The 57671-nt window shown below is 31.1% G+C and carries 43 protein-coding genes, 2 tRNA genes and 1 pseudogene (2 of these 46 cut by a window edge); 22 read left to right on the top strand and 24 right to left on the bottom strand.

From position 1 onward, the window contains the following. On the bottom strand, nucleotides 1–650 hold the 5' portion of the coding sequence (locus tag AC2GW8_RS13365) for a cell division ATP-binding protein FtsE (RefSeq protein WP_440880373.1). Its footprint begins 40 nt before the window's first position; only the first 650 of its 690 coding nucleotides appear in the window; the start codon lies at nucleotides 648–650; the stop codon falls past the left edge of the window. Between the two features lie 128 nt (nucleotides 651–778). On the opposite strand from AC2GW8_RS13365, the gene AC2GW8_RS13360 reads away from it, so the two are divergent. From AC2GW8_RS13360 to AC2GW8_RS13330, 7 genes are all read left to right on the top strand, one after another. Then, nucleotides 779–3799 (top strand): tetratricopeptide repeat protein, encoded by a 3021-nt coding sequence (locus AC2GW8_RS13360; protein ID WP_440880372.1) that lies wholly within the window; start codon nucleotides 779–781, stop codon nucleotides 3797–3799. A gap of 35 nt (nucleotides 3800–3834) precedes the next feature. Beyond that, entirely contained in the window at nucleotides 3835–5607 is a 1773-nt protein-coding gene (locus AC2GW8_RS13355) for a hypothetical protein (protein WP_440880371.1), read from the top strand. 178 nt (nucleotides 5608–5785) lie between these two features. Continuing rightward, on the top strand, nucleotides 5786–7231 hold the full coding sequence (locus AC2GW8_RS13350; protein ID WP_440880370.1) for a M20/M25/M40 family metallo-hydrolase: 1446 nt from the start codon (nucleotides 5786–5788) through the stop codon (nucleotides 7229–7231). A gap of 400 nt (nucleotides 7232–7631) precedes the next feature. Next, entirely contained in the window at nucleotides 7632–8321 is a 690-nt protein-coding gene (locus tag AC2GW8_RS13345) for an AAA family ATPase (protein WP_440880369.1), read from the top strand. 224 nt (nucleotides 8322–8545) lie between these two features. Then, complete coding sequence (locus AC2GW8_RS13340; RefSeq protein ID WP_440880368.1) at nucleotides 8546–8875, top strand: nucleotide pyrophosphohydrolase; 330 nt, start codon at nucleotides 8546–8548, stop codon at nucleotides 8873–8875. Further along, nucleotides 8875–11067: a DNA/RNA helicase domain-containing protein gene (locus AC2GW8_RS13335; RefSeq protein WP_440880367.1), complete on the top strand. Its 2193-nt coding sequence runs from the start codon at nucleotides 8875–8877 to the stop codon at nucleotides 11065–11067. Before AC2GW8_RS13340 ends, AC2GW8_RS13335 begins: the two co-directional genes overlap by 1 nt. A 539-nt stretch (nucleotides 11068–11606) precedes the next feature. Beyond that, nucleotides 11607–12146 carry a sigma-70 family RNA polymerase sigma factor gene (locus AC2GW8_RS13330; protein ID WP_440880366.1) on the top strand — a complete coding sequence of 180 codons (540 nt, stop codon included), beginning with the start codon at nucleotides 11607–11609 and terminating at the stop codon, nucleotides 12144–12146. A 43-nt stretch (nucleotides 12147–12189) separates the two neighbouring features. On the opposite strand, the gene AC2GW8_RS13325 is transcribed toward AC2GW8_RS13330, so the two are convergent. From AC2GW8_RS13325 to AC2GW8_RS13305, 5 genes and pseudogenes are all read right to left on the bottom strand, one after another. Continuing rightward, a complete protein-coding gene (locus AC2GW8_RS13325) occupies nucleotides 12190–14055 on the bottom strand; it encodes an Ig-like domain-containing protein (RefSeq protein WP_440880365.1) in 1866 nt (621 codons plus the stop codon). A gap of 244 nt (nucleotides 14056–14299) precedes the next feature. After that, entirely contained in the window at nucleotides 14300–14935 is a 636-nt protein-coding gene (locus tag AC2GW8_RS13320) for a hypothetical protein (RefSeq protein ID WP_440880364.1), read from the bottom strand. 279 nt (nucleotides 14936–15214) lie between these two features. Continuing rightward, nucleotides 15215–15859: a porin family protein gene (locus tag AC2GW8_RS13315; protein WP_440880363.1), complete on the bottom strand. Its 645-nt coding sequence runs from the start codon at nucleotides 15857–15859 to the stop codon at nucleotides 15215–15217. 49 nt (nucleotides 15860–15908) lie between these two features. After that, nucleotides 15909–17864 (bottom strand): YgiQ family radical SAM protein, encoded by a 1956-nt coding sequence (locus AC2GW8_RS13310; RefSeq protein ID WP_440880362.1) that lies wholly within the window; start codon nucleotides 17862–17864, stop codon nucleotides 15909–15911. Nucleotides 17865–18024: 160 nt separating this feature from the next. Next, nucleotides 18025–19985: pseudogene (locus AC2GW8_RS13305) on the bottom strand (protein-disulfide reductase DsbD family protein). Nucleotides 19986–20458: 473 nt separating this feature from the next. On the opposite strand from AC2GW8_RS13305, the gene AC2GW8_RS13300 reads away from it, so the two are divergent. Then, nucleotides 20459–22384 carry a CocE/NonD family hydrolase gene (locus AC2GW8_RS13300; protein ID WP_440880361.1) on the top strand — a complete coding sequence of 642 codons (1926 nt, stop codon included), beginning with the start codon at nucleotides 20459–20461 and terminating at the stop codon, nucleotides 22382–22384. Nucleotides 22385–22460: 76 nt separating this feature from the next. On the opposite strand, the gene aat is transcribed toward AC2GW8_RS13300, so the two are convergent. Both aat and AC2GW8_RS13290 read right to left on the bottom strand, forming a co-directional pair. Further along, on the bottom strand, nucleotides 22461–23084 hold the full coding sequence (aat, locus tag AC2GW8_RS13295) for a leucyl/phenylalanyl-tRNA--protein transferase (RefSeq protein ID WP_440880360.1): 624 nt from the start codon (nucleotides 23082–23084) through the stop codon (nucleotides 22461–22463). A 67-nt stretch (nucleotides 23085–23151) separates the two neighbouring features. Next, nucleotides 23152–24531: a short-chain fatty acid transporter gene (locus AC2GW8_RS13290; RefSeq protein WP_440880359.1), complete on the bottom strand. Its 1380-nt coding sequence runs from the start codon at nucleotides 24529–24531 to the stop codon at nucleotides 23152–23154. A gap of 63 nt (nucleotides 24532–24594) precedes the next feature. Here AC2GW8_RS13290 and AC2GW8_RS13285 point away from each other — a divergent pair, with 63 nt between their 5' ends. Next, nucleotides 24595–26151: an NAD(P)/FAD-dependent oxidoreductase gene (locus AC2GW8_RS13285; protein WP_440880358.1), complete on the top strand. Its 1557-nt coding sequence runs from the start codon at nucleotides 24595–24597 to the stop codon at nucleotides 26149–26151. A 311-nt stretch (nucleotides 26152–26462) separates the two neighbouring features. Next, on the top strand, nucleotides 26463–27092 hold the full coding sequence (locus AC2GW8_RS13280; RefSeq protein WP_440880357.1) for a YqaA family protein: 630 nt from the start codon (nucleotides 26463–26465) through the stop codon (nucleotides 27090–27092). A 294-nt stretch (nucleotides 27093–27386) separates the two neighbouring features. Here the strand turns inward: AC2GW8_RS13280 and AC2GW8_RS13275 are convergent, their stop codons facing one another. Together AC2GW8_RS13275 and AC2GW8_RS13270 are read right to left on the bottom strand one after the other, a co-directional pair. After that, nucleotides 27387–27758: a DUF3127 domain-containing protein gene (locus AC2GW8_RS13275; RefSeq protein WP_440880356.1), complete on the bottom strand. Its 372-nt coding sequence runs from the start codon at nucleotides 27756–27758 to the stop codon at nucleotides 27387–27389. Between the two features lie 7 nt (nucleotides 27759–27765). Then, on the bottom strand, nucleotides 27766–28626 hold the full coding sequence (locus tag AC2GW8_RS13270; RefSeq protein ID WP_440880355.1) for a flavin reductase family protein: 861 nt from the start codon (nucleotides 28624–28626) through the stop codon (nucleotides 27766–27768). A 76-nt stretch (nucleotides 28627–28702) separates the two neighbouring features. Between AC2GW8_RS13270 and AC2GW8_RS13265 the strand changes: the two genes are divergently transcribed. After that, nucleotides 28703–29851 carry a sensor histidine kinase gene (locus tag AC2GW8_RS13265; RefSeq protein WP_440880354.1) on the top strand — a complete coding sequence of 383 codons (1149 nt, stop codon included), beginning with the start codon at nucleotides 28703–28705 and terminating at the stop codon, nucleotides 29849–29851. 571 nt (nucleotides 29852–30422) lie between these two features. After that, nucleotides 30423–31205: a carbonic anhydrase gene (locus AC2GW8_RS13260; RefSeq protein ID WP_440880353.1), complete on the top strand. Its 783-nt coding sequence runs from the start codon at nucleotides 30423–30425 to the stop codon at nucleotides 31203–31205. 69 nt (nucleotides 31206–31274) lie between these two features. On the opposite strand, the gene AC2GW8_RS13255 is transcribed toward AC2GW8_RS13260, so the two are convergent. Then, entirely contained in the window at nucleotides 31275–31670 is a 396-nt protein-coding gene (locus tag AC2GW8_RS13255) for an HIT family protein (RefSeq protein ID WP_440880352.1), read from the bottom strand. 72 nt (nucleotides 31671–31742) lie between these two features. Continuing rightward, nucleotides 31743–32216, bottom strand: a complete 474-nt coding sequence (gene greA / locus AC2GW8_RS13250; RefSeq protein ID WP_440880351.1) for a transcription elongation factor GreA — start codon at nucleotides 32214–32216, stop codon at nucleotides 31743–31745. 109 nt (nucleotides 32217–32325) lie between these two features. Here greA and AC2GW8_RS13245 point away from each other — a divergent pair, with 109 nt between their 5' ends. The 5 genes from AC2GW8_RS13245 (at nucleotide 32326) to AC2GW8_RS13225 (ending at nucleotide 37668) form a co-directional block, all read left to right on the top strand. After that, on the top strand, nucleotides 32326–32751 hold the full coding sequence (locus tag AC2GW8_RS13245) for a hypothetical protein (RefSeq protein WP_440880350.1): 426 nt from the start codon (nucleotides 32326–32328) through the stop codon (nucleotides 32749–32751). A gap of 65 nt (nucleotides 32752–32816) precedes the next feature. Then, on the top strand, nucleotides 32817–33974 hold the full coding sequence (locus tag AC2GW8_RS13240) for a 5-(carboxyamino)imidazole ribonucleotide synthase (protein ID WP_440880349.1): 1158 nt from the start codon (nucleotides 32817–32819) through the stop codon (nucleotides 33972–33974). A 6-nt stretch (nucleotides 33975–33980) separates the two neighbouring features. Further along, nucleotides 33981–34460: a 5-(carboxyamino)imidazole ribonucleotide mutase gene (gene purE, locus AC2GW8_RS13235; RefSeq protein ID WP_440880348.1), complete on the top strand. Its 480-nt coding sequence runs from the start codon at nucleotides 33981–33983 to the stop codon at nucleotides 34458–34460. 143 nt (nucleotides 34461–34603) lie between these two features. After that, a complete protein-coding gene (locus tag AC2GW8_RS13230; protein WP_440880347.1) occupies nucleotides 34604–36634 on the top strand; it encodes a M3 family metallopeptidase in 2031 nt (676 codons plus the stop codon). A 341-nt stretch (nucleotides 36635–36975) separates the two neighbouring features. After that, the gene (locus AC2GW8_RS13225; protein WP_440880346.1) at nucleotides 36976–37668 is read left to right on the top strand and encodes a PA14 domain-containing protein; all 693 of its coding nucleotides are present in this window, start codon (nucleotides 36976–36978) and stop codon (nucleotides 37666–37668) included. A gap of 312 nt (nucleotides 37669–37980) precedes the next feature. Here the strand turns inward: AC2GW8_RS13225 and AC2GW8_RS13220 are convergent, their stop codons facing one another. Then, nucleotides 37981–38373, bottom strand: coding sequence for a MerC domain-containing protein (locus tag AC2GW8_RS13220; protein WP_440880345.1), 393 nt, complete (start codon nucleotides 38371–38373; stop codon nucleotides 37981–37983). Nucleotides 38374–38591: 218 nt separating this feature from the next. On the opposite strand from AC2GW8_RS13220, the gene AC2GW8_RS13215 reads away from it, so the two are divergent. Continuing rightward, nucleotides 38592–39503, top strand: a complete 912-nt coding sequence (locus tag AC2GW8_RS13215) for a sterol desaturase family protein (RefSeq protein WP_440880344.1) — start codon at nucleotides 38592–38594, stop codon at nucleotides 39501–39503. 130 nt (nucleotides 39504–39633) lie between these two features. Here AC2GW8_RS13215 and AC2GW8_RS13210 read toward each other — a convergent pair whose 3' ends face one another. Beyond that, the gene (locus AC2GW8_RS13210; RefSeq protein WP_440880343.1) at nucleotides 39634–40881 is read right to left on the bottom strand and encodes a glycosyltransferase; all 1248 of its coding nucleotides are present in this window, start codon (nucleotides 40879–40881) and stop codon (nucleotides 39634–39636) included. A gap of 102 nt (nucleotides 40882–40983) precedes the next feature. Continuing rightward, the gene (locus tag AC2GW8_RS13205; protein ID WP_440880342.1) at nucleotides 40984–41457 is read right to left on the bottom strand and encodes a heme-binding domain-containing protein; all 474 of its coding nucleotides are present in this window, start codon (nucleotides 41455–41457) and stop codon (nucleotides 40984–40986) included. Nucleotides 41458–41684: 227 nt separating this feature from the next. Here AC2GW8_RS13205 and lpdA point away from each other — a divergent pair, with 227 nt between their 5' ends. Together lpdA and AC2GW8_RS13195 are read left to right on the top strand one after the other, a co-directional pair. Continuing rightward, complete coding sequence (lpdA, locus tag AC2GW8_RS13200) at nucleotides 41685–43085, top strand: dihydrolipoyl dehydrogenase (RefSeq protein WP_440880341.1); 1401 nt, start codon at nucleotides 41685–41687, stop codon at nucleotides 43083–43085. A 157-nt stretch (nucleotides 43086–43242) separates the two neighbouring features. Next, complete coding sequence (locus AC2GW8_RS13195; RefSeq protein ID WP_440880340.1) at nucleotides 43243–45024, top strand: T9SS type A sorting domain-containing protein; 1782 nt, start codon at nucleotides 43243–43245, stop codon at nucleotides 45022–45024. A 194-nt stretch (nucleotides 45025–45218) separates the two neighbouring features. Here AC2GW8_RS13195 and AC2GW8_RS13190 read toward each other — a convergent pair whose 3' ends face one another. The 7 genes from AC2GW8_RS13190 to AC2GW8_RS13160 form a co-directional block, all read right to left on the bottom strand. Continuing rightward, entirely contained in the window at nucleotides 45219–47030 is a 1812-nt protein-coding gene (locus tag AC2GW8_RS13190; RefSeq protein WP_440880339.1) for a T9SS type A sorting domain-containing protein, read from the bottom strand. A gap of 706 nt (nucleotides 47031–47736) precedes the next feature. Beyond that, nucleotides 47737–49857: a peptidylprolyl isomerase gene (locus AC2GW8_RS13185; protein WP_440880338.1), complete on the bottom strand. Its 2121-nt coding sequence runs from the start codon at nucleotides 49855–49857 to the stop codon at nucleotides 47737–47739. A 102-nt stretch (nucleotides 49858–49959) separates the two neighbouring features. Next, on the bottom strand, nucleotides 49960–51249 hold the full coding sequence (locus AC2GW8_RS13180; protein ID WP_440880337.1) for a hemolysin family protein: 1290 nt from the start codon (nucleotides 51247–51249) through the stop codon (nucleotides 49960–49962). Nucleotides 51250–51466: 217 nt separating this feature from the next. Then, nucleotides 51467–52030: an LPS export ABC transporter periplasmic protein LptC gene (lptC, locus tag AC2GW8_RS13175; protein WP_440880336.1), complete on the bottom strand. Its 564-nt coding sequence runs from the start codon at nucleotides 52028–52030 to the stop codon at nucleotides 51467–51469. 7 nt (nucleotides 52031–52037) lie between these two features. After that, entirely contained in the window at nucleotides 52038–53348 is a 1311-nt protein-coding gene (locus tag AC2GW8_RS13170; protein ID WP_440880335.1) for an RNA-binding protein, read from the bottom strand. Nucleotides 53349–53365: 17 nt separating this feature from the next. After that, on the bottom strand, nucleotides 53366–54658 hold the full coding sequence (gene bamG / locus AC2GW8_RS13165) for a beta-barrel assembly machine protein BamG (protein WP_440880334.1): 1293 nt from the start codon (nucleotides 54656–54658) through the stop codon (nucleotides 53366–53368). Further along, nucleotides 54651–55382: a type III pantothenate kinase gene (locus tag AC2GW8_RS13160; RefSeq protein ID WP_440880333.1), complete on the bottom strand. Its 732-nt coding sequence runs from the start codon at nucleotides 55380–55382 to the stop codon at nucleotides 54651–54653. Before AC2GW8_RS13160 ends, bamG begins: the two co-directional genes overlap by 8 nt. A 110-nt stretch (nucleotides 55383–55492) precedes the next feature. Between AC2GW8_RS13160 and AC2GW8_RS13155 the strand changes: the two genes are divergently transcribed. Both AC2GW8_RS13155 and AC2GW8_RS13150 read left to right on the top strand, forming a co-directional pair. After that, nucleotides 55493–55565 (top strand) — tRNA-Phe (locus AC2GW8_RS13155). Between the two features lie 37 nt (nucleotides 55566–55602). Then, nucleotides 55603–55675 (top strand) — tRNA-Phe (locus AC2GW8_RS13150). A gap of 358 nt (nucleotides 55676–56033) precedes the next feature. Here AC2GW8_RS13150 and ilvA read toward each other — a convergent pair. Next, complete coding sequence (gene ilvA / locus AC2GW8_RS13145; protein ID WP_440880332.1) at nucleotides 56034–57299, bottom strand: threonine ammonia-lyase IlvA; 1266 nt, start codon at nucleotides 57297–57299, stop codon at nucleotides 56034–56036. A gap of 2 nt (nucleotides 57300–57301) precedes the next feature. Next, nucleotides 57302–57671 carry the final stretch of a ketol-acid reductoisomerase gene (ilvC, locus tag AC2GW8_RS13140; RefSeq protein ID WP_440880331.1) on the bottom strand. The gene runs 1127 nt beyond the window's last position, so 370 of the gene's 1497 nt are visible here — the last part of the coding sequence; the start codon falls outside the window, past its right edge — the gene reads right to left on this strand; the stop codon is at nucleotides 57302–57304.

Here is a 57671-nt window from a genome sequence, read left to right as displayed (position 1 = left end):
CCTCCTTCGCACTTCATTGTTTTCTGTTTAAATTTAACAATAAGCTGATAATCATGAGTTGCCATTAGAATTGTTTTTCCACTTTGATGAATTTCATTTAACAACCCCATAACTTCAAGTGATGTTTTAGGATCTAAATTCCCTGTTGGTTCATCTGCAAGTATCAATTCTGGGTCATTCAAGAGTGCCCTAGCTATAGCCACACGTTGTTGTTCTCCCCCAGAAAGCTCAAAAGTTTTTTTGTAATACTTTTCCTTCATTCCAACTTTGTTAAGCACTTCGTATATTTTCTCTTTCATATCATTCTTGTTTTTCCAACCTGTTGCCTTTAGCACAAACTCCAAATTTTCATATACATTTCTATCACTCAAAAGCTTAAAGTCCTGAAATACAACCCCCAGTTTTCTTCTCAGAAAAGGTATATCTTTTTGCTTCATTTTCTTTAAATCAAAACCTACAATGCTGCCTAAGCCTCGAATTAACTTCAAATCGCCATACAATGTTTTTAGCAAACTACTTTTTCCGCTTCCTGTTTTTCCAATTAAATAATAAAAGTCTCCTTTATGAAGCGTAAAATCGACTTTAGATAACACTAAATTGTCACGCTGATAAATATCAGCCTTTTCAAGTTGTAAAACAGGTGATTCCATAAACATACATTATTTTTACAAAATTAAATTTTATTATTTAATTCTATATAACATTTATTACTTTTGATAGATAATTCTGCAAACAAATACAAAAAACAAACGTTATAGTTTCTAGTTAACTAAAAAATATGAGATTTAATTGTTTTAGAAAGAAAATTTTCTTTCTACTAATACTGGTTGAGACTTGGCAAGGAGTTGCTCAAAAAACTGCTCTGAATGTAGATAATAGTTCTGACTATTATAAAGCTTTAGAACTTTATAATAACAAGGCTTACGCTCCTGCTCAAAAATTATTTATAAATGCCTCAAAAAAGGCTCCTTCAAACTCAACACTAAAAGGAAATGCTGATTTTTATGATGCTATGTGCGCTATAAAACTCACCCAAGATAATGCCAATCAAAAAATACTTGGTTTTGTAAAAAATCACCCATACCATAACAAAAAGGAAACTGCTTTTTTAAAAGTCGGTAACTATTATTTTGCCAATCGCAAGGCATCACATGCATTACGTTGGTATCAAAAGGTAAATGAAAATCTTCTTAACCAAGAAGAAAAAGATGAGTTAAACTATAAAATGGGGTACTCTCTTTTAGTTTCAAATTATCTCAAAGATGCCAAATCACGATTCAAAAGATTGCTAGGAAATCCTGTTTATGGTAACGACGCTCGATACTATTATGGTTACGTTGCTTATAAGCAAGAAAACTTTGGAGAAGCTGAAAATAATTTAAGTCAACTTGCGAATGATGCCACGTATCAATCAAAAGCAAATTATTATATTCTTGATATAAGCTTTAAAGGTGGAAATTTTGATAAATCGGTTCAAATTGGTGAAAAATTACTTGAATCTACAAAAGACAAAAACAAGAGGTCTCAAATCTCTAAAATAATAGGTGAAAGTTATTTTAACTTAAAGAAATACGATTTGGCAATTCCTTATTTAAAGAAATACAGAGGAAAAGGAGGAAAATGGACAAATACAGACTATTATTACTTAGGTTATGCCTACTATAAACAAAAAGATTATGAAACTGCCATCAATAATTTTAACAAAATTATTGGTGGCACAAACAAAGTAGCTCAAAATGCTTATTATCACCTCGGAGAATGTTATTTAGAACTGGACAAAAAAGCGGAAGCATTGAACGCTTTTAAAAATTCGAGTGAAATGGATTTCGATTCAAAAATTACGGAAAGTTCTTGGTTAAATTACGCAAAATTGAGTTATGAACAAGGAAACCCGTACAAAAGTGTTCCTGAGGTTCTTAAAGAATTCATAAAAAAATACCCATTATCAAGTGAAACTGAAAGTATAAAAGAACTACTGATCACTTCCTATTTACATCAACAAGATTATGTTGGAGCACTAGAATATTTAACGCAAAATAAAAACACTAGAAATGATGCTCTTGTAAATGAAGTATCGTATTACAGAGCAATTCAACTATTCAATGAACAAAAAATTGCTGAATCAGTTTCGTTTTTTACAAATGCTTCAAAAGCTGAAAATACAGAGATTGCTAACAGAGCTAATTATTGGTTAGCTGAAACTTCGTATCTAAAAGGAAATTATGAAGAAGCCCTTACTTATTTTTCTTTAGTTTTAGAAAATAACACCCAGGAATTCAATCAATTACACTACAATATTGCTTACGCTCATTTTAAACTAAAAAACTATCCAGAAGCAGCAAAATATTTTGAGGCTTTTTTAAGTAAAAACAGTGATGATACAGATTTAAATGACGATGCCTCTAACAGATTAGGAGATTCTTTTTATGCTTCTAAAAATTATGAAAAAGCAATTTTAGCATATAAAAAAGTTATTGAAGAAGGTGGTGCTGGAGCTGACTATGCGCAATACCAAACCGGTATGAGTTATGGTTTTTTAGGTAAAAGTGATGAAAAAATAACCAACCTTCAAAAGGTTAGTAATAATTATCAAAATTCACAGCTTAGAGATGATGCGTTGTATCAAGTCGCAAATACATTTAACGCTAAAGGAAATGATGATAGCGCCCAAGCAACCTATGACAGATTACTTAAAAAACATCCCAAAAGTAGCTATGTTCCAAACGTACTATTAAGGCAAGGCTTATTATTTTATAATAATGGTAATAACAATAAAGCGCTTGAAAAATATAAAGCTGTTGTTTCAAAGTTTCCTAGTTCTCCAGAGTCTCGTCAAGCTATAACAAATATAAAAAATGTCTATATCGATATAGGAAAAGTTGAAGAATATGCTATTTGGGTTAAAAACATAAAATTTGTAAATGTTTCAGATACCGAATTGGATGATGCAACATTCCAGTCCGCAGAAAATAAATTTTTAGAAAATAACACAGAAAAAGCCATCTCAGGTTTTTCAAATTATCTTCAACGTTTTCCTAATGGATTAAATGCTCTAAAAGCTAACTTTTACTTAGCTCAGTCTTTAAGTAAAATAGGAAGTGAAAATAAAGCCATTCCTCATTATTCTTTTGTGACAGAGCAACCCAAAAATGAGTTTACAGAAGAATCACTGGCTAAGTTAGCGCAGATTTATTTAGACAATGGTAACTGGAAAAACGGAATTGAAGTACTGAATAAATTAGAAAATGAAGCCAATTACCCACAAAATCTTGTTTTTGCGCAAAGCAATTTAATGAAAGGATACTATGAAAGTGAGGAATATGCAAAGGCTATAAAATATGCTGAGAAGGTGCTTGAAAATCCGAAAGTAGATAAAAAAGTTAATGAAGATGCCAATATAATAATTGCACGTGCTTCTATTAGAACCAATGAATATGAAAAGGCAAGAGAGTTCTATCATGAAGTCGGAAAAAGTGCCTCCGGGAAGTTAAAAGCTGAGTGTCTTTATTACAATGCTTTTTTCTTAAACGACGAAAAAGCATATGAAGACTCTAATCAAGCAGTACAAGATTTGATTGCTAATTATTCTAATTATAAATATTGGGGAGTTAAAAGCTATGTTATAATGGCTCAAAATTATTATGCTTTAAAAGATGCCTATCAAGCTACTTATATCTTAGAAAATATAATAAAAAACTTCAAGCAATTCCCTGATGTTACTGAAGAAGCTCAAAATCAACTCAGTACAATAAAAATAAAAGAAGCAAAAACCAACGAATCAGTAACAAAACAAAATTAATAATTGTTACAACTCAAAGCTAAATATTTATAACAATGAAAAAGTATATATGGTTACTTGTTGTGTTTGTGACAACTATTATAAATGCTCAAGATAAAAAACAAAAAGTAAAAGATTCTGTAAAAACAGAAGTTGTTAAGGTAGTAACTTCGTATGTTCCAAAAATCACAGACGCTTTTAAAATAAAGCAAAAGCCTACTATTTCGCATACTAAAGAAACAGAAAAAAAACAACTTAATTATCAAATATATTCGGTTCCTGTAGCCTCTACCTTCATTCCTAAAAGCGGTTCATTAAAAAAAATTAACCTCGGAAAACGTGAAAGACTTTATGCCAATTACCTCTCAGCTGGTTTTGGCAATATGGCAGCTCCCTTCCTAGAGGGTTATTTTAGAAGAAGTATGAACTACGAGAGTGAATTATCAGGTTATTTTAAATTTTTACTATCCTTAAACCCGGTTCAAAACTCTCAATTAAGTAGTACCTTCTACAATCTTGATTTTGATTTAAATCATCAACAATCGGAACGTTATTTTTCATGGAAAGTTGGATTAGATCTTAATAGAGATAAATACAATTGGTATGGATTACCTACTAATATTAACTTTAGAGATCGTGTAATAGACGCCATTGAGGAAGGCCAAACTTTTGGTTCTTATAAACTGTATGGTAGTGTTGATTTTGACGAAAGTTATCTTAACACAGTGCATGGTGCTATTTCTTTTTTTGCCGATGGCTTTAGTAGCTCTGAATTTAATATTGATTTAGGGGCTGATTTTAATTTTTCATTGGATAGAATTCATAGAAACCTTAATGACTTATCTCTTAAAACTACCCTTAACTACATTGGTAGTAAGTTCGATAAAGCCTATGAAAATCAAGACGAGTTGAAATATCGTTTTTTTACAGCCGGCTTAAACCCCTCCTATGAATTTATATTAAATGATTTAGAAATTAAACTAGGCGCCAAAGGTTATTTTTCGCTTGAACTCGAAAGCAACACTAATAATATAATGGTGTATCCGGATGTACTATTGTCACATCCAATTGTTAAAAACTTTGCTAATATTTACGTTGGTGCTTCTGGTGGCTTATACAATAACAGTTACAAAAATTTCACTGATGAAAACCCTTTCTTATCACCTTCTTTGAATATTGTTCAAACTAACGAAAAATACAATGCATTTACTGGCATTCGAGGTAAAATGGGACAACAATTCGGTTATAATTTAAAAGGTAGTTATTCTGATGTTGAGGATATGCCCTTTTTTGTTTTAAATCATTCAAAATCCAATGGAGAAAGAACCACCGACGGAAATGCTTTTATACTTTATGGTTATGAATACGGAAATTCTTTTAAAGTAGTTTATGACAATGTAAAACTAGTTACTATTTCTGCAGAAGCTACCTTTGAGGGAATTAAGGACCTTGCCTTAAGTGCCAATTTACAGTACAACCAATTTACATTGGAAAATATTGAGCATCCGTGGAATACTCCTGAAATAAAAGGAGAACTTGCGGGCTTATATAAAGTATCAAAATGGTACGCTGGCGCCAATATCTTTTTCGTAGGTGATAGAAAAGGCATTCTTTATGAAAATAACAGTGCTTTTCCCTATACCACAGTAGATTTAGAAAGTTATATAGATATTAACTTTAATGGAGGATATCAATTTCATGATGATTTTTCTGTCTTCTTAAATCTTAAAAATGTGCTTAGTAATAACTACCAGCGCTTTACTAATTTTCAAGTGCAAGGTTTTCAGGCAATGGCCGGTATATCTTGGAAATTTGACACCTTATTTTAACAAACAATTTTCAAAATAATTATCATTAAAAAGTCGAGGATTAAATAGCTATAAATCCTCGACTTTTTGGTTTGTTAGTAAAGACATTTACAAGAAAACAGCAACATATTTAAATTATAGTACTATCATATTTTTACGTAGCTTTAACAACTACATAGATTAAATGATCAATTTACAAATGAAAAAACGAACAATACTTTCGCTGGCGATGGCTTGTATTTTTACTGTTTCGTGTAAAAAGGAACACAAGACACCCCAGGAACAAAAGAACTCAAAAGCTCTTTCCGCCGAGGAAAAAAAAGATTCTACCAATATTAAGCACTTATTTAACTCGGTACTTTCAGAAGGTAAGTCTTACCAATGGTTAAGAGATTTAACTTCTATTGGAGGGCGACTTTCAGGTTCTGAAGAAGCTGCAAAAGCTGTTGTTTGGGGCGAAAAAGTGATGAAGGAAGTAGGGTTAGATTCGGTATGGTTACAACCTGTTATGGTGCCTCACTGGGTTCGCGGCGAGAAAGAAATTGCAAACTATACACACAACGGAAAAAAAGTCAATGTTCCTATTTGTGCTCTTGGCTTTTCTATCGCAACTCCCTCTGAAGGAATAACAGCCGAAGTAATTGAAGTAAAAAGTTTAGACCAAGCGGAAGCTCTTGGCGAAAAAGCAAAAGGTAAAATCGTTTTTTTCAATGGCGCTTTTGATAATACTCTAATTAACACTTTTCATGCTTATGGAGGGTGTGTTGGACAACGGTTTGCTGGTGCTGCCACTGTTGGAAAGTTTGGCGCCGTTGGTATGATTGTTCGCTCTATGACCAATGGTATTGATGATTACCCACACACAGGCTCAATGAGCTACAAAGATTTACCAGAAAACAAATACATTCCTGCCGCAGCAATTAGTTCTAGGGCTGCTGAAAATCTTAGCAAACACCTGAGAGAAAGGCCCAACTTAAAATTCTATTTTAAACAAAATTGTAAAACCTTACCAGACACTCCTTCTTTTAATGTAGTTGGGCAAATCAATGGATCGGAAAATCCAGATAAAATCATGGTTGTCGGTGGTCATTTGGATTCTTGGGATTTAGGTGAAGGAGCACACGACGACGGTACTGGTGTTGTTCAGTCACTGGAAGTAGCCTATTTATTAAAAAAGAATGGTATAAAGCCTAAAAACACCCTGAGGGTTGTCTTTTTTATGAATGAAGAAAATGGCTTACGGGGTGCTACAGAATACAATCGACTTGCCGAAGAAAATGACGAAATACATATTGGTGCTTTAGAAGCGGATGCCGGCGGACACACCCCCAGAGGGTTTACCATTGACGCCAATGAGAAAAATGTAGACCTCGTAAAAAGTTGGAAAAAATTATTAGCCCCTTACGGGCTACATGATCTATTAAAAGGAGGTGCTGGAGCCGATATTAAACCTTTAAAAAACGATCATATTACTCTAATAGGATACAGACCAGACTCGCAACGCTATTTTGACTATCATCATACAGAAACAGATACTTTTGATAAAGTAAATAAACGCGAGCTTGAGTTAGGAAGTGCCTCAATGGCTAGTATTATTTATTTAATGGATAAATACCTATACACTAAAAATACTTTGAAGCCATAGTTTAATTTACTTGTTATTATTTCTTTTAATACTCGTTTGAAATGATGTTTCATAAGACAGCGGTATTCATTTTATGGGAACAAAAGATGATTGCGTCATGTCAAAAACAAATAACACACTTTAAACCAAAAGATTACAAAAAACTTCAAAAACGGGATTTTTTTAACATAATTATGACAGAGAGGTAAACGTTTACAACTATTTATAAAAACCTGTAAACGTTTACTTTACAAAAGTAAAAAAACATAAAGTACTGGCTTACAACAAAATATTCTGATTTCCAAATAATAGTATATTTGTAATGGAAACATATACTAATTTGTGTATCCGCCAGTTAGCTATAATGAAAAACTTGCCATATATCATAGAAGTATCTTTAAAACGGAATAAAATTGAAAATATGGAACGCTATCCTTTTTCAATTCCAGCAATACGTGAACTTGACTCTTTAAAGTTAGGTAAAGAAGTTACATTTTTTGTAGGAGAAAATGGTAGTGGAAAATCAACATTATTAGAAGCTCTAGCTGTTTCGTTGGGTTTTAATGCTGAAGGTGGCTCAAAAAATTTCAACTTTAATACACGTAATTCACATTCAAATCTTAATGAATACTTAAGAATTTCGAAATCTCATAAAAGACCCAAAGATGGATATTTTTTAAGGGCCGAAAGTTACTTCAATGTTGCTACAAATATTGAAAACTTAGACAAAGAACCAGGTAGTCCACGAATTATTGATTCTTACGGTTCCGTATCGCTGCACGAGCAGTCTCATGGGGAATCCTTTCTATCTCTAATGATTCATAGATTTGGAGGAAAAGGGATTTATCTACTTGATGAACCTGAAGCAGCTCTTTCTCCAACTCGTCAACTTGCGTTATTAAGAAGAATGAATGATTTAACATCAGATTCTTCTCAATTTATTATAGCAACCCATTCGCCAATTTTATTAGCCTATCCAAAGGCAACTATCTATGAATTTAATGACAAAAAAATCTCAAGAGTAAAATATGAGGATACTGAACATTATAGAATAACTAAAGCATTTCTAGAAAATCCTAAAAAAATGCTCCATGAGTTATTTAAAAAATAACAAAATTAAAAACTACAGCTGACAATATAAATAATAAAGTTAATAAGTGGATCTCAAATTTTGTGCTAATTAATAAAGATTGCCAAATTTTAAAATTCAGATTTAAAGTAAAAAATTAAAAAAATAAAAAGTTCTGGGAAGTTTCTTAACGGGAAAGTTTTTTACTTTTAATCCCGAACTAATCATAACCGAAATGTTTATTTCATTAATAATAACAAAAAAATATGAGTGACATAAAAGAAATAACAGAAGCGCTGATTAAATTCAGAAATGAAAGAGATTGGGAGCAGTTTCACAACCCAAAAGATCTCGCGTTAGCTCTTAATATTGAAGCAGGTGAGCTTTTAGAAAACTACTTATGGAAATCTCATGAAGAAGCAGATAAAGAAAAAGTAAAAGAAGAATTAGCTGATGTTCTTGCTTATTCACTTCTGCTAGCTGAAAAATATGGGTTTAATGTCAAAAATATACTACTAGACAAAATAAAGAAAAACGCAGAAAAATACCCCGTGGAAAAAGCTAAAGGAACTGCAAAAAAATACAATGAGCTTTAATGAATAAAACTCCAGTTAAAATAAATCATTACGACTTTGAGAGCAGTCTATTTGAAGATTTAAGCACAAATCATTTTGCTAAAGACCTTTGGCCCCTAGTTTACATTTTAAGTGATGGCGAAACCAAAACAGCGTATATTGGAGAGACTACTGATGCCTATTCTAGAATGAAAGCCCACTTAAAACATAAAACTAAAAGTAAACTTTCATCTGTCCATTTAATCACAAGCGAAAAGTTCAATAAATCTGCTACCCTTGATATAGAATCCAATCTGATAAAATATATGTCTGGGGATAATGAGTTCACTCTGTTAAATGGAAACCTTGGACTTGCTAATCACAATTATTATCAAAAAAAAGAGATATACTGGGATATTTTTAACACGATTTGGAATCAACTCAGATCAAAAGGAGTATCTAAACATTCAATAGAACATATTAACAATTCTGACCTCTTTAAATACTCACCTTATAAAAGTTTAACTAAAGAACAAAGTCAAGGTTTACTTCAAATTTTACAGAATCTTGCTAAAGAAAAATATAATAATACTATTGTCGAAGGAGGCGCTGGCACTGGTAAAACAATTTTAGCCATTTTCTTGTTTAAAATGCTTTCAAATCAATTAGAGGATTTTAGTTTTAAAGAGTTCGGTGCAGAAGAAAACACTTATCTAGATTTAGTTAATCAGATAAAAAAAATACTTCCAGATCCTAAAATGGCATTAGTTGTACCAATGACCTCATTCAGAGCAACATTAAAAAAAGTTTTTAAAGGTATAAAAGGACTTAGTGCCAGCATGGTTATTGGGCCTGCTCAAGTAAGTAAACAAAAATATGATTTACTTGTAGTTGATGAGTCCCACAGGTTAAGAAGAAGAGTGAACTTAGGCACTTATTTCGGGGCTTTTGATAAAGCTTGTCTAGTACTTGATCTTGATAAATATAATGCAAGTGAATTGGACTGGGTAACCATGCAATCTAAGCATACTGTATTATTCTATGATCAAGGACAGTCAATTAAGCCATCTGATGTAAAAAAAGAACAATTTGACCTAATCAAAAAAGATAAAAACACCGCTATTCTAAAATTAAAATCTCAGTTCAGAGTAAAGGGTGGAAATGCTTATGTTGAGTACATAGACTCTCTATTAAATAATAAGTTAAATCTAGACTCTGCAAAATTCAATTCTAAAGAGTACGAATTTACTCTATTCGATTCAATAGAAACTATGATTGAACAAATAAAACTACGTGATAAAGAAAGTGGGCTTTCAAGGCTAATTGCTGGTTACTCATGGGAATGGAAATCAAAGAAAGACAAAAATGCTTTTGATATCAAAATAAATGATGTTCACCTAAAATGGAACGGTACATCAAATGACTGGATTAATTCAGATGGTGCAATTAATGAAGTTGGCTGTATACACACTACTCAAGGCTATGACTTAAATTATTCTGGGATAATTTTCGGAAATGAAATTTCATTTGACCCTGATAAACAAGAAATTATAGTAAAAGAAGAAAATTATTATGATAAAAACGGGAAGCAATCCATTAAAGACCCAAATGAACTAAAAGCTTTTATTATAAATATATACAAAACTATTATGCTTAGGGGGATAAAAGGCACGTACATTTACGTATGTGACCCCTTATTAAAAGCTCATTTTGATTTTTTTATACACAAACACAAAGCCAATCAGAATGAAAGCAAAACATTATTAAAAACTGGTAATATCAAGCCTTTTGAAAATTCAATTCCACTTTATAACATAAAAGTGGCAGCAGGTGTATTTGGTAAATTACAACAAGTAAAAGATATGGAATGGCTAAAAATTCCTAAAAAAATCAAACCTAGTAAAGACTTATTTGCATGTCAAGTAATTGGTGAGTCTATGAACAAGATAATTCCAAATGGTGCATTATGCTTATTCAGAAAATATTCAGGAGGTTCGAGAAATGGTAAAATAGTCTTAGTTGAAAACTCCAATATGTATGACTCCGATTTCGGTTCATGTTATACAGTTAAAGAATATGAAAGTAAAAAATATGAAGATAAAGATGGTTGGAAACATCAATCGATTATTTTAAAACCTTTATCTACTAACAGCTCATATAAAAATATAGTACTGAAAGATGAAGATTTGTCTACATTTAAAGTAATAGGAATCTTTGAATGTGTAATAGACTAAAAACCAAAATATAACAATGTGTTTTATTCAAAGTATTCTTCGAACTACTAAGACACCATACACGAAATATTAAAAATACACTCACTATACGAGGCAATAAAATAGCTACCTCCTTTTGTTAAATAAACTTGCTCTAGTCAATTTGATTACTTTCTTTACTTCATATATACTTTCTAACAATAAAATAGCTACTAATATCAAAATACAATAAGCATAACAAAATGCTGGTTTAACGACTTTCTCAAAAAATAATCTATAAAAAATTTATTTTAAATGCATCTTTTTAAAAAAGTATACGTCTATTATATGAATAATAAAAACAATAATTATGACCTTTAAAAATCAATGCTCTTGCAACTGTGATGGATGTGCAAATGGTAGCTGTAAAAATTGTACCTGCACTAACTGTACGTGTACTAATTGTAATTGTTAACCAACACCCGATATAATTAATTACTAAAATCGTAATCAAATGGTGTGAAACATCGTTTATCAAAGCTATTTGGCTTTGATAAACGGTATTTTTGTAAATTTATAGAATGACAACAAAACAAGTTTGGCGCAACTATTCAGATGATTTAAAACGTTTTATCTTTAGTAAAGTAAAAGATCAAAGTGTTACAGATGATATTCTGCAAGATACGTTTATAAAAATTCATACAAAACTTCATACACTTAAAGACATCACCAAATTAAAACCTTGGATTTTTAGTATTACCAGAAATTCAATCATTGATTATTTTAAAACGTCCCGTCAAAAAGCTACCCCGCACAATGTTGAGGAAACATCTGAGGAGGAAAATCATGCTCATACTGAACAAGACTGTTTGCGAGCTATTTTAAAAAATCTCCCCAAAAAATATCGTACGCCCCTATTTCTATCAGATATTAAAGGGTTCAAGCAACAGGAAATTGCTAAACAACTCAATCAAAGTTTAGCTGCTACGAAATCACAAATCCAAAGAGCACGAAAATTAATAGCACAAGGGTTTATGGATTGCTGCGGCTTTGTTATGAATAAAAATGGCAAATTAGTTGGTGAAATTCAGGATAAAGATGACTGTAAAATTTGCCAGTAACAAATTGTGATCATTTACCAACTATTTTCAAATTGAATTTCCCCTATTTATTTTTATAACGTATCACGTCCTGATCGTTATCATTGACGGTATTGGTTTGCCCTCCAGAGCTTCCTTTAACCGTTACTTTTAAGGGCACCTCTCCTTGAGAATTATTGGGTGAATTAAAAACGGCTTTTATTCCTACATATGACAATGAATTCCTAGGAAAAACACCTCCATTTCCTCTATATTCAAATTTATGCAAACCGCCATCTAATGTATATACCCAGTCAGAATTATTAAGAGTATATCCATTCAATTCTAGCAAATCAGTATCAAAGTCTAAAGTGTAAGTATTACTGTTTACAATTCTAAATTCAATGGCATCAACCATATTAGGTAAATTTCCATTTGATTCAGCGAAAGCAACAACAAAATCAATATTAGCTGAACTTCCATTAACAACAGTTGTTTGTGTATATATTGTTGGTGCGTAATCGGGAGGTGAAAAATTTCTTACAGTAATGGTCACTGTTGCCTCATCACAGGCTTGAGGGTTTCCGTTGTCACATACTCGATAACGAAAACTATCTGTTCCTGAATAATTTTGACTTGGTGTATATGTAAAATCTCCATTGGAGCTTAAAACAACATTCCCTTTACTTGGGTTGGTTACCGGAGTGCTTCTTACAGTTTGTGTATTTCCTTCTGGATCACTATCATTATCTAATACATTTCCTTTTAAAATACTATTGTAGTCAGTACTATAACCATCGTTTACAGCGCTGGTTGTATTCGTTTTACGACAATAAGTAACATTGTCCAGTCTTAAAATTCCATCATCAGCTCCTCTCCCATTAGGATTTACCGTATTTAACTTTAACTCTATTCTATTGATAGAGGTTACCCAGCTAGGTAAACGTATTTCTGCAGTAAGATTGGGATTTTGAGCTAACCTCCTACAGGTCATGGGCCATATACCGGTTGTTCCAGAAACCCAACTTGCACCGTTTCTAACTTGATTATCACCTGATTCTCCATTTTGATTACTTGGACTTTTCGCCCACCAAAACTCCGTTCCGTTTACTAATAATCTAAAAGCGAGTGAAGCACTTTGTCCTCCTGAATAACATGCCTCTCCTTCTTGACCGTTATTCGCGGCCCAAGAAAATCGAAGTCTGTAACCTCCAGAAGGAGCTGTTGAACTTGTAATAGTTGAAGATAGCGGAATACTGGTAGTATGATTTACATTTTCATTACCATATCCCTGATATCCAGTATCAACTCTTGGATTTTCTGTTTGAGTAACGCAAGTACCCCCTGTTACATTTCCTCTAAAAACACTATTCAACCTTAAAATACCATCATCAGCTCCTCTTCCATTAGGATTCACAGTGTGCAATTTTAGTTGAATACTTGATATTTTATTAACCCATGTTGGTAGTCTAATCTCAGCAGAAATATTAGGATTTTGAGCAAGTGATTTACAAGTCATATTCCAATTTCCTGTTGTACCAGAAACCCAACTAGCACCATTTCGAACTTGATTATCTCCCGACTCCCTATTCTGATTACTTGGACTTTTTGCCCACCAAAATTCAATTCCATTTACAAATAGCTGAAAAGCTAGAGAAGCGCTTTCTCCACCTGAGTAACAAGCCTCTCCCTCTTGCCCATTATTGGCTGCCCAAGAAAATGAAAGTCGATATCCCCCACTAGGAGCTGAAGAATTGAGAAGATTAGACGATAGGACAACATTGGTGGTATGATTTACGTTCTCATTGCCATATCCACGATACCCCGTGCTAACATTATAATGATCTATTTGACCTACGATTATTTGATTTACAAATAGTGTTAAGAATATAACTAAAGATTTGAATTCTAACCTAACACTTTTAAAAGAGAACACCCCTACATTTAACATACTAAATATTTTTAAAATTGCAATCAATAAGTTTCTTTAGTGATTACTAATTATATTATACGTGGGGGGGGGGGGGGGTTAAATTACTCAAAGATAATAATTTAAATCATTATTGAAAGCTCCTATTTTTAATATGTTAAATTATACTTCTAATTAAAACCAACAGATCAACTAAAATATGACCTAAAAAAGAGTTTTCTATTATTCTTCAAACACAAAAAGTGCTATCTAATATTTACTTTTTCTACCTTATTCTAAATGAAACACCTATACCTGCATACCATGAATCAGTATCCATCCAGCCCCCGTTAATATCAAATTGAATATCTTTATGAGGGATCCATGTAATACCAGAATGAATACGATTTAAAACACTGTCGTTATAATATTCGATAAAGTATTCAAACATACTTCCAATAGGAGTACCAATTAAAAATATGTTGTAAAAATTATCAATATATCCAAGATTATAATTGACAAATATATTTTTAAAACTTTTGGACATTGCCAACCTGAAATCATTCTTATTACTTACTAAATCTCTATTGTAAATAAAAGAAGTACCTATACCATAACTTGTATTTTCAGGATTCATCACCATAAATTTTACGCCTGCTGTATTTAAACTTGTATAATCAGTAGCGACTCTTAGTTCTATTTTATTAGTTATAGAACCTCTTAAAAAAGTAGTAAAATGAACACCTGATAAATGATTAAAAAAATCCAATCCATTTTCAAATTGTAGCTTATTTGGTGTAATAATCGAATACGATTCTGTTAAAGTAGGTCGTTGAGCATCTATAACCTCAACATTATCTTGCTGTGCATATGATAAAAACGGTATCATAATACTCATGAAAAAGGGAAAAATAACTTTCATTACTGCGTAATCTTTTTAAATGCAGATCAAAAATAATAATTTGACAAAAACAAACAATAAACAAATTTCCTCTATTCAGTTTTTTATTTATAATTAGCCATGATAAATTTAATGGTTTATTTTTTTTATGAGCAGAACACCTATTCATTTTAGATTTTTTTGATGATTCCTATTTAGATATAGATTTTAAAGGTTGACTTCTTGCCAACTAAAAAACCCCATAAAAAATGGGGTTATATTTTATATACTTTATGGTGTGAGTAATGTATACTAACTTTTTTAAAGGAAAAACAGCGCACCAAAGTTAATAGAACTTCTGCTGTTTGTTATATTTTCTCCATTATTTTCTTTATTAATGGAATTGAAACCACTTTGACCATCAAATTCAAAAAAAAGACGTGTATTTTCACTTATCTGAAACTTATATCCAATACCCAAGGCTAAACCAATATCTGTCGTCTCAAAGCTTTCCATTAATTCAATATTAGTAGAGATATCTTTTAAATTAACATCAATTAAAAACCCGGCATATAAACCAAAATTTAGGTACCAATTTCTATTTGACCCAAAATGCCAATTCGCTAAAACTGGTATCGTAAAATAACTTAGCTCATAATCTGAAATAACACGCTCTCCTGTATCATAATTATCTAAGAATCCATTACCCCATCCTTTTTGATCATAAATAAGTTTTGTTTTAATTCCCCAACGATCTGAGAAATAATACTCTCCAGTTAAAGCAATATTGAACCCTGTAGTATGATCAGTACTTAGATTGCTATTATTAAAAGTATTTCGTCCAAGCGTTACATTCGAAAAATTAACACCAATATTTCCTCCTAACTCGATGTCTCCTTTTTCTTGTGCTTTAAGAAAATTAAAAGATAAAATAGTAATACTAATAGCAACTAATAGCTTTTTCATAATAATTAATTTAACAATTTCGGGGCAAATATATAAATTAAAAGTAAAACTATCTTCTTTTCTTTTTTAATCTTCTTGATTTATTTCTTGGTGATTTTGAATGCTCTTTAAAAGTAATAGCATCATCAAATGTGTTCTTTGCTTTTCTCGGTGAATTCTTTCGCCACGATGCGTCTTCTGGGAGTAATTTTTTTAATAAGTCAGCACGACCTACTTTAGTTAATTTATCCTTAATCCATTTTCTATTTTCTTTCTTATACCAAAAGAAAAATTTATGTTGATCTAACTTTTCTTGTTTTGTTTTAGGTGTTTTTACCTCTTTTAAAGTGTAAGGATGGTATCCGCTATAATAAATAACAGTAGCTACTGTCATTGGTGTGGGTGTAAAATCTTGTACTTGCTCTAACTGAAACCCCATATCTTTTGTCTCAGCAGCGAGGTTAGCCATATCTTCTGGCTCACAAGCTGGATGACTTGATATAAAATAAGGTATTAGTTGAAGGTTCAACTTCCTCTTTTTATTTATTTTATCAAATCGTTCCTTAAACTTATGAAAATATGAAAAAGAAGGCTTTCGCATTAATTTCAAAACGGGGTCTGAAGTATGTTCTGGTGCTACTTTTAACCGACCTGAAACATGTTTTGACATTACTTCTTCTGTATAGGCATCTAATTCCTTATGGTCTGCATTTTTATTAAATTCAGGTACCAGCATGTCATGCCTTATCCCACTTCCTATGAATGACTTTTTTACTTTTGGATGCTTATCAACAGCCTGATATAACTCTGTTAACGGTTTATGTGAGGTATCTAAATTACTACAAATAACTGGTGATATACAAGAAGGTGCAACACATTTATCACATATTGCTTGTACTTTTCCCTTCATTTGATACATGTTTGCGGAGGGACCTCCAATATCAGAAAGATATCCCTTAAAATCATCCATCTTAGTTAATTCATCGACTTCTTTTAAAACCGATTCTTTACTTCTGCTAGCTATAAATTTTCCTTGGTGTGCTGAAATTGTACAAAAACTACATCCCCCGAAACAGCCTCTATGAATATTAACTGAAAATTTAATCATTTCGTAGGCCGGAATTGCACCCCGCTTATTGTATTTAGGATGCGGCATTCTTGTGTAAGGCAAATCAAAAGAACCATCGATTTCTTTCTCTGTCATCGTTGGAAACGGTGGATTGATCATTAATTTCCTGTCTCCTACCGCTTGAAAAATTCTTCTTGCGTAAAGTTTATTAGACTCTTGTTCTATTATTTTAAAATTCGAGGCATATGCTTTTTTATCTTTCAGACAGATTTCATGTGAAGAAATTTCAATATCATTCCAGTTTTTATTTTTGGGAATTTTTTCTCCATCTTCTAATAAAACAGCGGTCTGTTTGATGGTTTTTAAACTTGAAAAGGGAACTCCTTTTTGCAAAAGCTCTACCAATTCTCTTAGTGGCTGTTCTCCCATACCATACACCAGCATATCAGCTCCAGAGCTTTCCAAAATAGAGGGCATTAATTTATTAGACCAATAGTCGTAATGCGTTACTCTCCTCAAAGAGGCTTCAATTCCTCCAATTAAAACAGGTACCTCTGGAAATTTTTCTTTTAAGATTTTTGTATAGACCGAAGTTGCATAATCTGGTCTAAACCCTTTGTCTCCGTTGGGTGTATATGCATCTTTATCTCTTCTCCGTTTACTTGCTGTATAGTTACTTACCATAGAATCCATACAACCCGCGGTTACAGCAAAAAATAATCGGGGTTTACCCAATTTAATGAAGTCCTGTAAATTATCATGAACGCTTGGTTGTGGAACAATCGCTACTCGTAGTCCATAACTTTCTAAAATTCGACCAATAACAGCTGGTCCAAAAGCTGGATGATCTACATACGCATCGCCACTAAATAGAATTACATCTAATTCATCCCATCCTCTTAACTTTACCTCCTTATTTGTGGTAGGTAACCAATCTGAAAGTCGTCTAATTCTCATACCAGTGCAAAGGTACGTTGTTTTGATTTAATTTACTGTTGTTACTATGAAACATTAAAATAACGTCTTTAAATTATTTTATTTTCGACTATTAAAGTAAGCTAACAAAAAATACTTTCTATCTATAGAAAGTATTTTTAATCAATATTTTAATTACTGACTATTTAAAAGAGCTTATCCCTTTTTTCAACCAGTTATAATATTCATCTACTTCTGGTGTATAAGCTACAGGATCGATTAAATTTTCTTCATTTAAGTCCATTAAAACATAATACGGTTGTGAATTTGTTTTATATTTTATGGTTTGTAGTTCGCTCCATTTTTGACCAATATACCTTAACTTTTTTCCCGGGCGCAATTTTGACGCTACAATTTCATCATTTTCTAAAGCTCGTTTATCATCTACGTAAAGGGAAATTAAAATAACCTCATTCTTCAGCACTGATAATACTTTATCCTTCACCCAGACATTTTGTTCCATTTTTCTGCAATTCACGCAAGCGTGTCCAGTGAAATCAATCAACACGGGCTTGTTTACCTGCTTTGCATAAGCCAGACCTTTGTCATAATCGTTAAATGCTAGTATATTGTGAGGCGCCATTAAATGCGCTCCATCAGGTAACGTTGCTTGAAAATCATTTGATTTAGAAACAGAAACTGAGCTCGCTTTTTGATACCCTACTCCATATGGAGATTCACTGTAATTCTGAGGTGGAGGAAATGCGCTTATTAAATTTAAAGGGGCTCCCCATAAGCCTGGTAACATATATAATGTAAAAGACAATGAAACCAAACCAAGACTTAACCTTCCTACAGAAATATGTGATAAAGCGTCATCATGTGGTAGTCTAATTTTTCCAAATAAATAAAGAGTAAGTGTTCCAAAAATAGCAATCCATATGACTAAGAAAACCTCGCGCTCCAAAAAGTGCAACTGCAGAACCAAATCAGCGTTTGATAAAAATTTAAAGGCTAATGCTAATTCTAAAAAACCCAAAACAACCTTCACTGTATTTAACCATCCTCCAGATTTTGGTAAAGAATTCATCCAACCAGGGAAAATTGCAAATAAAGTAAATGGAAGTGCTATAGCCATTGAGAATCCTAACATACCAACAATTGGAGCAAGTCCTCCTTTTGAAGCTGATTCAACTAATAATGTCCCTACAATCGGACCTGTACATGAAAAAGATACAATCGCTAAAGCTAGTGCCATAAAGAAAATGCCTACTAAACCTCCTTTATCTGCTTTCGTATCGATTTTCGTTCCCCAAGAACTGGGTAAGGTAATTTCAAATGCTCCTAAAAATGAAATGGCAAAAACAACTAGTAAAAAGAAAAACAACAAATTAAACCAAACACTAGTAGATAAAGCATTTAAAGAATTTGCTCCAAAAACACCTGTAACAATAGAACCAAGAACAACATAAATTACAATAATAGAAACCCCATAGATAATGGCATTCCTTATACCCTGCGATTTATTTTTACTCTGTTTTGTAAAAAAACTAACAGTCATAGGAATCATTGGAAACACACAAGGTGTTAACAATGCTGCAAATCCTGAAAGAAAAGCTATTAAAAATATAGCTAGTAAACCTTTTTCGGTGCTACTGTCTTTTTTTTTTTAAGAGCTTTAGCTTTCGTCAAATCAAAAGATAAGTCAATCTCTGTTGGTGGTAAGCATTGTGTTTCTCTACAGACCATAAATTCTACTGATCCCTCAACTTTTTGAGTTCCTTTCTGAACTTGTACCTTTTGCCTAAAAGATGCTTTGTTTGAAAAAGATTTAACTTTCATATTAAACGTTTCATCCATAACAGTATGCCCTTTTTCTTCTGTAACCTTTCCTATTAATTTGAAACCTTTATTCTCAGTAAAAAAGAATGTTGTTGGAATAGGACCTCCTTGTTTTACATTCTGAGAATAAATATGCCAACCCGTTTCTATCATGGCAGTTGCTACAAGGTTGTACTCTGATTCTGATATTTTTTCAACAGAAGCCTTCCATTTAACAGGCTCGTATATTTGTGAAAATCCTTTGTTAGAAAAAGTAATGAATAATAAAACAAGTATAAATTTAATACTACTTTTTAGGGGAACGTTTATTATTGATTTCATCTATCTATTTTGCTTTTATTATCCGATAAATGTAATTAAATAAAATTTTAAAATAAATAAATATTTTTTAATTTATGGTTATTTTAAAATTTCAGCCGTAATATACTAAGACAACTTCTTACGAAAACTGCCAAATCTTAGTTACAATACTAAAAAATGAAATTTTAACTCAAAATCGTGTTATACGATTTATGTTTGCATACTACATAATAAATACTTCTGCCCTTTATTACTTAAAATACTTCCTAATAATATAAACACCTTGCAAGAATAATTCATAAAAATTTTCACACTAAAAAAGACACCTTAAAACATAAACCAGCTATCTATTCTGTTAACTTTTATATATAACTAAAATTAATTATTTAGTTTTGCTTTGTTTTTAAAACAAAACTATCAATCCTTCACTACAAAATCAAAGTGATAAAATTAATTTCACAAAATTTTGTTAGTATTTTTAAAAATTAGTAATTATGAAAAAACATTTTTTCTCCACACTACTTTTTTTATTAGTAGTCTGCAGTTGCACCTCTAATAAAAAATCTCTCATAATAGAGGAAAACGAAAATAACTACGTAAAAGAAAACTATGAGAAAAAAGAAGTAAAAATAACCATGCGTGATGGTATTAAGCTTCATGCAACAATTTATAGTCCAAAAGACACTTCAAAAAAATATCCGATTTTACTTCAACGAACTCCTTATAGCTGTAGGCCTTATGGTAAAAATAAATTCAAAGATAAAATAGGTCCTAATATTACCCTAATGAAAGAAGGTAATATAATTGTTTACGAAGATGTTCGTGGTAGATGGATGAGTGAAGGGGTTTATGATAATATGCGTGCCTACATTCCCAATAAAACAGAAAAACAAACTGATGAAACTACCGATACTTATGACACTATTGATTGGTTAGTAAAAAATGTTTCCAATAATAACGGAAAGGTTGGAACATGGGGTATTTCATATCCTGGACATTACGCTACAATGTCAACAATTGACGCTCACCCTGCGCTTAAAGCGGCTTCTCCTCAAGCATGTATTGGTGATTTCTTCTTCGATGATTTTCATCATAATGGTGCGTTTTTACTTAGCTATTTTAGAGCTATTTCATTATTTGGAACTTACAAAGATCAACCTACTAATGTCGCTTGGTATCAATTTCCTGAAATGAAAACCCAAGATCAATATCAATTTTTTCTTGATAAAGGCCCTATCAAAAACTTGAATAACTATTTTAAGTACAGCGATACTTCGATAGATAAAGATGACTCAAAAAAGTTGATTGATGATTTTTTCTGGAAAGAAATTACCGAGCATCCTAATTATGATTCCGTTTGGGAAAGTAAAGGGGTTATACAACACTTAAACAAAGTGCCTTCTAATGTTGCTACCATGGTTGTAGGTGGTTGGTTCGATGCTGAAGACTTATATGGACCTCTTGAAACTTACAAAGCAATAGAAAAGTATCAAACTGAAAATAATAATATTTTAGTTTTTGGTCCATGGGATCATGGAGGTTGGTCTAGAGATAAAGTCAAAAACACGGTTGGTAATTATTATTTCGGCGACTCAATATCCTTAAACTTTCAAAAAAACATAGAAACCAAATTTTTCAACCATTTTTTAAAAAACAAAGAAACAAATAGCTTATCATTACCAGAAGCTTATGTTTTTGATACAGGAAAAAAGAAATGGCAATCATATGATACCTGGCCTCCAAAAAACACGAACAAACAAATTTTCTTTTTGTCGGACAACCAAAAACTATCTACAACTCCCCACTCAAAATCGAAATCTATCAACTTTATAAGTGATGTAAAAAAACCTGTTCCATATTCAGAGGATATTAAAACAGTTTTTACACCCAGAAAGTATATGACCGACGACCAACGTTTTGCGGCTAGAAGACCTGATGTATTAGTATTTGAAACTGAGGTTTTAAATAATGATGTTACTTTAGCAGGAGATATTTTAGCCAAACTTAAGGTTGCTACAACGGGTACTGCTGCTGACTGGATTGTAAAAGTTATTGATGTACATCCGCATGACTTAGAAGATAATAACGATGAAATGCAAAAACACCTAAAATTAAGTAATTATCATTTAATGGTAAGAAGTGAGGTTATGCGTGGTCGATTTAGAAATAGTTTTTCTAAACCTGAACCATTTATCCCAAACAAGAAAACCAATGTTAATATAAAGCTTCAAGATATTTTTCATACTTTTAAAAAAGGGCATAAAATTCAAGTTCAAGTTCAAAGTACGTGGTTTCCTTTAATTGATCTTAATCCTCAAACTTTCGTTAACAACATTTACAAAGCTAATAAGGAAGACTTTAAAACTCAAATACATTCTGTATTCACAGATTCAACTATTGAATTTAATATTGCTAAGTAAACAATAATTATTTGATATGTTATAACACACAATGCTAATAATGCGTTATTAGCATTGTACGTTTTGTGTAAAACAACTATAAATATTTTAAAAACTTTTCCCTTGGTATTTCTCGGGCTCCCAAACTTGCTAGGTGATCGTTGTAAACTTGACAGTCAATTAATTTATAGTTGCAGTTTTTAGCTAAATGAATAAAAGCTAATTTACTCATATTGCTCTCCTTGCTAAACATGCTTTCTCCGCAAAAAACACCGTTCCCCAAATCAACTCCATATAAGCCTCCAAGAATTTTATTATTGCGCCAAACTTCAATTGACTTAGCTAAGCCCGATCTATGCAATCTCAAATAGGCTTCCTGCATTTCATCAGTTATCCAGGTTCCAAATTGATCTGATCTATGAATGTATTTACAATTATAAACTACTTCTGCAAATGCTTTATTTTCGGTAATTAAAAAATCATTTTTCCGAAGCACTTGCTTCATAGACTTCGAAATTTTAATTTCTTCTGGAAATAAAACCATTCTTTTATAAGGACTATACCACACAATAGGTTCTCCTTCATTAAACCAAGGGAATATACCTTTCTGATACGCATACTTTAGTCTTTCAACTGATAAATCTCCACCTAATGCAATAATACCATCCTCTGTAGCGGTGTTATATGGTGGAAATGAAATTTCTTTACTTAACCATATCATATAAATTCAATTACTATTTTAAAAATTAAGCAACTCATAGAGCTTTCGATAGTTATTTTTTAACCAACTAAAAAACAAGAAGCCCTATTAAATAAACAATACTTCCAACAACCATAGCAATTAGCGTATAAGGTAGTATCTCTCTTGCTTTTAATTTCGTTATTCCCAACAAGGGCAACGCCCAAAATGGTTGTAACATGTTTGTAACTTGGTCTCCATAAGCCATTGCCATTATTGCTTTAGGCAAAGGTACTCCTAATTTCAATGCACTTTCAACAACAATTGGTCCTTGTACAACCCATTGACCTCCACCACTAGGAACAAATATATTTACAAGACCTGCACTAAAAAATGTAAATATCGGGAGTGTTGTTGCGTTCGATATGGAAACGAAAAAATCAGAAATTAGAACAACCATTCCTGTGCTTTTCATTATACCCATAATACCAAAGTAAAGAGGAAATTGGATTAAAATACCTGATACATCACTAATTGATTCGTTAATTGCATTTGTAAATTTCTTAAAACTTCCATGCAGGATAATTCCCAATCCTAACATAAAAAAATTGATTAAATTTGGAGTTATTTTTAAAACTAAAATAGCAGCACCATACTGATAAAAAAATACTATAAGAATAGCTATACCAAAACCATAAGCTAAACATTTAGAACTATCTAAGGTTCTCATTGTTCCATTTTCTTCCTCTTTTGGACACAAACTATATACTGGTAAATTTATCGTTGTGCCTTTTGATTTACTCCCCAAAAAATAAAATGTTACTGTTACTGATAAAAGTACAAGTAAGAAAATAAGTAGATTCCAAAAACTAAAAACAGTCTCTGAATAATCAATGAGGCTTGGGATCTGTTTTAAAATATCTTTCGATGACACAGATGTCATAATGCTTTTTATATGCCCTACCTCATTAATTTTAATCGGAGCAGAACCTGAAATCCCCCCATGCCAAACCATTAAACCTACATACCCTGCAGCTCCTATTATTGGATAGTTCAAAGCTATATTTCTTGCTTGCGCATGCTCCGCTGTTTTTCTTGCTAGTAAAGCTCCAAAGATTAAGCCTAACCCCCAATTAAAAAAAGCAACCAGCATTGTAAAACTAGCAACAATAGCGGCGCTTACAGCCGTATTTGTACAATATTTAGTGACCCTTACAATTAGTTTACTTACTGGATTACTCAAAACTAATACATGTCCTAAAACCAAAATTAACATCATTTGATAGGCAAAAACCAATAATCCGTTTGTCCATATACCTTTTTCCCAAAAACTAAGCACTTCTAAAGAATAAGGATATAATGAAACATTTTCTGGTTTTGTAAAAAGCACACTTAATAAATAAGCGATAATGGTTAGAACAATTGCAATCGTAAATGGAGATGGCAAATACTTTTTGAAGACTTTTTCTATGGTTTCTGTAAGATTCATTTTATAAAGTTTGATTTGATAAAAATAAACAAATAGACTAAATTGTTTTACTAGCTTTGCAATATGGTAAAAGAACTACAACTTCGTATTAGTTTGACTGAAGAAACAATACAGGATATACTTATAAAAAAGGCTGCCAAAAAACTAGGCGTAGAACCAGAAAACATCACTAGTATAAAAGTTCATCGAAAATCAATTGATGCTCGAAAAAAAGAAGTTTTTTTTAATTATAAAATCGCCACTTACATAAATGAACCCCCTCCTGAACAAACAGCATACCATTTTGACTATAAAGATGTTTCCAGTGCAAAAGAAATACATATAGTAGGCTTTGGACCTGCAGGTATGTATGCTGCACTTCGGTGTATTGAATTAGGTTACAAACCCATTGTTTTAGAGCGAGGAAAAAATGTTCAAGATAGAAGAAGAGATTTAAGAGCCATAAATCAATTTCATGAAGTCAACAAAGACTCTAATTATTGCTTTGGAGAGGGAGGAGCTGGAACCTATTCCGATGGAAAACTCTACACACGCAGTCTAAAAAGAGGTGATGTTAGACGTATTTTTGAAAATTTAGTATATCATGGAGCAACTGAAAAAATCCTTATTGATGCCCATCCGCATATTGGCACGAATAAACTTCCAAAAATTATTAAGAACATTCGAGAAACAATATTAAAATACGGTGGTGAAATTCATTTTAATTCTCGTGTTTCGGACTTTATCATAAAAAACAACAAACTAAAAGCCATACGAATTCAAAATGGGCAAGAGCTATCTGTTAATGCCGTTATTTTAGCAACAGGACATTCTGCCCGAGACATTTTTGAACTCCTTAATAACAAAAATGTTCTTTTAAAAGCTAAATCCTTTGCCATGGGAGTTCGTGTTGAGCACCCTCAAGAACTTATAGATCAAATTCAATATAGTTGTAATGGTCAAAGAAATGGACTATTACCTGCAGCTGCTTACAGTCTTGTACATCAAGTGAAAAACAGAGGCGTTTATTCGTTTTGTATGTGCCCTGGAGGCTTCATAGTTCCTGCTGCAACTGCCCCTGGAGAAGTTGTCGTAAATGGTATGTCGCCTTCAAAAAGGAACAACGCTTTTGCTAATTCGGGGATTGTAGTTGAAATCAATGTAGATGAAGACATTCCAAAATATGAAAAATTTGGTGTTTTTAAAGGACTTGAATTTCAGCGTGACCTTGAGAAGCTAGCTTTCAATGCTGGAGGAAAATCTCAAGTTGCACCAGCGCAACGACTCACCGATTTTGTTGAAGGGAATTTATCATCAAGCTTAAATACTACTTCATATCAACCAGGACTAAAATCATCCCCACTTCATTCTTTGTTACCTAAAACCATTGGAAGTAGACTCAGAAAGGGATTTACTGCATTTGGAAAAAAGATGCATGGATATTATACGAATGAGGCAAATATTATTGGGGTAGAGTCTCGAACGTCGTCTCCTATTAATATCCCAAGAAAAAATACACTGGAACACCCTGAAGTTACAGGATTATTTCCTTGTGGTGAAGGCGGTGGATATGCAGGAGGTATTATATCTGCTGCAATGGATGGTGAACGTTGTGCTGAGGCTGCTTCGCAAATTTTGTAAGATATCTTAAAATAAAAGTAACAATTCAACATAGTGAATTAAACGGTTGCACTCGATAAAGGTGATATTTAAAAATCACAATATCATAAAAAAGAAAATTACTTTATGACCCCCACTTAAAAGAAGAAACTACGTAATAAAAATATTGACCTCATATCATAAAATAAACATGAAAAAATATAGTAACTAAAATATAGTATCAACTGAAATAAATAACAATTAACCTTTAATAATTATATTATTTCTTTGATTTATGAAGGATTACCTTGTATTTTTGCAAACTCGTAAATTACGAGTGTAACGGGTATAAAATGAAAGATAGTAAGAAAGGAAAAAAGAAAAACAAATCTCCTAAAGCAAAAAGGCTACATGTTTATTACAAGAGAACTGGTTTCTATATGTTTATATGGGAAAGTTTAAAAAAAGCTATAGGTCCCATTATTGCTGTTATCGTAGGATTGATAATCTTCAATAAATATGTTTATAATATCAATGATGGTCTACAAGCCATGACAGAAACCTTCTCTAGAGCTGGTGTATTAATTACTTTCTTTGTATCAGAAACTATATTAGGGTTAATTCCTCCTGAAATTTTTATTGCTTGGTCAAAAAAAACGACAGAGCCTGTAATTAATCTTTCGATACTTGCTTTCTTATCTTATCTTGGAGGTATTATCGCTTATTTTATTGGTAGGTCAACTCGAAAAATAAAAACCATCAATCAATACTTAGAAGTAAAAATGGCTAAGCATTTAAAAAACACAAGTAAATGGGGGGGCTTTTTAATCTTAGTTGGTGCGCTTTTGCCTTTACCTTTTTCGATAAGCTGTATGACAGCAGGAATGATTAAATATCCTATCAAAGGTGTCATCACATTTGGATTGTTTCGCTTTTTACGATTCGCTATTTATGCTTGGGCTATTTTTAATATGGTGAGTTAATATAAAACAGGAAGAAACATCTAGTTAATTAGAAAATAATAATTAGTAAAAGAAACAACTCGATATTATGTAAAAATAACTTTTACATTAAACCTTCTAGGATAAACCTAGAAGGTTTTTTATTTCCCCTTAAAACACCCTCATTAAATGAGGATACTTCAAATATAAGTAGCTATTTCTTAATAATTAATGTAGTTTCCGTTAAATAAATTGTAATTTCCGATATAATTCAGGTTTCAGCATAAAAAAAGAGCCTAAACTGGCTCTTTTAATTAACTATTTTAATTCTTTATGTTAAAATGGTAAATCATCAGGCTCATTATCTGATGATAAATCAGGTGCTGGTGCAAAGTTATCAGCTGGAGGAATACTTTGATTAGAGGAAGCTTGAGCTAAATTCTCTATTCTCCAACCTTGTATTGAGTTGAAATATTTAGCCTCCCCTTGAGGATTAATCCACTCCCTACCTCTTAAATTAATTGAAACTTTTACGTCTTGACCTATTTGATAACTATCTAACAAATCACATTTATCTTGAATAAATTCAATAAGAATCATTTGTGGATATTGTTCATCAGTAGTAACTACTAACTCACGCTTTCTAAATCCATTACTTCCAAAAGTTTGTGTTCCGTTTATTAATTTAATTTTACCAATTACTTCCATTAATCATTTATTTTAATAAAAGTACTTTCCAAGCACTTTCTACGTCATTATTTTGTAAATACTCGTGTGCAAAAGTATGCTTTTTTTCTTCAGATACACCAACAAACCTTTGATGTTCTTTAGCAAAGTTATTAACATCATCATCGGTAGGAAATTTTTCAACATTACCAAGCATACCAAGATCATTACCGGTTAATACTTTACTATTTCTAATTCCAAACGGAATTTTATCTACCCCTATTCCAAGGGTTGATAAAGGCTTTGGTATCTCAAAAAAACCATCCCTTGCTCTACTATAATAATTTCCGCCTGCCCTAGAAACTAAATCTATTTTATATTGATCAATACTTCCATCATCAGATAATACTTTTTCGTTAATGTGAATTTTAACAACCTCGCATACAATTAAATTACCTGCTCCGCCATTGTTTCCCGTATAAATAATATCATTTACTTTACATTCAAATTGAACAGGAGACTCTGCAACCCTATAAGGTTTAACTATATCTGAGGGAAGCATTGTTAAACCTGCTTTTTCAAATTCATTAACTTCTTTTGGGTACATAGAACTACTTAATGACATTTGTTGAACAATATCATAATTAACAATATTAATAACAACCTCTCTTATCTCTTCTGCATTGTCTAAAGTATGTTTTGTTTTATTGGCTCTAACGCTTCTTGCTGGTGAAAAAATCATAATTGGTGGGTTTGCACCAAAGACATTAAAAAAACTAAAAGGAGATAAATTTGGCACCCCTTTTTCGCTTATTGTACTAGCAAAAGCAATTGGCCTTGGTGCAACAGCCCCAAGAAGATACCCATGCAATTTTGAAGTTGGAATGCTTTTAGGATCTATTGATAACATCGTTTTATATTTTTAGTGTAAATATACTACAGTTTACTTAAAGAAGTTATACCTGAGAATAGTTTATATTTGACCTATGAGTTTTTCTTATAATAGTTTTTGGATCAAACGAATCGTTATACTTGTATCTTTTATAATTGTTCTATTAATACTATGGAACACCTATACATTCTTCCAGAGATTCAAGGAAGAAGAACGAATGAAAATGGAATTGTATGCATCAGCAATTAAAGAAATGGCCTCAAATCCTGATTCTAATGCCAGTTTTAATTTAGAAATAAAGGTTTTTGATGGTATTAAAAATATTCCTGCACTAGCTGTTGACGAAGAAGGTAATTTTATTAGAACCAATAATCTAGACTCAATTAAGTCAAAGGATACTTTGTATTTAAAAAAACAACTTTCTTTAATGAAAAGGCAAAATGATCCAATTGTTATAAAAAATACTGGGTATAAAGAATACATTTATTATCGTAATTCGGACTTACTTTACAAGTTAAAATACTATCCACTAGCCCTGCTTTTAATTCTAGCTTTGTTTCTAACTATTATTTATATGGTTTTTAAATCTAATAAAATAGCAGAACAAAATAAACTTTGGACAGGAATGGCAAAAGAAACAGCCCACCAAATAGGTACCCCCTTGTCTTCATTATTGGGATGGATTGAAATTTTAAGATTTGAAAAAGTGAATGAAATGTATGTTAACGAAATTGAAAAAGACGTAGATCGTTTAAATATAATAGCCAATCGATTTTCAAAAATTGGTTCTTTACCCGACTTACAAAAAAATAATATTATTCATGAAACGAAACGTGTTTTCAATTACTTAGAATCTCGAAGCTCAAAACAAATTAGCTTCTTTTTCGATACTTCTCGCTCAAATATAACTTCTCGCATTAGTGTTGAGTTATTTGGTTGGGTAATTGAAAATCTTATCAAAAATGCTATTGATGCTATGGCTGGTAAAGGGTCCATTTCTCTTAAGATAACAGAAAATTCCAAGAATGTTATCATTCAGATATCAGACACAGGAAAAGGGATCCCTAAATCACAATTTACAAATATTTTTAACCCTGGATTTACAACAAAAAAAAGAGGTTGGGGACTAGGACTTTCTTTATCTAAGAGAATAATTGAAACCTATCATAAGGGAAGGATTTTTGTCCAAAAATCTGAGCTTGGAAAAGGTACTACATTTGAAATAAATTTAGAAAAAGAATAATATTTAAGTATTTTATTTTTTATTTAATTTAACTTACATTTAACAAATTACTTGCAATTATTCTTTTGCTTCTAAAATAAGTCGGTAATATCTTTGTAGTGAGAAATATAAGAGCAATATATTTTTATTTCTCCATACTTATGAAAAACAAAACTTTAAAATATCATTCATTAAAGTTACTTACATTACTATTTTTAACTTTCTTTTCCAACACGAAATCAATTGCTAGAACCATTAGCTACGGAAACAACTCTTTAATTTCCGATGCTGACTTTATAAAGAATTTCGAAAGTATAATAAAAGATACTATAAAACTCCATACTCAAGTACTAGATTTTTCTCCATTTGAAGAAAAAGAAAACTTTATAACATCTCACAAAAATATTTTTCAATTTTTTAAAAGGAAAACACATCGAAATTCGAATAAAAACATCTATATCATATTAAATAGTTTCTCCAAAAGGTTATTTATTTTTTATTGTCGTTTAAAAATTATTTCGTTTAAAACACTAAAAATAATCTTACAAAATTTAACTTCATAACCTTATTAGGTAAATAAAAACATAAAAAAATGAGACTAAAAAATAACATACAATTTCTTTTGATACTTGTAATACTAATTAGTTGCCAAAAGAAAAAAACATCTTCTAAAAACACCAATAAAGAAGAAGAAGCTTGGAGTTACTCCGGAGAAAGTGGTCCGGAGCACTGGGCTGAACTTGAAAAAAACTCCGAATGTGGTGGTAAATTTCAGTCTCCAATCAATATAATTAGTATTAATGCTAAAATTGATAGTCAATTAAATTCTTTAGATATTCATTATGAAAAGAGTACAAAAATACATAGCGTAAAAAATAATGGCCACTCGATACAATATAATTTCGAAAAAGGAGACTATATTAATTACAAAAATGAACGTTTTAATTTGAAACAAATTCATTTTCACGAATCGTCAGAACATACAATTGATGGCGTCAGATATCCTTTAGTTATCCACATGGTTCATGCAAATTCTACAGGAGAGTATTTAGTTTTGGCTATTATGGCTAAAGAAGGCAAGACAAGTATTCCCTTTGAATTTCTTGAAAGCTTTTTACCTTTAGAAAAAGGTGAAGTAAAAAAAATAAACAAACCTTTTAATTTAAATCATAATCTTCCTTTAAATAGAGGGTACTATAGCTATACAGGATCTTTAACAACACCTCCATGTACAGAAGGAGTTAAGTGGTTTATCTTTAAAGAGCCGATTACAATATCAGTAGAACAGGTTAATATTTTAAAAACTTTAATGCCTGTAAATAATTATAGGAAAGAACAACCCTTAAACGGTAGAAAAATTCAAATGACAGAATAATTTTATAAAAATACTTGCTCACAAGTATATTAAAACTGGTTTAAACAACTATAAACCAGTTTTAATGTATTATTCAATAAAATTACTTTTAATTTTTTCAGCTGTAGTAATAAACTCTTCTTTAGTTAATTTTACTTTTGAAATAAAACGTATATCATCCATTTTCTTTATGGGTATTAAATGAACATGTACATGAGGAACCTCCAAACCAATAACACTCATACCCACACGCTCACAATCTATAGTTTTTTCAATTGCTTTTGCTACTCGATAAGAAAAAGCCATTAAATCACTGTATTCTTTCTCTGATAAATCAAATAACTTGTTTTCTTCTTTTTTAGGAACAACAAGCGTATGCCCCTGAGTATTAGGATTTATATCTAAAAACGCATAAAACTTTTCGTCCTCTGCAATTTTATACGAAGGAATTTCTCCTTTAACTATTTGAGTAAAAACACTAGCCATAATGATATTTAACTTACGTTTATTATAGATTTATATGAACCTGAAAATCAATTATTTTTTAACTTTTTGTGGTTAACGAGAAATATCCATCACCTCAAAGTTCATTTTCCCATTAGGCACTTGTATTTCTGCTAAATCACCCACTTTTTTTCCTAGTAAACCTTTTCCTATGGGAGAATTAACCGATAATTTTCCGTTTTTTATATCACTTTCGCTATCAGCTACTAATGTATATTTAAACTCCATATTATTTATTGTGTTTTTTATAACAACAATAGAGTGAATCAATACCTTTGAAGTATCTAATTCACTTTCATCAATGATTCTCGCACTAGCAACAACATTTTTAAGTTTAGCTATTTTAGTTTCCAATAAAGATTGCTCTTCTTTTGCTGCATGATATTCAGCATTTTCACTTAAATCTCCCTTATCTCGGGCATCTGCTATCTCTTGTGACACTCGAGGTCTCTCCACTTGCTCTAAGTGTGCTAATTCATCTTTTAACTTTTTAAGTCCTTCTTCTGTGTAGTAAGATACGTTACTCATAACTGTTTTAAATTTAAAAATCTCATACCCTTTGGGATGAGATTGCATTACAAATGTACAAAATTTTCGTAAATTTGTAAAGTTATATAAACACCAATCTGCTTAATACATGAAAAAACTTCATTTTATTTTAATAATTGCATTTCTTGTAAGTTGTGGTGATAACATTATTGAGAATAATTGTTTCAGTAACTCTATTCAGCCACTTTCTTTTGATTTAAATAACCCACAATTAAACGGATTATTAACTCCTAACGGAAGTGTAACCGTAAATGGAGGCATGAATGGTATTGTTCTTTTTAATAAAGGGACTGGTGGTACATTTTCTCCATATATAGCGATTGATAGAAAATCACCAAATCGTAATTGTAATGAGCCAATGATAGTAAACCCTCCTGTTTTAAAATGTTCTTGTGATGCCAGTACGTATAGTATGTTAGATGGCTCTTTAATTTCAGGGAAAAACGATTGCAATGGTGGAGCCAGAGTATATACGGTTACTCAAAGTGGTAGCACTCTTCAAATAAGTAATTAAATTCATATTTTACTTGAATTAGATTCTTATTTTTGTTGTTTCAACAACATAACTGACAATTCAACGTGAAAAATTATTTTTCTTCGAACTTTAAATTAGGAGTTCTGGGTGGTGGGCAACTAGGAAAAATGTTACTTACCGAAACACACAAATTTGATATTTATACAGTAGTTTTAGATCCGAATTCAGATGCCCCTTGTGCTCAAATATGTAATGAGTTTCATCAGGGAAGTCTATTGGATTTTAATACTGTATATAACTTCGGAAAACAAGTAGACTTACTAACTATTGAGATTGAAAATATTAACATTGATGCTCTTGATAAACTTGAGAAAGAAGGACTTCCTATTTTTCCAAAACCCAAAAACCTGAGAATTATACAAAATAAAGCGCTTCAGAAAATCTTTTATAAAAATCAGGGAATTCCTACCGCTAACTTTGATCGCTTTAATTCGATCAAAGAACTTGAAAAAGATATTAAGAAAGGTAAAATCAACTTTCCTTTTGTTTGGAAGTCGGCTCGATTTGGCTATGACGGCAAAGGTGTAAAAATTATAAAATCAATAAACGATTTAAAAAATTTACCATCTGGAGAATGTATTGGAGAAAAATTGATCTCTTTTAAAAATGAACTAGCAGTCATTGTTGCCAGAAATAAAAAAGGAGAGATCAAAACATATCCTGTTGTCGAAATGGAATTTCACCCAGAAGCGAACCAGGTTGAATACGTAATCTGTCCTGCTAGAATTGATGATGAAATTGCAAATAAAGCACGTAAAGTAGCGTTAGATGTTGCTAATGCCTTTGATTTTGTTGGTCTACTAGCCGTGGAAATGTTTCAAACCAAAGACGATAATATTTTGGTAAATGAAGTAGCTCCAAGGACTCATAACTCTGGACATTATTCTATAGAAGCCAGTTACACCAGTCAATTTGAACAACATATTCGTAGTATTTTGAATTTGCCTTTAGGAAAAACAACAAGTAAAGCTGCTGGAATTATGGTGAATCTTGTTGGAGCTGAGGGCTACTCTGGTAATGTAGTGTACGAAAACCTAGAGGAAGTATTAAAAATTGAGGGAGTTACTCCCCATCTATATGGTAAAAAACAAACAAGGCCTTTTAGGAAAATGGGACATGTAACTATAGTAAATCCAGATATTAAAAAGGCACGTGAAATTGCTCAAAAAGTAAAAGAAACAATTAAGGTTATCGCTAAATAAAAAATTATGATAGGAATAATAATGGGAAGTGACTCTGACCTTCCAATAATGCAAGAAGCAATTGATATTTTAGAGAGTTTTGATATAAAAATAGAAGTTGATATTGTTTCAGCTCATAGGACTCCGAATAAATTATTTGATTACGCTTATAATGCTCATAAAAGAGGAATTCAAGTTATTATAGCTGGAGCTGGTGGTGCAGCGCATTTACCTGGTATGGTTGCTAGCATGAGTCCGCTCCCTGTAATAGGAGTTCCTGTAAAAAGTAGAAATTCTATTGATGGATGGGATTCTGTTCTTTCAATTCTTCAAATGCCTGGAGGAGTTCCTGTAGCCACAGTTGCTCTAAATGGTGCAAAAAATGCAGGAATTTTAGCAGCACAAATTATAGGAGCTTCTGATAAATGTGTTTTAGACAAAGTAATTACATACAAAGAAGGACTTAAATTAAAGGTTGAAAAAGCCTCAAAAAAGGTAAGAAAATAAGTATCTTTCAACCACAAAAAAGTCTAAAGTGAACTCAAATATTTTGAGTCTCAAATTATGCAATAGGCATAATTTATTTCAATTAGATTATAAGTATCTTAGTAAGAATAACAAACCTAAAGTGACTTTTAAAAAACTAGAAAATGAATCCACTATTACAAGATTTCGATACTGCTCCCTTTTCTAAAATTCAAGAAAAAGACTATAAACCAGCGATAAAAGAAGCCATTTCTATTGCAAAAAAAGAAATTGATGCCATTATTTCAGACACAACAAAACCAAATTTTGAAAACACAACTGTCGCATTAGATAAAGTTGGTAGCAAATTAAACAGAATAACCTCTATATTTTTTAATTTAAACGCTGCTGAAACGAATGAAAAAATCCAAACCATAGCAAAAGAAATATCTCCTTGGTTAAGTGAATTTAGAAATGACATCACTCTAAACGAAACGCTTTTCAATCGTGTGAAAAAAGTATACAATCAACTGGATTTTTTAGACTTAACCCCAGAACAAAAAATGCTTCTGGATAAGCAGTATAAAAGCTTTTCTAGAAATGGCGCCAATCTAAATGAAGAAAGTAAATTAAAGCTGCGCAAAATAGATGCTGAGCTTTCAAAATTATCCTTACAATTTGGTGAAAATGTTCTTGCTGAAACGAATGACTTCGAAATGCATGTTACCAAAGAAAGTGATTTAACGGGACTTCCTGAAAGTGCTAAAGAGGGAGCTAAAATGTTAGCCAAGCAACGCAACAAAGAGGGTTGGGTAATTACCTTGGATTATCCGAGTTATGTTCCTTTTATGACCTATGCAGATAATCGTGAGCTGCGCAAAACACTTTCTATTGCTTTTGGGAAGAAAGGGTTTCAAAAAAATGAATTCAATAACGAAAATATTGTTTTACAAATAACAAGACTTCGTCATGAGAGAGCGAACTTATTAGGTTACAAAACACACGCTAATTTCGTTTTAGAAGAACGCATGGCAGAAACACCTGAAAAAGTACTTAGTTTTTTAAATGACTTACTAGAAAAAGCCAAGCCTGCTGCTGAACAAGAGTTTTTAAACCTTGAAAATTATGCAAAGAAACTTGATAATATTCATAGGTTAGAAAAATGGGATAGCGCATATTACTCGGAAAAGTTAAAAAAGGAATTATTTTCTCTTGACCAAGAACTTTTAAAGCCTTATTTCAAATTAGAAAATGTTGTTAATGGAGTGTTTGAAATCACTAATAAACTATTCAATTTAAATTTTGAAGAAATTCATACTATTGATAAATACCATGAGGAAGTAAAAACATATGCTGTTTCTGACAACGAAGGTAATTTTATTTCGTATTTGTATACTGATTTTCATCCGAGATCAGGAAAAAGAAATGGTGCCTGGATGACCTCATATAAAGCTCAGCAAATATTGAATGGCGTGAATGAGCGTCCACAAGTTTCTATTGTTTGTAACTTTACGAAACCAACGGAAACCAAACCTTCATTACTAACATTCAATGAAGTAACCACCTTATTTCATGAATTTGGTCATGCTTTACATGGTATGCTTGCCAACACAACTTATGGTAGTTTATCTGGAACTTCTGTTTCTTGGGATTTTGTCGAATTACCAAGTCAATTACTTGAGAATTGGTGTTACGAGAAAGATGCTCTAGAATTATTTGCTAAACACTACGAAACTGGTGAAACCATTCCTATGGAGTATGTAAAAAAAATAAAAGAATCGGCAAGCTTTCATGAAGGAATGCAAACCTTAAGACAATTAAGCTTTGGTTTGCTTGATATGGAATGGCATACTGGGCAATCTATAGAACTAACTACCTCTGTTAAGGAGTTTGAAAAAAAGGCTTTCACCAATACAAAACTGTATCCCGATGTTTCCGAAAATTGTATGAGTACTTCTTTTTCTCATATTTTTCAAGGAGGATATTCTTCTGGATATTATTCCTATAAATGGGCTGAAGTGCTGGATGCTGATGCTTTTGAATATTTTAAAGAAAAAGGAGTATTTAATGTGGAAGTCGCTAATAAATTTAAGGAAAATATACTTTCGAAAGGAGGTACCGAAAAACCAATGAATCTATATAAGCGCTTTAGAGGGAAAGAACCTGATTCAAATGCATTACTTAAAAGGGCTGGTTTAATTGTTAATCAAGACTAAAGCTTAAACATAATCAGTATTTAAAAATCAATAATTGCAATAATTCAGTTATTGATTTTTTATTTTTATGAAAGACTGATTAAATTCTATTTCTCTCAGGTAGTTAAAAAGAAACAAAAACCACCTACTTTTTCTTATTTTATAAGGGTAGTTATTATTTTTTAGTGTGCCTTTTTTTATATTTGCCGCCCTTGTATTTCAAGCAAACCTTCTACTAGTGTTTGTAACTTTTCAAAAGTTTTAAGAAAAGATTATAAACTACAAAGATTATTATAATCAAAATTTAAAATGGGTATTCAAATACTCAAAATAATATTTTAACAATCAACACTAAACTTAAAATGAACTGGGCCATTAACACATACTATTCTTTAGTTTTTGTACTAAATATAACTTCTTCAATTTACGCTCAAATTGACAGAAATTCACTTCTTGCATTACCTTCAATAAATAAACAATTAGAGCTAAAAAGTATTATTACTCCGAAGGAAGGCTCGTTAGTTATGAACAAAGAAAACAGAAAAATCTACTATTATAATGGGATCAACTGGTTACCTATAAAAGCAGGAAGAGAATTAGAGAGGGGGTTACAGCATTTTTTTTGGGTAACTGGTAATATTTCCAAACCAGATATTAGTAATTTCACAAAACTTGGAATTCCTACATCTAGTGGTAGTGTTAAAGGAAGATTGAACAACCGCCTGAGAGAGAATATAAGCTCTTTAACTAATGGATACATTATATGTTTAAGAGGAATTTTAAAAGTAAATAATCCCGGTAAATTTAATTTTATATCGCATTCAAGTGATGGTTCCAGAATTTACGTTGATAATTTTCTAATACTTGAAAATTGGGACGATCAAAAAATAAAAAAAAGTACTGGTAATGTTACGCTAGCAAAAGGAGAACACTCGATTGAATTTTGGTATTATCAGAACAGAGGAGGTGGATTCATGAAATTTAAATGGGGGAACAATCCAGATGGATACATTCTTGGTTCAACAATAAGAGCTTCTCAATTTTTTGTAAAATAATATAGCTTATCAGTACATATTTGCAATCCGTAATGTCATAAAAGTTATTACTACTATTGGAAATTTAATAAAAAACATCAGAAAAAATATTACTTTATAATTCATATAATTTTGAATACTAGACTTAATTATAGAACTATATTAATATTATTTACCTGGTGTTTTTTTATTTCTAAGAAGACAATAAATAATTGTGATAAAAAAAGAAGAAGCTAAATAACAAACTCCTAATCGTTTCTTAATATAGTCAAATACATTAAAAATTAACTGATCTAAAAATAATAGTTATTCTATTTACATATTTTTAGCTTGTTAAATATTGCAACTTCCATTTGTACAACTCCTTTTATTATAAAAATGAAACACAATTAATAAAATCGAAGGGAAATAAATAGCTTCTTCGAATAATAATATAAAATGAAAATATTCATTTAAAATCACCAGTAGTAATAACACCCACGTAATATATAGAGCTATTTTCACCCATTTCTTACTTGTTTCTTTTGTCGCTGAATACACCGCATAAAAAGATAAAAGTAAAAATAGAACGTCTAGTACCCTCCACCAAACAGGACTTGAATCACAACAAGTTACAGAACATGTCTTCGCTAAAAATAGAAACGGAGTGGCTAAACAATGTATAAAACACAGAGTAGAACTAATTATCCCTATGTTATTAAAATCAATAGTATCGTTACGGATCATAATCATTAATTAAAGCAACTAAGTTGCAAATATATTGTTATTTTAAGTGATATTATCATTTATTTACGATTTTATTTAACATTAATTACTTCTATTTATTCTCTTTGTTGCAAGCTATTCGCTTATCTAAATTTAACACTAATATGTTAATTAAATCTAAATAAGCATTATTTTGATTTAATTTAACTAGTTTTGCCATCAACTAAATGAAATAAAGAATGAATATAGAACATGTTTTTACAATAGTTGAAAAATTCTCACAACCATTTCTTTTTACTGTAATCGCCATCGATTTTATTTTTTTGTTCTCAAAAGGACTTTTTAAAAACAAAAAAGAAGGATTTATGAATGTTGTAAATTATATTATAGCTGGAGTTCCTTATTTACTTATTATTTTTATTATTCAATATAAAATTCTCTTCTGGGTCTATGAAAATCTTAGGTTATTTACACTGCCTAACCAGTGGTTTATTTTAATTTCTTGCTATATAGTATATGATTTAATTTGGTGGCTCGTTCATTATCTAAGTCACAATGTACGTTTCTTTTGGTGCATACATGGTGTTCATCATACCCCTGAAGAAATGAACTTTAGCGTAGCTGTAAGGGGTTCTTTATTTGATTTTTTAATATCTCCTCATATAATAATTTGGTTACCTATTTTAGGGTTTCATCCCTTTATGATTTATATCGTTGAGATAACAGCAAGACTTTATGGAGTGTTTACTCATGCTAATGACAATTTCTTCAAAAAAACACCTTTTTTAGATAAAATTTTCATTACACCTCATTTACACAGAGTTCATCACTCAAGAAATCCATTGTACGTGGATACTAATTATGCAAATATGTTTTCATTTTGGGATCGTTTATTCGGAACTTACCAGGAAGAAATTAGAGAAGTAAAACCTAAATATGGAGTAATGGATAGAGAAATCAATAGCACACAATTTAAATCTACACAATTTAAAATGTGGATAGACTTATATAAAGACATAAAAAATGCTCCTAACTGGTCGAATAAATTTAAATACTTAATTATGCCTCCAGGATGGAACCATATGAAAACAGGTAAATTAGGAAAAGATTTTCGAAAAGAAGCTATTGCAAAGCACTATACAAATAGTTAATATTTATATTATTTTTTCTAAACAAGTTTAAGTACCACTTTAATTTTAATTTAAAATCAGCTAGTTATGTTTTTATAATTCAATAATTTCTTCAGATAACAAAAACGAAACTAAAAATTATTTTAATATGCTACTTAATCTCCCTTGCATTTTTGGCTTCTATCCATTTACTCATGTACTTCGTTGCCTGCATTGTCTTGTATTGAAGAATACTTCCTATGAAGTTCATTTTTCTATTTGTCTCAAGTGATTCCAATCGTTTCTCTATATTCTTATAAAATGCAGACTCTAAACTTACTTTGTTGTATCTTCTATTTATAATTTCTACCCCATTCAATTGTTTTTGCTTCCATATTCTTTCGCTTGTGTAAAGGCTAATAGCTGCTTCAGAAAAAGCTTGTAAATCGTTTTCTACAAAGCCATTCCAAGACAAACCTCCCTTCATGCCCTCTACTCCTATTTCAGTGGTCACACTTGGAGTCCCTGCTAACATAGCGTCTATTAATTTTCCTTTAATCCCTGCGCCAAACATCAAAGGAGCCAACATCACTCTTGACTTACCAATGCTTTCTAAAGCTATATTAGCCGCTCCTTTTATTAAAAAATTATCCTTCTTACTATTCATTTGTATAATTTGCTCAGGTGCATAAGGACCGTATACATGTAATTCTGCTTTAGGTAATTTTTCTCTAATTATTGGCCATATGACCTTTTTTAACTGAATAACGGCATTAACATTTGGAGCATGCAAATAGTTTCCTATAAAAATAAAGTGATTTCTATCTGAATAAGGATGCCATTCCTTTTGCATTTTATTATCTATATTTGGCAATAAGAAAGGTAAATGAACATATAAACATTCATCTATTTTAAAAATCTCTCTTAATAGTTGGATTTCATATTCAGAAATAATTAATGAGATATCACATCTTAAAATAGAGGATATTTCTCTCTTAGCTAAATCAGAAATCACTAACTGGGATACATCAAATTTTATTTTCTTCTTATATGCTTCATGACGAAGTTTTCTTAAACAATGTAAGTCTTCAGTATCAAGAATTTTCATTGCTTCAGGACAGTTTTCGCTAACCCGCCAACCAAACTGCTCTTCCATCATAAATCTATCAAATAGTACAATAGATGGATTTTCTTTTTTTATAAAAAAATCAAATGAACTTGAATTAACAGAAATAAATTCTTCTTTAATTCCTTTTTTTGTTAAGTCAATCGATCGCTCATTTTTTTGCGCTGGGCAAGCAAAAGTTATGGTAAAGTTTTTATTTAAGAAAACATCAATTAATTGAAGCATTCTTTGTCCCGCTGCCGAAGAATCTGGCTCAACCCAAACGTAACCAATAATTACAATATGTTTTTTCAATTAACTCAGTATAATATTTTTATTTTTTAAATCATAATCCCGAAAAATAGTTAAAAACGTTTAACATTCCTTATTGATTTTGGATTAAAAAACTTAAAGTAATTATTTAGAATATAAGCTCTTTTTATATTGCCCATGCACTTTTTTTGCCCAATTAACTAAATCGTCAATTTCATTAGGAGAAAGTCTAGCACCACTGTGGAAAGTTTTATATGACTTTAATGGCATATGTTTTTCTTCAACCTCTTCGTATAACTCTTCCATTTTATGTTCTTTTTTATCAATACTATAATTAATCCAATTTGAGAAATTGATATGTTCTTTCCCTTCTTTAACATGATGAGATATCAAATAATTAATCGGTGTAATTTTACTATACCATGGATATACTGTTTTATCACTGTGGCAATCAAAGCAAGCCTTTTTAAGAATCGATTCAATATTTGAATCGGCATTTGTTTCAACTAAAAAATTTTTAACACTCTCATAATCACCAAAATTATCTTCTGGTTGAAAAAATTGACTAATCAAAAGCCCTCCCAATACTCCTACACCTAACTTTTTATATATATTCATTCTACTACTTTATACAAAATTATATATGATATTAATATGTTTCTAAAAGAGCATCTAATTTAGAGTATTATCTATTATTTTTAACATTTTGTTTAGATTTTATTTCTTTGAGTCTTTAAAAATAGTAATTCTTTAGTAAAAGCTATAATATCGTAAATAATTGTACATTTGTACTTCTTAAAAAGAACTAAATAAATTAAGCTGCAGGCTTTTAAAAACGCATAAAAATGAAATACGATGTAATCGTTATTGGTTCTGGTCCAGGAGGATATATTTCTGCTATCAGAGCTGCTCAACTTGGGTCTAAAGTTGCAATAGTAGAAAAATATTCAACCTTAGGTGGAACTTGTTTAAATGTTGGATGTATTCCTTCAAAAGCTTTATTAGATTCTTCTCACCATTACTATGATGCGATTCATCATTTTGATGAGCATGGGATATCTGTTGAAAAGCCTACTTTTGACTTTTCGAAAATGGTTGCACGTAAGGCTTCAGTGGTTGATCAGACTACTGGGGGTGTAAAATTTTTAATGGACAAAAATAAAGTTGATGTCTATGAAGGAATCGGTTCATTTGAAGATAAAAACCATATTAAAGTTACCCAAAGTGACGGTTCTTCTGAAACTATTGAAGGAATAAACATCATCATAGCTACTGGCTCAAAACCTTCTTCTCTACCTTTCATTTCAATAGATAAAGAACGTATTATAACTTCTACTGAAGCTTTAAAGTTAAAAGAAGTTCCTAAGCATTTACTTGTCATTGGAGGTGGAGTTATTGGCCTTGAATTAGGGTCGGTATACAAACGTTTAGGTGCTGAAGTTACAGTTATTGAATATGCCCCTACTATCACGCCTACGATGGATAAAGATATTTCAAAAGAACTAACAAAAGTTTTGAAAAAACAAGGAGTTAAGTTTAACGTAAGTCATGGGGTTACTTCTGTTAATAGGGTTGGAAATGAGGTAATTGTCAAAGCAACTAATAAAAAGGGAGAAGAAGTCGAATTCAAAGGCGATTATTGTTTAGTGGCTGTTGGTCGTAGACCTTATACAGATGGATTAGGATTAGAAAAAGTTGGCATTAAAGTATCTGAAAGAGGACATATAGATGTCAATGATCATCTGCAAACTAATGTTAATAATATATATGCTATTGGAGATGTGGTTAGAGGTGTAATGTTAGCACATAAAGCAGAAGAAGAGGGTGTTGTTGTGGCTGAGTATCTTGCAGGTCAAAAGCCTCATATCGACTATAACCTTATTCCTGGGATTGTATATACATGGCCAGAAGTTGCTGCAATTGGTAAAACAGAACAAGAATTAAAAGAAGCTAATACAGCTTATAAGTCTGGTAAGTTTTCAATGCGTGCGCTAGGTAGATCTCGTGCAAGTGGAGATCTTGACGGATTTGTAAAAATATTAGCTGATAAAACTACTGACGAAGTTTTAGGTGTACATATTGTTGGTCCACGTGCTGCAGATCTAATTATGGAAATGGCTGTTGCAATGGAGTTTAGAGCTTCAGCTGAAGATATAGCTAGAATATGTCATGGACATCCTACATACTCAGAGGCTGTAAAAGAAGCTGCAAAAGCTGCCTGGGACGGTAAAGCATTAAATGCATAAACAACCTTCAATCAATTATAATAGAAAAGCAATTCTTTATAAAGAATTGCTTTTTTGCAATATTTACAATAAATGAATACTTAATTTGCAATATATACAATTTTAAAGGATGTAAAATTCATATTTTTTCGGACTATTATTAAATTAAAATCCAATTATGAAATTAAAATTACTCCTCTTTTATGTACTTATTGTTTTTTCTAAAGCTATTTTCTCTCAGAATTTAAATGAAGTTCATTTAGATCCACCTGAAAATATTACTCCATCTATTACTGAAACAATAGAACAGTCAACAATTCATTATGGTGCCACCCCTCAAAATTATAACGGTGAAGTTATACTCTTTACACACGGTTTTTCAGCACTCACTCAACTTTATTTTTCTAATAATAAATTTTACGAACAAGCATACAATGACGGTTACCAGGTTGCTTTTGTCTCTACTACTCGCGGTGATGGAATGTGGAAAAATGGAGAAATTCTAGCACAATCGATAGATCAAATTTGTGATAAATTTAAGGTTAAACAATTAAATATAGTTGCTCACAGTAATGGCGGTAAGGCGAGTGAAGTCGCCATGTATGAATACAATAAAAATGATAAAGTAAAACGAGTGTTTGCACTAGGAACACCTTTTTGGGGGACCTATGTGGCAGATATATCTCAATTTTGGTGGTTTAATTGGCTCTGGAAACATACAGGACTCAATGAAGGTACAGCAACATCAACTACCTACTATTGTCGTGATGTTATACGTCCCTATTTTGATAATCATCCTAATAATGCTCCTGAAAAATTTTACATTGTAGGTGGCTCAAGTTTTTCAAGAGCAAATGCTCTATTTTATTTTTCAGGATCCATTGTAAAAATTGCTCAAGGAAGTAATGATGGAATTGCCGCATATACTAGTACACAAAGACCAAATGGTAATTACTTATTTAATAAGGATAAACTTCACTTAGATCATGCTGAAGTAGCCGAAGGTCAAAAGGTTTGGCAACATATTAAACCCATTTTATCGGGAAAAGCACCAAAATTCAAATCATCTAACAAGAACGTTGTAAATGATTTTTCAATCATAAAAAGTAATTATCAAATCTTCTACTCTGATAATAAATACGATGAATTAAAACTCGACAAAAATAATAAGAAGGGTCTGGTAACTTTCTTTCATAAATCAGATAATAAATTTGCAATAAAATCATCTGAAAATGCCAGATTCAAAAGAATTTCTGGAAGTAATAACGTGAGTTCTTTCAATATATATTCAGAAAATAGAAAGCTTTCTATGTCTACTAATTCAAAATACGTTGGTTTTCTTACGCAGTCTGAAGGAATCAATATGGTCTATAAAGATGATAAGATTTTAAATAAAATAAATATTTATTTCGACCGTCAAATAAATAATATTCATAAGACTGAGATTAATGCAATTATAACAAAAAAATCAGATATAACTGGTAAAACTACAAAAGGAAATACAATTGTAAGAACATTAAATTACGACAAATTAAAAAATAGATTTTACTTAGATAAATCTGAATTTGATAAAGGAGTATACACGATTCATATTACCGCTATTCATGATGATTTTAAACGAAATATTATATCAGGTTTTTCAATAGGTAACCTGAAAGGTTATACTAGCTCTAATCCTAAAGATTTTAATAATCTAAATAATTCTTTTAAAATTAACCTGATTAACAGAAAAGTTGACGATAACTTAAATTTTACTGTTGATAATATCAATAATAACAATTTAAATTCATCTACCTCTTTCAAAGTATTTAACCTAAACGGTCAAGAAGTAATAAACCGTCAATTAAAAGTAACAAAAAACAATTTTAGCCTAAATATAAATCACCTAGTATCTGGAATGTATATACTTAAAATTAAAAACAACAAATATTTAGATAATTATAAATTATTAAAACAATAGAGTACATTCTTTTATTTAAAATTAATATAAGCCTAAATTTTGAGGAAAAATTCTTCGAAATTTAGGCTTTACAATTAATATAATAAATCACTATGATGTAATAAAAAGTGCCAAATTAATAGATTAACATTATTATGATCATAGCATTCTTTTTAGTATGATCTATTTTCGAATATTTACGATAATAAATACGGCTAATTTTTAAGGATTTTAAAGCTTTTTAAAGACTTTCTATTTATAACTTGCACAATATACACTCCTGCCTTTAGGCCTCCCATGCTTATCTTATAAATTTCGTTATCTATATTTTTAGCTTTATGCATTACTCTTTTTCCATTGATGTTGTATACATCAACATTGTAAAAATTATCAGTATTTTCTTTATGTCTTTTTAAGATTTTAAAATATAAATAATCATTAATAATTCTAGTTTTTAACTTAAAATCTATTTTATCTTCAGCTATATCCTCATAAAAATCGTTATCTTTTGGTATACTATTGAGTTCTCCAACTGTAAATCCAGAAGCAATATTTCGCTTAAAATCATCATGAACGGCAGAAATAAAAATACTATATACTCCTTCTTTAAATTTGGAAATATCAAGTGTAAAATTAGATGTGCCCCTGTTAAAAGTGAATTCTTTGATAGTCGTTTTTTCAGAAAGTGGATTTCCTTTTAGATCTGTTTTAAGGGTAATAACACCAGTAACTTTTGTACTCTCAATATTAGTATTTTGATTCTTGAATTTTACTTCAATACGATTAGAAGAAGGATGGTTTTCATAAATCATACGCACTTTATTTGCTTGATGTAAATATGCTACATACTTTGAATTTGCAGTCAGTGTTATTTTTTTTTGCCTTGAAGCCACCTTATAGATACTAATATGTTTTTCAAAATTAGATTTTTCATAAGGTTCAGGATACTTATAAGGTATAAATTCTTTAGCTGATGATTTTAAAGACAATAACTTTTTTTTGTTTTCATGGAAAACAATGAGCTTTCCTTCAGAACTATTTCTATCTAATTCTAAATATTCATATTCATTTTCAGAATTAACAATTTGATAGTCGCTGACAACTATGTTATTATTTTTAAATTGTTTGTTTACCACATATTTTGTTTCCCTCTTATTTGCTCTGAGTATTGGTGCTATATACTTCCAGACATTTTGTCCATAAATAATATCAACATGATCTAACCCAAGTTCCCCTTCTTCAAATAAGTAATTCGCTCCTGGCCTTAAAGTACTTTTATATGGAGCAACACCATCATTAGCCCCTTCTTGCATATATAAAATTGAACCACTAACAAACATTAATGGAGCTAAACCAGTTGTACCATTTGAAAATCCGGATCCTCCAATAATAAAAAATTTTTCTGGGTTATTATTAGGATGATTATCAAAATAGGGACGTATGACATCACGGCAATAATAAGTAGTTGATGTTACACTTCCATCGTTCAGTCCGGTAACGCTCCACAACCAGTTAAACCAACTTTGCTGGGAAATATCTGCAATAAAAGTACCCCAATACGGAGTACCAAGAGCAAATACACGTTTTACTTTATCATTTTTATCATACTCATACATGGCAACTTCACTGGCTTTACCACCATTACTATGTGCTATAATACTAAGTGAATTTACATTATACTTATCACATATAATATCAATTGCCTCAGCTAATAACTCACCATTTTTCCACATTCCCTGCCCACGTGTAGTTGAAACAAAAACAACTTGATAGCCTTCATTATATGTTTGTTCATAGAACTTATTATTAATAAAAAAAAATTGATTAAGATCAATATAGCCATGGTTAAATAATATAACTTCTCCATTAAAATTAGAAGGTCTACTACCATAGTGAATAGTTGAATCAATTAAATCTCCCCCAAAGAAAACACTCATATTATCAGGAGACGGTAACTGCTTTTCTTGAAAATTTTGTGAAAATAAAAAACTACTATAAAAAAATAAAAAATACAATTTTAACTTCATGGTAAATTAATTTTATGTTATAAATGTTTATTGCAACAGAAACTAATTAATTTACAATTGAAATCATATTGTAACAAAAAATATGATCAGGTTTATGATAACAATTCAATTACAACGATAAAGAAATTAGCTTTATCTTACATGGTGAAAGGTAGGTAGTTCTATATATCGTTAAATTAATTATTTAAGCATAAATAAAAAACTGAATTATAATATCGTGTTTTAAAATAAGGTTTTTTTATGATTATCAGATTCAAACTTTACAAACCCAAACTTCGTTTAATGGTATACAGATTTTAGTCGTTTCTCATCCTTAAAGAATAAAACCTACCTATGACATTCTCTTATTTGCCTATTTGTTGCTATATTTTTGATTTTATCAAAAATATTAATTTACATAAAAGAATACTTATGAATAAAGATCAGTTTACTTTAAAAAGAGGTTTTTGCTAATTTCAAAATTAAAACAGCTATTTCGTTGTGATCAAGCATTTATTTAAATAGGAGTATTCGCAATTTATATCTCATTGAATATCAGCAATATTTATTAAGAACATTTAATTCAATTGTATTTATAAATTAATATTTGTTTAAAATAACAAATAATATAGTAGACTCAAAACCTAATAAAACAATATATATATAAAAGCTCAAAATAATATATTTTGAGCTTTTTTATTTTATTTGAATGTACTTCTTTTATTAACTACTGTTCAATTCCGTAAAAACTCCCTACATTATCTTCTATTTCAGAAGCTTTTTTAATTGCTTCGAAAATCTGGTAAGACTTATTTTTACGATCGTTAGCCAGTCTTTTTCTATAAGTATCATAATTTGGTAAGACTGTAGGTAATTCCTTCGAGTCCACTGAAAAGCTAAATACACCTCTATTTCCAATTACATTTTTATATAATTCAGATTCTTTAGCGTTAAGCATAGCTCCTAATATTTTTGGTTCATATCCAATACCTGAAATCGTAGAAGATTTTAAACTAACTTTACTAGCATTTCGAATAGATTCTCCTGTACTTTTTGCTATTTCTTCTAAAGTACTTCCAACCATTTTTTCGATTAATAATTTGGCTTTCTTTTGATTTGCTAATATAGGACGAACTGTAGAAGTAGCCTTTTCAACGGACATCAATCCTTTTTCAGTTTTATTTGTTAAAATAACAACAGCATATCCACCATTTACATCAAACCTCTTGAAATCGCCTTTTTGTATATCTTTATCGAACGCCCATCTTACAACCTCTCTTTCACTTCCTAATCCTGGTACATTATCGTCTAAAGCCTTTAGTCCGACTGCTGGTTGAGATGATAAATCTTTCTCTTTTACTAATTCATCATAATTTTTGCCGTTTGTTAAATCTTGTGCAAACAATTCTGCTTTTTGATAAATTGCATTTTCTGTTGCTTCTGAAGCAATAATCTCTTTTCCGTAAGTTGCTAATTTTAATGCTCTTTGAAAGTTTTTTTGATCTTCTATTCTGATTACATGGAACCCAAATGCTGTTTTTACAACACCTACATCATTTTTCTTTCCTTCGAAGACGAAATCTCTAAATTCAGGCACCATTCTATTATAACCAAACCATTCATACAAACCTCCATTAGTTGAAGATCCTTTGTCTGAAGATAACTCTTTCGCTAAATCGGCAAATTTAGTTGGATTTTTTTTCACTTCATTCATTAAACTGTCAGCCAAAACCTTTGCTTCTTCTTCTGTTCTCTTTACTGTTGGATCAGCACTTGAAACGCCTACGAAAGGAACTAAAATATGGCGCGCTTTAGCAGAATCAGGCAATTGGGTTACTTTCGTAATTTTAGTTAATTTGAAGTAATTTTCATCTTTATAAGGTCCAAAAACTTCTCCTTGTTCTCCTTCGAATAACTTATCTGCTATTACCTGAGGAACTTGTACCTTAAACAAAATTTTATCATCAAAAACAATATCAGAATCATTCTCATCAAAGAACTCTACGTAATCAGTTGTGTTCTTTAGTCCTTTAGCTATAATTCCATTTTTTTCAGTATCTCCAATCAACTCTCCCACAGATTTTTCAATTCGACTTTCATCCTCTGCTGTAGGTGCTATGTTAAACTTAACCAATTTAATATCTCTCGATGCGTCAACTTTAAAGTTTGATTCATTAGAATCTATATAATTTTTAATATCCTTTTTTGTAATTGTAATCAAACTATCAGCTATGGAAGTGTATGGTAAATAAACATATTTTGCAGATAACTTGGTGTTTTCTGCTAAATAATTATTCTCTCCTTCCTTCAAAGAAGCTCCTAAACCAGATGACACTAATTTATCGTAAGTAGTTTTTTCTAAGTTAGCTTTTAACGACCCCATATAATTCTGCCAAGCTCTCCATTCATCGGAATTAGCATCTTTTATGGTAGCAAGAAACTCTGTAAATTTGGTCTTATCAAAAATACCTTCAGTTTTAAACCTTTCTTGGTTTTGAACACCTGAAGATTCAATTAAAGCTTTCATAATGTCAGCTTCACCAACAGTTATCCCTGCATTCTCTAACTGTCCTTCGTAAATTTTTTGACGTAATAAATTATTCCAAACATTTTTTGCTGCTTGCATTTCAGATACTCTACCTCCAGAATTTTGTTTATAAGCGTCTAAAGCCTCTGCAAACTCTTGACGAGATATTGATTCTCCATTTACAGACCCTATATCGTTTACCTTAGTTGAATTGAAAAAATCTGAAATAGTTGAAGGATCTAAAACAAAAGCAAACAATGCTAATCCCACAACAAGTATCAAGAACATTGAACGCTCTCTAATCTTCGATAAAATTGCCATACGTCATTTTATTTAATTAACTGAGTGCGAAAATACAATATCACATTTAATAATGCAATGTTTTTTTAGCTGTTTTAGAGTAGCTTCTATGATAATAAACACTTAATCATTCTCAATTACTTCTAAACTTATAAGTTCAATTTTAGAAGCACTTACTTTTAAAATTTTAATTTCAAAGTTACATACTCTTAATATTTCGTCTTTATGTGGAATATTTTCAGTGTGGTATATTATGAATCCACCCAGAGTTTCATAAGCATCCTCTTCTGGGATATTTAAACCATATTCTTCATTTAAATAATCCACATCAAGCCTAGCTGAAAAATGATAGATCTTACTATCAATTTTTTCTTCTATTAACTCTATCGTATCATGCTCATCTTCAATTTCACCAAATAGTTCTTCTACAATGTCTTCAATAGTAATAATTCCTGAAGTACCGCCATACTCATCTACAACAACTGCAATGCTCTTTCTTTTTTTTATTAATGAATTCAATATATCATTACTCACCATAGATTCTGGCACAAACTCAACAGGTAATAAAATAGACTTTATAGTACGTGGTTTTTTAAACAACTCAAATGCATTCACATAACCTAAAATTTCATCTAGCGAATTTTTGTAAACTATTATTTTAGAAAGACCTGTTTCAATGAATAATTGCCTTAAACTAACAACTGAACTATGAATATCTACAGCTACTACTTCAATCCTAGGCACCATAATTTCTCGTGCTTTAACCTTATGAAACTCAAGTGCATTTTGAAATATATGAATTTCAGAATCTAACTCTTCCTCATTCATTCCTCCATCTAACTGTTCAGAAATATAATTTCCAAGCTCTTCCTTACTAAATTCTTTTTGACTCGAATCTTCCTTAGACTTAAAAAAAACTTGTAACAATAAATTAGAAATTTTTGTTATGAACCATGTAGGGATGAAAAAAATATAATAAAAAATATAAGCAGGTATTGCAAAAATTTTTAAAGTTTCATTAGCATATAATCTAAAAATAGTTTTAGGTAAAAACTCTGCTGTTACTAAAATAACTAAAGTTGAAATAAATGTTTGAGTAAGTAACTTTGCTTCCACTAATAGATTATTTACAATAACATTTTCAGTTGGTAAAAAGAACTGAAACCAAATTATTAAAAGCTCTCCCATATAATAACTATAGATAACTAAAGCTACATTATTACCTACCAACATAGTAGTAATAAATTTAGAAGATTTTTCCGTTAATTTCGATAAAATTTTAGATAAAAAACCATCTCGCTTCTTTTCTAATTCAATATGAAGTTTGTTTGCTGACACGAAAGCTATCTCCATACCTGAGAAAAAAGCTGAAAATAATACAGAAAGAAGAATGACTACCACCTTAAACTCCATAAAAAAGTTAATTAAGTTTATTTCTATCAATTATTTTCTTTCTAAAACGTCTTTTAAATATAAATATAAGTGTAATAAATATCGCAAAACCAAACATTATGAGTGCTTCATTAAGTTCTGTTTTAAGTTTAAACAACCCCTCTACAAAAAAAATAATAGCTACTACTAAGTAACCAAACTGTAAATATTTCCAAAGTCTATTCATCATTCTTTATTATTACTCTTTCGTAAGTATCTGACCAGTGATATCTTTAGCAATCCATTTTGTCAAATCTTGTTTAGATTCAAAACCATAGCCATTAATAGTATCGGTAGTAGTTGTTAATCTAAAACCGTCTTCCGTAAAAAAATATTTTTCTTCTTGATCCCAGAATAACTGATTTGTTTCAAGCTTCGATTTTTCATTATGATTTAAAATTACAACGTTTTCTTTAATTTCGGAAATTCTAGTCTTATTATATGTTAATGCATAATCACCTGTTATGGTTATTGAATCTTTTCCTTTGTTTTCGTAGGTGATAATTTTAATCCCATTCGGGAATTCATTGTAAGGATGCTCTTTTCTATTCGTAAAATCATGTAATATTGGGGTAACTAATTTTGAAGTTATTTTACCCGAATCTTTATAAACATGATAAATATTTTTTCCAATTGCAATCGGTAGATTTTTATCAGCAAGAAAGTCTTGAACTTCTTTTTTTGTATTTGTACATGAAAAAAACATTGCTATCAAACCAATGATAGCAATGTTTTTCATAAATATTTTCATTATTTTTTTCATATTTTTTTTATGGAACTCGTACTGTTTCTCCAATCCAACAACCAATTTTATGAGATGAACCTGAAGCTACTCCTTTTTGAAAAATTAATTTTTTAGTCGGCATATTTGCTCGGTAATTCCTTACATATCTAGCAGCTCCACAACCAGGATCTACTTTTTGTGCTTTTTGTGCTTTGTTTAAAGCAGCAACGTATACCATTCTTTTTTCAAAAACATCACTACCACAAGAATTAGCAGATTTAGCATACAAACTAGCTATATATAAATATGCTTTACCGTAATTAGGATTATATTTTAATGCTTCACGTGCTAATGATCTAGCTCTAGTACCATAAGTACCTTGGGCTTCTCTTAATTTTAATTTAGCCTTTTTTATTGGGTCAGTTTCTAGATCGAAAGCCTTTTTTCTCATATCTAAAGCAGCTTTCTTATCTCCATTTTTGTCTAAAACCCCTGCCACGAAATTAAATGCATCTGCAGACTGGGTTACATCTGCATAAGCCACTGCTAACTTTTCAAAAAGCGGATCGTCTTGACATCCTTTATTATACATACGAGATACGGCTCTTCTTAGCCAAACTCCATCTGTCTTTTTACTATCAAAATCTCTTGTATAAATTGGAATCAATCTCTCACAAGTTGCTATTTCAGAAATTTTACCATCCAAACCTCCTTCAACTTGCCCCAGAGATGTTGAATTAATTCTTGCAGCTTTTAGTTTTCTTTTTTCTTTCGAAGTTAGCGTACCAGCATCTTCTTTTGGCACCAATATAGCTAACCTTTTACTGTAATCGTCTAATTTTTCCTGAACTGATTCAACAGCATCATCATATGTATCAAAAACTTTTTGAGGGTCAGAATCTTTATATTTATCTGTTACGAGTTCAAAATATCTAAGAATATTCTTAACTCCCATATTTTTTGCCCCAAGCTTAAAGGCCTTATCAAGGATTACAAAAATCTCATCTTCTCCTGCCAATTTATTTTTGTAAAGATAATTTGCATAATCTCCATGAACCTTTGCAGGATTTTTCTTTGGAAAGTGTTTTAATCTTCCTTCATAAATTCTTTTTGCTAATGCATGATCTCCACTATTTTCAGCAACCTTATCTCCATATTTATATATATTTACTGATAGTGAAGGACAATTTGTTAATAAATACTCCAAGTGTGGTTTAGCTCCATTATATTTTTTATTTGTAACATCCCCTTTGAAAAGGTTATATTTAATATTACATTCTTGACTCGCTTGTGCTTTCACTCCATTTACGGCTACGAACAAAAATACTCCTGTTAGTAAATACGTAATTTTTTTCATCATTTATCAGTTTTATATTAATCTATCTTCCTTTTAATGAACCAACTTAAACTGTTAAGAGATAAACTCAATTTAATGTTATAGTAGTTCTCCTTGATTAAATTATTATCAATTGTTCCTCTCTGACCATATTCGAATCCAAGGTTTACACTAGACAATAATTTTGGTAATGGTAATCCTAATCCAAAATTTATGCCATAATCATTTATTGAGGTTAAGGATTTCCCCGTTCCTAGTCCATCTACAAGTAAACCTAATTTCTCAAACCGAACACCAGCTCTATAAGTTACTCTGTCCCAGTAACTAGATATAGAGTTAATTTTAGGAATATAATACCCTCCAAAAGAAAGTTTTCTTCCACTTTCATATTGATATCGACCAGATGATAGGTTTATTTGGTTCGATGTTGACCATTCTTCTCTGAATTCTTGACTCAATTCAGCATACCATTTATCTTTTTTTCCTAGACCCACTCCAAATATAGCCCTAAGAGGCATTTTAATATTTCCTGATATTGATTTTGAATATAAAGTATCTTTACCTATCTCTAAACCATTATTCGATAAAGAAAGTGAATATAATCTTTCAGAGCCAGTGGCTGATAAATTCGTATTCATAGCTAATGTCGCTCCAGTAGTAAGTTTTAGATTATTTTTTAATTCTGTTTCATATTGAGCACCTAGCTTAATTTCTCCGCCTCTAATGTTTAATTCTCTCTCATGCTTTGTACCTAAAGAAACATTATATTTTTGATTGTAAATATTATTCTCTATACTCCCAAACACAAAACCAGCTTCTATTCCTAAAGAAAATCCTTTAATCAAATAGGCCCCAAAGCCAGCATACAACCTATTTGTTCCTCCGCTTCCACTAAATCGAGAAACTTCTTGCAGTTCATCTCCTAGGTATTCTCTGTTTAAAAGAGCATATCCCATCTTTGAAAAAGGCTGTAAACCGAAAGTTAACCCCATTTTATTCCCCAACGGAATACCTAAGGCAATATAACTTAAGTTTATTGAATTTCCTGAAGTCATCGCATTTGACTCCTTCAAGGTTAAAAATCTTGCCTCTCCTCCCAAAGAGTAAGTAGTTATTTTTAAATCAGCAATTGCAGCTGGATTTGTAAAATTTAAATGATTGATATCTTTCATAGCAACGCCAATGCCCCCCATAGAAGACTGCTCCACCGTTAATTGTCCAAAGCTTTCTCCGATTCCGAAATAAGAATATGGTGATATGTTGCTGCGTTGTGCTTCTAATCTTGTAGTTGTTACTAATAATAATATTCCAAATATAAACCTCTTAACCATTCGCTAAATTATAAATCAAAATAGTGTATAATCCTTCCAAAACAAAATTTGGTTGGGCAAATATGACACTTTTTAATTGTTCTTCCAAGAATTTTGTATCCCCTCCTGTTAAAACTACTGTTAAATCTTCGAATTTTCTTTTATATTCATAAATAAGTCCTTTTATTTCATTAAATACTCCATTAACTACACCTGAATGAATTGAATCACTGGTATTTGCCCCTATAAGACCTTCAAATTGAAATGCTTTTTGTAAAGGTAATTTTGAAGTAAATTTATTTAATGCTTTGTATCTCATTTCAATTCCTGGAGAAATTCCTCCTCCAAGATATTCTTTACTTTTAGTTATAAATTCATAAGTAATACAGGTACCTGCGTCAATAACAAGTACATTTTTACCGGGATATTGATCTGCTGCTGCTGCTGCTAATGCAATTCTGTCTACGCCTAAAGTTTTTGGTGTCTCGTACCTATTAATAAATGGAATTTTTGTTTCTGAATTTAAAAATAAGGGGGTTAATAGTTCGTCTAAATGCTCTCTTTCTTCATCAGTAAAGTCAGCTACTGATGAAATAACACTATTTACCACCTTAAATTTTTCTTTAATTTTTTTTAATTTTTCAAAAATTTCATTTTTTGAAAAAACAATAAGTTCAACAATCCTACCTCTCTCAAATACAGCTGCCTTAACTCTAGTATTTCCTGAATCAATAACTAAGTCCATTGTTTAATTTTTATAAGGTTTCAAAATTACTATACTTTTTTTATTTCTTTTCTTTTGGTAAATTAAAAAACCCTTGTATATTTGCATCCGCTTAGCGAATGTTGCTTACTGGTGCCTTAGCTCAGTTGGTAGAGCAAAGGACTGAAAATCCTTGTGTCCCTGGTTCGATTCCTGGAGGCACCACTCAGTAAGAATTAAAAGCTACTTCGTTAAGCGAAATGGTGCCTTAGCTCAGTTGGTAGAGCAAAGGACTGAAAATCCTTGTGTCCCTGGTTCGATTCCTGGAGGCACCACATAGAGCCTAAACACTTTGTTTAGGCTTTTTGCTTTTTTAAATATAAAACTGATCATTTTCAAAAAAGTTGAGATTTAAAAAATTGCAAGCAACTCGGAAACACGCCCATATATTAACCTTTTATAAAAGTTTCTCAGAAAACATAAAATTACACAAGATATCTACTTTTCTCTCTTTCCGCGCTTCAAAGAAATTACCAGATACCATATATCATCTAAAAACAATAATAAGTTAGTTCTTTCTAAAACTTATTAAACAAGTAATAATGTATCTGTTTTTATTTATTTAAAACTCTTTTACAAAAAAATCGACTCCCCGCTTCTAAGCACTATAAATTAAAGATTAATCTTTAATTTTTAAATTAAAAATTCAAACAAATTTGGCTTATCGTTTAAATATTCTCCATAAAAGTTTCGTTTTTTCATTCTTTCTATTAGAGGATTTAAATCTTCTATTTTTTCCAGCTCAACCCCAACAACAGCAGGACCATTTTCTCTATTTGTTTTTTTAGAATACTCAAAAAAAGTTATATCATCATTTTCCCCTAAAACATCCATTACAAACTCCTTTAGAGCCCCTGCCCTTTGGGGAAATCTTATTATGAAATAGTGTTTCAACCCTTTAAATAATAAAGCCCGCTCTTTAATTTCAGCGGTACGTGTGATGTCATTATTACTACCACTTATCAAGCAAACTACATTTTTACCTTTAATTTTATCTCGATACTGATCTAATGCCGCCAATGTCAAAGCTCCAGCCGGCTCAACTACAATAGCATCTTTATTATACATGTCTAAAATCGTTTGACACACCTTTCCTTCTGGAACAGTAATCATATCAGCCAAATTCTTTTTACAAATTTCATACGTAAGGTCTCCTACCTGTTGTACAGCAGCCCCATCTACAAATTTATCTATACTAGGTAATTTTATATTTTTACCTTTTCCTATAGCAGTTTTCATAGAAGGTGCTCCTTCTGGCTCCACACCAATTACTTTAGTGCCTGGCGACATTATTTTGAATACTGAAGAAAGTCCTGAAGCAAGCCCCCCTCCTCCAACTGGAACAAACACATAATCTATGAATTTTTCAAATTGGTCAATAATCTCAAGACCTACCGTTCCCTGCCCTTCAATTATCTTTTTATCATTAAATGGATGTACAAATGTTTTCCCCAAACTATCACTAACATATTTTGCTGCATTGTACGCATCGTCAAAAGTATCTCCAGACAACTGTATATCAACAAATTCACCTCCAAACATTTTAACCTGTTCAACTTTTTGTTTTGGTGTAGGTGCTGGCATAAAAATTGTTCCATAAATTTTCTTCTTACTGCACGCTAAAGCTACTCCTTGCGCATGATTTCCGGCACTAGCACATACGATACCATTTGATAACTCTTGTTTAGACAGGGAATTTATTTTATTGTATGCCCCCCTTATTTTATAAGACCTAACCTGTTGTAAATCTTCTCTCTTTAATAAAATATTTGCTTCATATTCTACAGAACAAGTATGATTCGGAAACAAAGGGGTAACAGCAACCACCTCTTTCAAGGTGATAGCTGCTTTCTGTATATCCTTTAACTTCGGGTAGTACGTTTTACTTTCTATATTCATTATTATGCCAGAACAGGTTTATCCACCTCTGTTTTTAGTGATTTCATAGCGGTCATGGCGGTACGTAAAACTTTTCCTGCTTCTTCTACAGGGTGGTTTCTGATAACATCATTAACTACAATTAACCTCTGATTATCAACTTCATTTGAATCACTAAATGACCTTCCGATAACATTCGTTGATATTCCTTTCATAAAATCTTCCAATAAAGGTCTACAAGCATGATCAAACAAATAACATCCATACTCAGCTGTATCAGAGATGATTCGATTCATTTCAAACAATTTCTTTCTTGCAATAGTATTCGCTATGAGGGGAGTTTCATGAAGTGATTCATAATAAGCAGAGGCTTCAATAATTCCGGCATCAGTC

Source organism: Tenacibaculum profundi (assembly GCF_057162725.1).
The sequence above is the reverse complement of the archived record's forward strand: the minus strand, read 5'-3'. Positions and strand labels throughout refer to the sequence as shown.

Coding starts and splice junctions, on each gene's coding strand:
- AC2GW8_RS13285 (WP_440880358.1), top strand. CDS start 24,595: ATGGTAAAAGAACTACAACTTCGTATTAGTTTGACTGAAGAAACAATA.
- AC2GW8_RS13290 (WP_440880359.1), bottom strand. CDS start 24,531: ATGAATCTTACAGAAACCATAGAAAAAGTCTTCAAAAAGTATTTGCCA.
- AC2GW8_RS13220 (WP_440880345.1), bottom strand. CDS start 38,373: ATGATCCGTAACGATACTATTGATTTTAATAACATAGGGATAATTAGT.
- bamG (WP_440880334.1), bottom strand. CDS start 54,658: ATGGTTAAGAGGTTTATATTTGGAATATTATTATTAGTAACAACTACA.
- AC2GW8_RS13275 (WP_440880356.1), bottom strand. CDS start 27,758: ATGGAAGTAATTGGTAAAATTAAATTAATAAACGGAACACAAACTTTT.
- ilvA (WP_440880332.1), bottom strand. CDS start 57,299: ATGAATATAGAAAGTAAAACGTACTACCCGAAGTTAAAGGATATACAG.
- AC2GW8_RS13270 (WP_440880355.1), bottom strand. CDS start 28,626: ATGTTATCAATAGATCCTAAAAGCATTCCAACTTCAAAATTGCATGGG.
- AC2GW8_RS13300 (WP_440880361.1), top strand. CDS start 20,459: ATGAAAAAACATTTTTTCTCCACACTACTTTTTTTATTAGTAGTCTGC.
- AC2GW8_RS13325 (WP_440880365.1), bottom strand. CDS start 14,055: ATGTTAAATGTAGGGGTGTTCTCTTTTAAAAGTGTTAGGTTAGAATTC.
- AC2GW8_RS13180 (WP_440880337.1), bottom strand. CDS start 51,249: ATGGAGTTTAAGGTGGTAGTCATTCTTCTTTCTGTATTATTTTCAGCT.
- AC2GW8_RS13225 (WP_440880346.1), top strand. CDS start 36,976: ATGAACTGGGCCATTAACACATACTATTCTTTAGTTTTTGTACTAAAT.
- AC2GW8_RS13360 (WP_440880372.1), top strand. CDS start 779: ATGAGATTTAATTGTTTTAGAAAGAAAATTTTCTTTCTACTAATACTG.
- AC2GW8_RS13330 (WP_440880366.1), top strand. CDS start 11,607: ATGACAACAAAACAAGTTTGGCGCAACTATTCAGATGATTTAAAACGT.
- AC2GW8_RS13260 (WP_440880353.1), top strand. CDS start 30,423: ATGAGACTAAAAAATAACATACAATTTCTTTTGATACTTGTAATACTA.
- lpdA (WP_440880341.1), top strand. CDS start 41,685: ATGAAATACGATGTAATCGTTATTGGTTCTGGTCCAGGAGGATATATT.
- AC2GW8_RS13230 (WP_440880347.1), top strand. CDS start 34,604: ATGAATCCACTATTACAAGATTTCGATACTGCTCCCTTTTCTAAAATT.
- AC2GW8_RS13320 (WP_440880364.1), bottom strand. CDS start 14,935: ATGAAAGTTATTTTTCCCTTTTTCATGAGTATTATGATACCGTTTTTA.
- AC2GW8_RS13195 (WP_440880340.1), top strand. CDS start 43,243: ATGAAATTAAAATTACTCCTCTTTTATGTACTTATTGTTTTTTCTAAA.
- AC2GW8_RS13160 (WP_440880333.1), bottom strand. CDS start 55,382: ATGGACTTAGTTATTGATTCAGGAAATACTAGAGTTAAGGCAGCTGTA.
- AC2GW8_RS13265 (WP_440880354.1), top strand. CDS start 28,703: ATGAGTTTTTCTTATAATAGTTTTTGGATCAAACGAATCGTTATACTT.
- AC2GW8_RS13245 (WP_440880350.1), top strand. CDS start 32,326: ATGAAAAAACTTCATTTTATTTTAATAATTGCATTTCTTGTAAGTTGT.
- AC2GW8_RS13355 (WP_440880371.1), top strand. CDS start 3,835: ATGAAAAAGTATATATGGTTACTTGTTGTGTTTGTGACAACTATTATA.
- AC2GW8_RS13255 (WP_440880352.1), bottom strand. CDS start 31,670: ATGGCTAGTGTTTTTACTCAAATAGTTAAAGGAGAAATTCCTTCGTAT.
- aat (WP_440880360.1), bottom strand. CDS start 23,084: ATGATATGGTTAAGTAAAGAAATTTCATTTCCACCATATAACACCGCT.
- greA (WP_440880351.1), bottom strand. CDS start 32,216: ATGAGTAACGTATCTTACTACACAGAAGAAGGACTTAAAAAGTTAAAA.
- AC2GW8_RS13185 (WP_440880338.1), bottom strand. CDS start 49,857: ATGGCAATTTTATCGAAGATTAGAGAGCGTTCAATGTTCTTGATACTT.
- AC2GW8_RS13310 (WP_440880362.1), bottom strand. CDS start 17,864: ATGAGAATTAGACGACTTTCAGATTGGTTACCTACCACAAATAAGGAG.
- AC2GW8_RS13315 (WP_440880363.1), bottom strand. CDS start 15,859: ATGAAAAAGCTATTAGTTGCTATTAGTATTACTATTTTATCTTTTAAT.
- AC2GW8_RS13350 (WP_440880370.1), top strand. CDS start 5,786: ATGAAAAAACGAACAATACTTTCGCTGGCGATGGCTTGTATTTTTACT.
- AC2GW8_RS13335 (WP_440880367.1), top strand. CDS start 8,875: ATGAATAAAACTCCAGTTAAAATAAATCATTACGACTTTGAGAGCAGT.
- AC2GW8_RS13170 (WP_440880335.1), bottom strand. CDS start 53,348: ATGAAAAAAATTACGTATTTACTAACAGGAGTATTTTTGTTCGTAGCC.
- AC2GW8_RS13280 (WP_440880357.1), top strand. CDS start 26,463: ATGAAAGATAGTAAGAAAGGAAAAAAGAAAAACAAATCTCCTAAAGCA.
- AC2GW8_RS13340 (WP_440880368.1), top strand. CDS start 8,546: ATGAGTGACATAAAAGAAATAACAGAAGCGCTGATTAAATTCAGAAAT.
- AC2GW8_RS13215 (WP_440880344.1), top strand. CDS start 38,592: ATGAATATAGAACATGTTTTTACAATAGTTGAAAAATTCTCACAACCA.
- AC2GW8_RS13205 (WP_440880342.1), bottom strand. CDS start 41,457: ATGAATATATATAAAAAGTTAGGTGTAGGAGTATTGGGAGGGCTTTTG.
- AC2GW8_RS13190 (WP_440880339.1), bottom strand. CDS start 47,030: ATGAAGTTAAAATTGTATTTTTTATTTTTTTATAGTAGTTTTTTATTT.
- purE (WP_440880348.1), top strand. CDS start 33,981: ATGATAGGAATAATAATGGGAAGTGACTCTGACCTTCCAATAATGCAA.
- AC2GW8_RS13345 (WP_440880369.1), top strand. CDS start 7,632: ATGGAACGCTATCCTTTTTCAATTCCAGCAATACGTGAACTTGACTCT.
- lptC (WP_440880336.1), bottom strand. CDS start 52,030: ATGAAAAAAATAATGAAAATATTTATGAAAAACATTGCTATCATTGGT.